The 57,671-nt window shown below is 48.7% G+C and carries 51 protein-coding genes (1 of these 51 running past the window's edge); 38 read left to right on the top strand and 13 right to left on the bottom strand.

The features are described from left to right. The 3 genes in view from pstC to Psfp_RS08995 are tightly spaced (at most 5 nt apart) and all read left to right on the top strand, a layout consistent with a single transcriptional unit that may run on beyond the window. A protein-coding gene (gene pstC, locus Psfp_RS09005) for a phosphate ABC transporter permease subunit PstC (RefSeq protein WP_134218207.1) crosses the window boundary here: on the top strand, nucleotides 1–223 show its 3' end. It extends 677 nt beyond the left edge of the window; 223 of the gene's 900 nt are visible here — the last part of the coding sequence; the start codon falls outside the window, past its left edge; the stop codon is at nucleotides 221–223. Further along, entirely contained in the window at nucleotides 220–1,059 is an 840-nt protein-coding gene (gene pstA / locus Psfp_RS09000) for a phosphate ABC transporter permease PstA (protein ID WP_134218206.1), read from the top strand. Before pstC ends, pstA begins: the two co-directional genes overlap by 4 nt. Before the next feature lie 5 nt (nucleotides 1,060–1,064). After that, nucleotides 1,065–1,811 (top strand): phosphate ABC transporter ATP-binding protein, encoded by a 747-nt coding sequence (locus Psfp_RS08995; RefSeq protein ID WP_134218205.1) that lies wholly within the window; start codon nucleotides 1,065–1,067, stop codon nucleotides 1,809–1,811. Between the two features lie 361 nt (nucleotides 1,812–2,172). Here Psfp_RS08995 and Psfp_RS08990 read toward each other — a convergent pair whose 3' ends face one another. Further along, nucleotides 2,173–2,646, bottom strand: coding sequence for an acyl-CoA thioesterase (locus Psfp_RS08990; RefSeq protein ID WP_134218204.1), 474 nt, complete (start codon nucleotides 2,644–2,646; stop codon nucleotides 2,173–2,175). Nucleotides 2,647–2,860: 214 nt separating this feature from the next. Here Psfp_RS08990 and Psfp_RS08985 point away from each other — a divergent pair, with 214 nt between their 5' ends. The 12 genes from Psfp_RS08985 to Psfp_RS08930 all read left to right on the top strand — a co-directional run bounded on the left by Psfp_RS08985 (nucleotide 2,861) and on the right by Psfp_RS08930 (nucleotide 21,932). Next, nucleotides 2,861–3,997 (top strand): acyltransferase, encoded by a 1,137-nt coding sequence (locus Psfp_RS08985; protein WP_134218203.1) that lies wholly within the window; start codon nucleotides 2,861–2,863, stop codon nucleotides 3,995–3,997. Nucleotides 3,998–4,048: 51 nt separating this feature from the next. Beyond that, the gene (locus Psfp_RS08980; protein ID WP_192895344.1) at nucleotides 4,049–4,825 is read left to right on the top strand and encodes an arginine deiminase family protein; all 777 of its coding nucleotides are present in this window, start codon (nucleotides 4,049–4,051) and stop codon (nucleotides 4,823–4,825) included. A gap of 30 nt (nucleotides 4,826–4,855) precedes the next feature. Continuing rightward, nucleotides 4,856–5,230, top strand: a complete 375-nt coding sequence (locus tag Psfp_RS08975) for a hypothetical protein (protein ID WP_134218201.1) — start codon at nucleotides 4,856–4,858, stop codon at nucleotides 5,228–5,230. Nucleotides 5,231–5,379: 149 nt separating this feature from the next. Beyond that, nucleotides 5,380–13,713 carry a glucoamylase family protein gene (locus Psfp_RS08970; protein WP_243120555.1) on the top strand — a complete coding sequence of 2,778 codons (8,334 nt, stop codon included), beginning with the start codon at nucleotides 5,380–5,382 and terminating at the stop codon, nucleotides 13,711–13,713. A 585-nt stretch (nucleotides 13,714–14,298) separates the two neighbouring features. Beyond that, nucleotides 14,299–15,297, top strand: coding sequence for an iron ABC transporter permease (locus tag Psfp_RS08965; RefSeq protein ID WP_134218200.1), 999 nt, complete (start codon nucleotides 14,299–14,301; stop codon nucleotides 15,295–15,297). Continuing rightward, complete coding sequence (locus Psfp_RS08960) at nucleotides 15,297–16,100, top strand: ABC transporter ATP-binding protein (RefSeq protein ID WP_134218199.1); 804 nt, start codon at nucleotides 15,297–15,299, stop codon at nucleotides 16,098–16,100. The genes Psfp_RS08965 and Psfp_RS08960 overlap by 1 nt, the downstream gene beginning before the upstream one ends. An 81-nt stretch (nucleotides 16,101–16,181) precedes the next feature. Beyond that, on the top strand, nucleotides 16,182–17,282 hold the full coding sequence (locus Psfp_RS08955; protein WP_205079521.1) for an ABC transporter substrate-binding protein: 1,101 nt from the start codon (nucleotides 16,182–16,184) through the stop codon (nucleotides 17,280–17,282). A gap of 95 nt (nucleotides 17,283–17,377) precedes the next feature. After that, nucleotides 17,378–18,007, top strand: a complete 630-nt coding sequence (locus Psfp_RS08950) for a class I SAM-dependent methyltransferase (RefSeq protein WP_243120554.1) — start codon at nucleotides 17,378–17,380, stop codon at nucleotides 18,005–18,007. After that, nucleotides 17,997–19,847 (top strand): radical SAM protein, encoded by a 1,851-nt coding sequence (locus Psfp_RS08945; RefSeq protein WP_134218197.1) that lies wholly within the window; start codon nucleotides 17,997–17,999, stop codon nucleotides 19,845–19,847. The genes Psfp_RS08950 and Psfp_RS08945 overlap by 11 nt, the downstream gene beginning before the upstream one ends. Next, nucleotides 19,808–20,611: a tRNA (N6-threonylcarbamoyladenosine(37)-N6)-methyltransferase TrmO gene (tsaA, locus tag Psfp_RS08940; protein ID WP_134218196.1), complete on the top strand. Its 804-nt coding sequence runs from the start codon at nucleotides 19,808–19,810 to the stop codon at nucleotides 20,609–20,611. The genes Psfp_RS08945 and tsaA overlap by 40 nt, the downstream gene beginning before the upstream one ends. Before the next feature lie 5 nt (nucleotides 20,612–20,616). Further along, complete coding sequence (locus Psfp_RS08935) at nucleotides 20,617–21,162, top strand: FmdE family protein (RefSeq protein WP_134218195.1); 546 nt, start codon at nucleotides 20,617–20,619, stop codon at nucleotides 21,160–21,162. Nucleotides 21,163–21,185: 23 nt separating this feature from the next. Further along, nucleotides 21,186–21,932: a DUF364 domain-containing protein gene (locus Psfp_RS08930; protein WP_134218194.1), complete on the top strand. Its 747-nt coding sequence runs from the start codon at nucleotides 21,186–21,188 to the stop codon at nucleotides 21,930–21,932. A gap of 48 nt (nucleotides 21,933–21,980) precedes the next feature. Here the strand turns inward: Psfp_RS08930 and Psfp_RS08925 are convergent, their stop codons facing one another. The 5 genes from Psfp_RS08925 to Psfp_RS08905 all read right to left on the bottom strand — a co-directional run bounded on the left by Psfp_RS08925 (nucleotide 21,981) and on the right by Psfp_RS08905 (nucleotide 27,616). Beyond that, entirely contained in the window at nucleotides 21,981–23,174 is a 1,194-nt protein-coding gene (locus tag Psfp_RS08925) for an FAD/NAD(P)-binding oxidoreductase (RefSeq protein ID WP_134218193.1), read from the bottom strand. A gap of 300 nt (nucleotides 23,175–23,474) precedes the next feature. Then, a complete protein-coding gene (locus tag Psfp_RS08920; protein ID WP_134218192.1) occupies nucleotides 23,475–23,966 on the bottom strand; it encodes a GNAT family N-acetyltransferase in 492 nt (163 codons plus the stop codon). Nucleotides 23,967–23,993: 27 nt separating this feature from the next. Beyond that, nucleotides 23,994–24,608, bottom strand: a complete 615-nt coding sequence (locus Psfp_RS08915) for an indolepyruvate oxidoreductase subunit beta (RefSeq protein WP_134218191.1) — start codon at nucleotides 24,606–24,608, stop codon at nucleotides 23,994–23,996. Continuing rightward, on the bottom strand, nucleotides 24,609–26,528 hold the full coding sequence (locus tag Psfp_RS08910; RefSeq protein WP_134218190.1) for a thiamine pyrophosphate-dependent enzyme: 1,920 nt from the start codon (nucleotides 26,526–26,528) through the stop codon (nucleotides 24,609–24,611). Next, nucleotides 26,525–27,616 carry a Coenzyme F420 hydrogenase/dehydrogenase, beta subunit C-terminal domain gene (locus tag Psfp_RS08905; RefSeq protein WP_134218189.1) on the bottom strand — a complete coding sequence of 364 codons (1,092 nt, stop codon included), beginning with the start codon at nucleotides 27,614–27,616 and terminating at the stop codon, nucleotides 26,525–26,527. The genes Psfp_RS08910 and Psfp_RS08905 overlap by 4 nt, the downstream gene beginning before the upstream one ends. A 245-nt stretch (nucleotides 27,617–27,861) precedes the next feature. Between Psfp_RS08905 and Psfp_RS08900 the strand changes: the two genes are divergently transcribed. The 6 genes from Psfp_RS08900 to Psfp_RS08875 all read left to right on the top strand — a co-directional run bounded on the left by Psfp_RS08900 (nucleotide 27,862) and on the right by Psfp_RS08875 (nucleotide 32,713). Beyond that, on the top strand, nucleotides 27,862–28,203 hold the full coding sequence (locus Psfp_RS08900) for a response regulator (protein ID WP_192895343.1): 342 nt from the start codon (nucleotides 27,862–27,864) through the stop codon (nucleotides 28,201–28,203). Nucleotides 28,204–28,291: 88 nt separating this feature from the next. Then, a complete protein-coding gene (locus Psfp_RS08895) occupies nucleotides 28,292–29,011 on the top strand; it encodes a metallophosphoesterase family protein (protein WP_134218187.1) in 720 nt (239 codons plus the stop codon). Nucleotides 29,012–29,116: 105 nt separating this feature from the next. Beyond that, entirely contained in the window at nucleotides 29,117–29,554 is a 438-nt protein-coding gene (locus Psfp_RS08890) for a MarR family winged helix-turn-helix transcriptional regulator (RefSeq protein WP_134218186.1), read from the top strand. Between the two features lie 86 nt (nucleotides 29,555–29,640). After that, nucleotides 29,641–30,498, top strand: coding sequence for a 4Fe-4S binding protein (locus tag Psfp_RS08885; RefSeq protein WP_243120553.1), 858 nt, complete (start codon nucleotides 29,641–29,643; stop codon nucleotides 30,496–30,498). Between the two features lie 52 nt (nucleotides 30,499–30,550). Then, nucleotides 30,551–31,642 carry an NADH:flavin oxidoreductase gene (locus tag Psfp_RS08880; protein WP_134218185.1) on the top strand — a complete coding sequence of 364 codons (1,092 nt, stop codon included), beginning with the start codon at nucleotides 30,551–30,553 and terminating at the stop codon, nucleotides 31,640–31,642. Nucleotides 31,643–31,879: 237 nt separating this feature from the next. Then, the gene (locus Psfp_RS08875) at nucleotides 31,880–32,713 is read left to right on the top strand and encodes an amidohydrolase family protein (RefSeq protein ID WP_134218184.1); all 834 of its coding nucleotides are present in this window, start codon (nucleotides 31,880–31,882) and stop codon (nucleotides 32,711–32,713) included. A 194-nt stretch (nucleotides 32,714–32,907) separates the two neighbouring features. Here Psfp_RS08875 and Psfp_RS08870 read toward each other — a convergent pair whose 3' ends face one another. Genes Psfp_RS08870 through Psfp_RS08860 form a run of 3 tightly spaced genes read right to left on the bottom strand, consistent with a single transcriptional unit; the run spans nucleotide 32,908 to nucleotide 36,258 of the window. Continuing rightward, on the bottom strand, nucleotides 32,908–34,839 hold the full coding sequence (locus tag Psfp_RS08870; protein WP_134218183.1) for a carbohydrate-binding domain-containing protein: 1,932 nt from the start codon (nucleotides 34,837–34,839) through the stop codon (nucleotides 32,908–32,910). Between the two features lie 23 nt (nucleotides 34,840–34,862). Further along, the gene (locus Psfp_RS08865) at nucleotides 34,863–35,540 is read right to left on the bottom strand and encodes a DUF4956 domain-containing protein (RefSeq protein WP_134218182.1); all 678 of its coding nucleotides are present in this window, start codon (nucleotides 35,538–35,540) and stop codon (nucleotides 34,863–34,865) included. Next, nucleotides 35,533–36,258, bottom strand: coding sequence for a polyphosphate polymerase domain-containing protein (locus tag Psfp_RS08860; RefSeq protein ID WP_134218181.1), 726 nt, complete (start codon nucleotides 36,256–36,258; stop codon nucleotides 35,533–35,535). Before Psfp_RS08860 ends, Psfp_RS08865 begins: the two co-directional genes overlap by 8 nt. 215 nt (nucleotides 36,259–36,473) lie before the next feature. On the opposite strand from Psfp_RS08860, the gene Psfp_RS08855 reads away from it, so the two are divergent. From Psfp_RS08855 to Psfp_RS08845, 3 genes are all read left to right on the top strand, one after another. Further along, nucleotides 36,474–37,151, top strand: a complete 678-nt coding sequence (locus Psfp_RS08855) for a response regulator transcription factor (protein ID WP_134218180.1) — start codon at nucleotides 36,474–36,476, stop codon at nucleotides 37,149–37,151. Further along, nucleotides 37,148–38,380, top strand: a complete 1,233-nt coding sequence (locus Psfp_RS08850) for a HAMP domain-containing sensor histidine kinase (protein ID WP_134218179.1) — start codon at nucleotides 37,148–37,150, stop codon at nucleotides 38,378–38,380. Before Psfp_RS08855 ends, Psfp_RS08850 begins: the two co-directional genes overlap by 4 nt. 74 nt (nucleotides 38,381–38,454) lie before the next feature. Next, nucleotides 38,455–38,883 carry an N-acetyltransferase gene (locus Psfp_RS08845; protein WP_134218178.1) on the top strand — a complete coding sequence of 143 codons (429 nt, stop codon included), beginning with the start codon at nucleotides 38,455–38,457 and terminating at the stop codon, nucleotides 38,881–38,883. 81 nt (nucleotides 38,884–38,964) lie between these two features. On the opposite strand, the gene Psfp_RS08840 is transcribed toward Psfp_RS08845, so the two are convergent. The 3 genes from Psfp_RS08840 to Psfp_RS08830 form a co-directional block, all read right to left on the bottom strand. Then, entirely contained in the window at nucleotides 38,965–41,622 is a 2,658-nt protein-coding gene (locus Psfp_RS08840; protein WP_134218177.1) for a phosphoenolpyruvate synthase, read from the bottom strand. Nucleotides 41,623–41,712: 90 nt separating this feature from the next. Continuing rightward, nucleotides 41,713–42,414, bottom strand: a complete 702-nt coding sequence (locus Psfp_RS08835; RefSeq protein WP_134218176.1) for a succinate dehydrogenase — start codon at nucleotides 42,412–42,414, stop codon at nucleotides 41,713–41,715. 221 nt (nucleotides 42,415–42,635) lie between these two features. Further along, a complete protein-coding gene (locus tag Psfp_RS08830; protein ID WP_192895342.1) occupies nucleotides 42,636–43,274 on the bottom strand; it encodes a LysE family translocator in 639 nt (212 codons plus the stop codon). A gap of 183 nt (nucleotides 43,275–43,457) precedes the next feature. Between Psfp_RS08830 and ablA the strand changes: the two genes are divergently transcribed. The 10 genes from ablA to Psfp_RS08780 all read left to right on the top strand — a co-directional run bounded on the left by ablA (nucleotide 43,458) and on the right by Psfp_RS08780 (nucleotide 51,711). After that, nucleotides 43,458–44,780 carry a lysine 2,3-aminomutase gene (gene ablA, locus Psfp_RS08825; RefSeq protein ID WP_348981127.1) on the top strand — a complete coding sequence of 441 codons (1,323 nt, stop codon included), beginning with the start codon at nucleotides 43,458–43,460 and terminating at the stop codon, nucleotides 44,778–44,780. After that, nucleotides 44,773–45,633: a putative beta-lysine N-acetyltransferase gene (gene ablB / locus Psfp_RS08820; protein WP_134218173.1), complete on the top strand. Its 861-nt coding sequence runs from the start codon at nucleotides 44,773–44,775 to the stop codon at nucleotides 45,631–45,633. Before ablA ends, ablB begins: the two co-directional genes overlap by 8 nt. A 444-nt stretch (nucleotides 45,634–46,077) precedes the next feature. Further along, on the top strand, nucleotides 46,078–46,797 hold the full coding sequence (locus Psfp_RS08815; RefSeq protein ID WP_134218225.1) for an amino acid racemase: 720 nt from the start codon (nucleotides 46,078–46,080) through the stop codon (nucleotides 46,795–46,797). Between the two features lie 69 nt (nucleotides 46,798–46,866). After that, a complete protein-coding gene (locus Psfp_RS08810) occupies nucleotides 46,867–47,358 on the top strand; it encodes a DUF523 domain-containing protein (protein ID WP_243120552.1) in 492 nt (163 codons plus the stop codon). An 87-nt stretch (nucleotides 47,359–47,445) separates the two neighbouring features. After that, entirely contained in the window at nucleotides 47,446–48,153 is a 708-nt protein-coding gene (locus tag Psfp_RS08805) for a class I SAM-dependent methyltransferase (RefSeq protein WP_205079519.1), read from the top strand. A gap of 155 nt (nucleotides 48,154–48,308) precedes the next feature. After that, the gene (locus Psfp_RS08800; RefSeq protein ID WP_134218172.1) at nucleotides 48,309–49,130 is read left to right on the top strand and encodes a pentapeptide repeat-containing protein; all 822 of its coding nucleotides are present in this window, start codon (nucleotides 48,309–48,311) and stop codon (nucleotides 49,128–49,130) included. Nucleotides 49,131–49,182: 52 nt separating this feature from the next. Beyond that, a complete protein-coding gene (dinB, locus tag Psfp_RS08795; RefSeq protein ID WP_192895341.1) occupies nucleotides 49,183–50,382 on the top strand; it encodes a DNA polymerase IV in 1,200 nt (399 codons plus the stop codon). Between the two features lie 51 nt (nucleotides 50,383–50,433). After that, nucleotides 50,434–50,649: a PF20097 family protein gene (locus Psfp_RS08790; protein ID WP_134218170.1), complete on the top strand. Its 216-nt coding sequence runs from the start codon at nucleotides 50,434–50,436 to the stop codon at nucleotides 50,647–50,649. Between the two features lie 368 nt (nucleotides 50,650–51,017). Continuing rightward, on the top strand, nucleotides 51,018–51,362 hold the full coding sequence (locus Psfp_RS08785; protein WP_134218169.1) for a LysR family transcriptional regulator: 345 nt from the start codon (nucleotides 51,018–51,020) through the stop codon (nucleotides 51,360–51,362). 88 nt (nucleotides 51,363–51,450) lie between these two features. Next, on the top strand, nucleotides 51,451–51,711 hold the full coding sequence (locus Psfp_RS08780; protein WP_134218168.1) for a hypothetical protein: 261 nt from the start codon (nucleotides 51,451–51,453) through the stop codon (nucleotides 51,709–51,711). A 372-nt stretch (nucleotides 51,712–52,083) separates the two neighbouring features. Here the strand turns inward: Psfp_RS08780 and Psfp_RS08775 are convergent, their stop codons facing one another. Further along, a complete protein-coding gene (locus Psfp_RS08775) occupies nucleotides 52,084–53,631 on the bottom strand; it encodes an IS1634 family transposase (protein ID WP_243120551.1) in 1,548 nt (515 codons plus the stop codon). 373 nt (nucleotides 53,632–54,004) lie between these two features. On the opposite strand from Psfp_RS08775, the gene Psfp_RS08770 reads away from it, so the two are divergent. The 4 genes from Psfp_RS08770 to Psfp_RS08755 all read left to right on the top strand — a co-directional run bounded on the left by Psfp_RS08770 (nucleotide 54,005) and on the right by Psfp_RS08755 (nucleotide 57,532). Beyond that, nucleotides 54,005–54,889, top strand: coding sequence for a hypothetical protein (locus Psfp_RS08770; RefSeq protein ID WP_153189513.1), 885 nt, complete (start codon nucleotides 54,005–54,007; stop codon nucleotides 54,887–54,889). A gap of 268 nt (nucleotides 54,890–55,157) precedes the next feature. After that, on the top strand, nucleotides 55,158–55,967 hold the full coding sequence (locus Psfp_RS08765; RefSeq protein WP_134218166.1) for a class I SAM-dependent methyltransferase: 810 nt from the start codon (nucleotides 55,158–55,160) through the stop codon (nucleotides 55,965–55,967). Nucleotides 55,968–55,991: 24 nt separating this feature from the next. Beyond that, nucleotides 55,992–56,831 carry an arginase family protein gene (locus tag Psfp_RS08760; RefSeq protein WP_134218165.1) on the top strand — a complete coding sequence of 280 codons (840 nt, stop codon included), beginning with the start codon at nucleotides 55,992–55,994 and terminating at the stop codon, nucleotides 56,829–56,831. Between the two features lie 59 nt (nucleotides 56,832–56,890). After that, nucleotides 56,891–57,532, top strand: coding sequence for a pentapeptide repeat-containing protein (locus Psfp_RS08755; RefSeq protein WP_134218164.1), 642 nt, complete (start codon nucleotides 56,891–56,893; stop codon nucleotides 57,530–57,532). Nucleotides 57,533–57,671: the final 139 nt, after the last annotated feature.

Here is a 57,671-nt window from a genome sequence, read left to right as displayed (position 1 = left end):
AATGCTTGCCGGCAACACACTGAGACTGCCGGCATCCTGGTTTAGCAAGGGGGAGCCTCTCTCAGCCCTGATCGCTCTGGAACTGGGCGCCTCGGAAGCCGGCAGCCCGCATTACCAGGCTTTGTTCGCAGCCGGACTGGTTTTGCTCACGATCCTCTTTATGATTAACCTGACTTTAACGATAATCAGAAAAGACATAGGGAGCGGGGTGAGGAAAAGTTGATCCTACGATCCTGGCTGGACAGGTTGTTGCTGCTGCTGTTCTGGGGCTCCGGCCTGCTCATACTGCTGATCTTAATTGGCATTATCGGTTATCTGATTTGTCGGGGCGGCTCATCACTAACTCTGGAGTTTTTAACTACTACCCCCAAGGGTTTACCACTGGGGACCAGCGGGGGAGTTTTGCCAGCCGTTAAAGGCACCTGCCTGCTGGTCTTGATTGCTGTAGCTGCTTCAGCGGCGCCTGGCGTGATCACAGCGGTGTATTTGTCCGAATACGGAAGGTATGCAAAACTTAAAGTCCTTGTAAATATGACAATTCAGTGTATGGCCGGGATTCCTTCTATCGTTACCGGGCTCTTTGGCTACGCTATTTTTGTGGTCTACTTTGGTATGGGGATTTCCTTGCTGGCCGGCGGCCTGTCTTTAGGGATCATGGTTTTCCCGGTCATTGTGCTTACTTCAAGAGATGCGTTGCTGGCCGTAAATGAACAGTATCGTCTGGCTGGCGCTGCGCTGGGTGTTTCCCGCTGGTACATGCTGATCAGGGTCATTATCCCTCAGGCGGCGCCGGCCATGCTTAGCGGTATTTTATTAGCAATGGGTTACGCTGCCGGGGCCACAGCCCCGATCATGGTCACTGCGGCCGTTATTTCTGCCGGGATGAGCGGAGGCTTAATGGAGCCGGTTATGGCTTTGCCTTATCATTTATATGTCTTATTCAGTCAGCATATTTCAATGGAAAAAGCCTATGGCACAGCTCTTTTGCTGGTCCTGTTGCTCCTGTTATTAAACATTACGGCTTTATGGCTTAAGGGGCGTCATAGAAAAGGAGTCTAGCAGATATGGTAGTTAAGGTTGAGAACTGGAATGTCTTTTTTGGAAAAAGCCATGTCTTAAAGGATATTACGCTGGAATTTAGGGGGTGTGGAATTTTTGCCGTTATCGGGCCGTCGGGTTGTGGCAAGACGACGCTCTTAAAAAGTATTAACAGGACGGCTGAGTTGGATAGTGGTTTTAATTATAGCGGTGCAGTTTTGCTCGAAGGGGAAAACATATATCAAAAAAACAATATAGCCTCTATCCGCCGCAGGGTTGGCATGGTATTCCAAACTCCTGTAGCCCTGCCCATGAGCGTTAAGGAAAACGTTCTTTTTGGGCCGCGGTACTTTGGTGAAAAAAATAAGCAGAAATTGAGTGAGATATGTGAACGAAGCTTGAGACACGCCGGCCTCTGGGAGGAAGTCGTGGACAAGCTGAATCGGCCGGCCGGTGAACTTTCCGGCGGGCAAAAGCAGAGGCTCTCCATTGCCAGGGCACTGGCCGTCGATCCGGAGGTGTTATTGCTTGATGAGCCTTGTTCCAGCCTGGATCCGGCTTCCAGTATGCTGATAGAGCGGCTCCTCACACAACTATCCTGTACGCTGACTATTGTTCTGGTAACCCATAACCTATTTCAGGCTAAAAGGATCGCTGACGAGACAGTACTGATGATGGCTGGTAAGATAGTGGAATACGGACCATCTGGACAGTTTTTTTCTAAGCCGTTAAGGCAGGAAACCGTTGATTTCATCTCCGGTTTAACCTGGTAGGTTTAAGTTTATTGCTTTATTTCCGTCCATCCTCTGTGACAGGCCGGTCAGTGGCTCCGGTTCTCTCCAGCTTTACCAAATCTTCCTATTGAACAGGAATCAAATGGATTAGCGTAAATTTATTGGTATTTTAATATGAGGAATTATTTTACTCCCTCGTAAGCACTTGAGAATCCGCTTCAAAGGAACCTTCTCCGGTTGGAATCATATGCTAATGATATAATCTGGTTACGGAGGGGTCTATATGGCTGTGGCATTCACTGCCGAACAGGTTAGGTTTTTTGGTACTTTTTTTTCAACCATAGTTTTCCTTATAACCTTACTGATTAGAATCAAAAGGTTTCTTGGCCCAATCATTTAACTAAATATTCCCCAAGCAGTAAAACTGCTTAGTACATTCCTCAAGTTTTGCCCATAAATCCGGGCGCCTTTTTTTGAGGTCGAAAGGCTTGCCCGTATCATCAACATAGGTGTGCACAGTCTTTCCCTCACAAGCTATTGAATGGTCATCAAACTTGGTAATAATATATTCAAAGACCATGCGGGTACGGCCTAAACGGGCAAGCTTTGTATTTAGAATGTATTTCTCTTCAGGTTTTAGATTTTTCCGGTAACGGCAGGACGCTTCAACAGCGACCACCACAATACCCTGTTCATGAAAGGTTTGTTGATAGGGAAGGCCTACTTGTTGCAGCAGTGCCACCCGGCCGTCCGTAAACAGGTCAAAGTATTTAGCATAATATACGATCCCCGCAGCGTCGCAGTCTCCCCAGCGGACCTCCATTACCTGCTCATTGGAGATACTTCCGCAGGCCTCAATCATTTCTTTCTGCATTTATATCCAGCCCCCTTAATACACTCCATTAAACAATATTTGATATATAAGGTACTATTTTAGTATAGTTTAAAAATATAGCATGTCAAGAAGTGAAAGGCAGCCAGGTGGGTGGTTCGATACTTTATTTGTATTACTATTAGTATTTTTGTTATAATCGTTTCATAACGTTATTTAGGGGAAGCTGTCGAATGGCAACAGTGCAAAGCATCTGATGACAGCCAGGCGAAAAGAGAGAATTGACGAGCTTGATGTTTTGAGGGGTATGGCCATCCTGTCGGTAATACTCCAGCATGCCCTTGGTGTTTATATTCGCAGGCCGGAAATGCAATTTGCCGATGCCGCCATGATCGGCATGCTCTTTAATATCACCAAGTTTGCCGTGCCGGCTTTTGTATTCGTGACAGGCGCAGCTCTCGTCTATAACTATTATGATAACCTGGATTATCCAAAATTCTTATGGAAAAGAGTTAAGGATATCCTGCTTCCATACTTAATCTGGTCGATCGCATACGAAATCTATTCTAATGGTCTTCCAGCAACTAATTATTTATGGTTGAGGGGTTTAGCCAAAGATCTTTTATATGGGAACGCCTTTTACCACCTCTGGTTTGTGGTGATGATATTTCAGTTTTACCTCGTTTATCCTGTCTTTAGATCGTTGTTTAGAAAAGCCCCGGCTATACTTGACAGTAAGCTCCGCTTTGCTGCAGCGGTGGGCCTTCTCGCAGCCATCTATACGTTCATAATGTGGTTTTCCAGCAGCTATATTCCGTCAGCTGATTTACATGCAGGCTCAAAAGCGGTGCAAGTCATTTTTATCGAACTGCGCGACCGGAATTTTATCTACTTTTTCTTTTATTTTATTCTTGGCGGGATAGCCGGTTTGATATTGCCACGCTGGCGCGAATTCGTAGCAAGGTCCTGTATCTGGAACACCTATGTACTGGCTTCGCTTTTCATATGGATAGGTTTCGAGTTGATGCAGGGAGTATCCGGCGGGCTGGTTAACTTAAACTATTCTACATCATTAAAGCCGTCGATGTTCTTTTACACAGTGTCTGAAATCATATTTCTCTACGGAGTTTCAATGGTCATTGCAAATAGCGGTTCGATTATATTCAAGTTTTTTTCCCTGGCCGGGAAATACTCCTACGGGATTTATCTTGTTCATGCGTTCCTGTTGATATATGCCGTCGGAATGGTAGACAGGTTCTCACTAACCTCTCACCACCTTTTGGCCGGCGTTTACTCCTTCATTCTGTGCGCGCTGGGCACAATTGCGGTTGTTATGCTGATAAGCAAGATCCCCGGGGGTAAGTTCTTGATAGGTCCCATACCGGGCAAATAAAGAAAAGTGACTTTTGAATCTTAAACTCAAATAAAAAGGAAGATGCAAACATTGATTAATGCTAAAGAAGTTCATTTTGCCGTCGTCCGCGGCGTATCCGGTAATTATGACCAGTGTATCAAGCCAAAGGGCAATAATGGCAGGATCGATATTCAACTAACCAGGGAACAGCACCGGCGGTACTGTCAAACCTTGCAGCAATTGGGGTTGACATTGCTGCAAGTGGATGCCGACGATAGATTGCCTGACTGTTGCTTTGTTGAAGATACAGCCATCGTAGCGGGCGAAACTGCGATTATCACCCGTATGCAAGCCCCATCAAGGGTTTTGGAAACGGCTGCAGTCAAGAAGCTGCTTGCAAGTTATAAAACTACAAGAGAAATTACATCTCCCGGTTTTATCGACGGGGGAGATGTACTGAGAATTAACAACAAACTATACATCGGACTGTCCGAACGCACCAACCAGCATGCGGTTGCACAGGTTAAAGCCCTGGTTGCGGACAATGGCTACGAGGTCATACCGGTTGAAATCAAGGGGACCCTGCATCTTAAAACAGTCTGCACTTACCTTGGGGATGGCTGTGTTATAATGGCCCCCGGCCATTTTGACCATAATATCTTTTCCGGATACAGAAAAGTTATTGTCTCCGGGGAAGAAGCCTATAGCGCCAATTGTCTGGCAGTCAACGGCAAGGTTGTGGTCCCCGGCGGTTACCCCCGTACCAGGGAGTGTATTGAAAAAGAAGGGTTTGCCACGGTCGAGGTGGACATTTCAGAGTTCAGGAAAGGAAACGGGGGGCTTACGTGCCTGTCAATCATATTTTAACCAATAGGGCTTGGGAGAGAGAACCTCTGAATGGGAGGTTCTTTTTGTTGCTTCCCAATTATTGATTACAGTTTCTATAAAAAGTTTAGCGCCTTTGTAACTCCCGATTTGAAAGACTATATTGATATCATGGCTGAGGAATCTGATCAAGTTCCGGCTAAAGACGCAGCTCTTGTTATTGGTTGGGATGAGGTCCTCAGGAGGGCGTTAAACCAGGAGGAGTTCATTAACGCATACAAGGATTCCATGAAAGTTGATGAAGTCAGGGAACTATATAAAAAATACCTTACTTTCACCCTGTATGGCTTAAACAATACTCCGCTTTTCAGCTATGAATCAGTTTTGATAGTTCTTATAGCTGTGTTTGGGTATTTAATGACACGACAGAGATCATATAGCTTGTAACCATATAATCCGGGGACTTTGTTTATTGAAGGGACGGTGTTCGGCTTGCTTTTGCCGGATGCCGTCCCTTTCTTTGTTTTTCATTAGTTGAAGATAAATAATTATTCTCCAAAAGGGAAATATTTAAACTGTTTCCGGTTTCATCTCCAATGGCAATGATCCTGGATTCCCTTGCAATTTTTGATTCTCTTCGGGGGGACCTTCTGATTTTAAATACTGAACAACTCCAACAAAAAGCTCATGAAATTGCTTTGACCCATGATCCATACCTGAGACGCAGGCCATCCAATCGCCTCTGGCGTGATTTTTATGCAGATGTAAAAGAATTGCGCGCCTTGATACGCTCTTTGCAGGACGGGTCCGCAAGCTGCTCCCAGCCCGCTGAAGAATGGCTGCTTGACCATGCTGAGTTTATCGAAGAACAGGTATTGGTCATCCGGCGCCAGCTCTCCGGTAAATTTTTACGGGATTTGCCGCACCTGCGCAAATCCGGCAAGGCTAGGGTGCTGTCTATCTGCGCCGATTATCTTGAACATGTGGACGGGCTGCTGGACGAGGACTCACTGGTTTCATATACCAATTCGTACCAGGAAGTATCTGTTTTAACCATTGCCGAGGTATGGGCGATCCCGCTAATCTTACGCATTGCCTTAATCCGGCGCCTGGCCGAAGTCATGGAGCTGGTTCGCGAAAGACGAGAGGTGTGCGTGTTAGTCGAACGGTTATTGTCGCGCATAGAGCCGTCGAAGTTGAGTCCGGATCTGCTTAATGAAGCGCTTGAAGCAGCGGGGCAAGAGATGCCGCTCTCCGGCCCGCTGGTCGTCAATCTGATCAGGAGCCTGCGCGAGTGGGCGGAGGATTCGGCCACCGTGCGGGAATGGCTGATGTGCAAATTGGAAAATGGTCCCGAGAGCCTTGATCAAATCGTCTCTTACGAGTTTCAGCTGCAGGCTGCCTATCAAGTTACAACAGGCAACCTGATCGGCAGCCTGCGAAAAATATCGCGCCTTAACTGGCAAGACCGGTTCGAGCAGATTTGCATAGTTGAGAGGACGCTTTGCGAAGAAAGCGCAGGTGTCTACCCCCTGCTTGATTTTTCAAGCCGCGACGTATTGCGAAGGAAGGTTGAAAAATTGGCCCGCCGCTTGCGTGTGCCGGAAAACCTGGTCGCGCAGCACGCTGTCGAGCTTGCGGCCAAGGGGTGCGGGCCGGTCTCTGCGGATCGTGCGCAGGCGGGTGGGGCTGGCGGCTGTCCGGCGCATTTAGAGGAATTGCCCCGCCATGCCTTTGTCTCATACTACCTGCTCGAGCCTGACGGGATCCAAGAACTGCAGCGCGCGCTGAAAGTGTGCAGCGCCACCCGTTATTTGCCGGAAATAGGGGTTTTGCGTCACGCCACCGGTACGTATTTTGCCGTCCTTACTATATTGTTCGCGGCCGCCCTGCTCGTCTTCGCGGTTTGGATCGGAGAGGGCGCGGTTTTTTCAATTGCTCAGTGGGTGTTGATCATGATGGCCCTGTTGTTGCCCGTGAGCGAGTGGGCAATAACCGCGGTACACTGGCTTATAGGGTGCGTCAGGCAGCCGCAGCCGCTGTTGAGATACGATTTCGCGCGCGGGGTGCCACCTCAGGCTGCCACTATGGTCGTCATACCTGTCATCTGGTCCTCAGCCAGAGAAGTGCAGGAAATGGTAGCCCGGCTGGAACTGCATTACCTGGCCAACCGCGATGCAAATATTCACTTCGCCCTCCTGGGTGATCTGGTTGACGCGGCATCGGAGAAACTGCCGGAGGACGCCGGGGTCCTTGACGCCGCCAGGGCCGGCATAGAGGAGTTAAACTGCAGGTACGCCCTCCCCGGCGGGAGTACCTTTCACCTCTTTCAGCGCCGCAGGTTGTGGAACCCGTCCGAAGGAGTATGGATGGGTTGGGAGCGCAAGCGCGGTAAATTGGTGGAATTTGTAGATCTGCTTAAAGGACGGGCCGGTACGACTTACGACCTGATAGCAGGGGACAGCTCTGTCTTGCCGGGCATTCGCTACATCATCACCCTTGACGCGGATACGCAACTGCCGCTGGGCAGCGCGCAGCGGATGGTCGGTACCATCCATTTGCCCTACAACCGGCCACGGTTAAACCGCACGCAGACCCGGGTGGTGGAGGGCTACGGCGTGCTGCAGCCGCACATCGGCATTAGCCACGGAGCTTCTTTACGCTCGCGATTTGCAAGCCTCTGGTCGGCCGATCCGGGCATCGACCCGTATGCCTTTGCCGTCTCTGATCCATACCAGGACGGGTTGGGGCAGGGCATTTTTACTGGTAAGGGAATCTTCGATGTTGAGGCCTTTGCGAAGGTCCTGTGTGAACGTATCCCGGAAAACCGTGTGCTCAGCCACGATTTGCTGGAAGGTGGATTTTTACGCGCGGGCCTCTTGTCGGATATCGAATTAATCGATGAGCACCCGGCGACGTTCAGCGCTTATCAAAAGAGGATGCACCGCTGGGTGCGCGGTGACTGGCAATTGCTCCCATGGCTGTGGCGCCGTGTTCGCGACCGGAAGGGCATTCTCAGGGCGGTTGATTTATCTCCTTTCACCCGCTGGCAGATGATTGACAACCTGCGGCGCAGCCTGCTGACGCCGGTCCTGTTGGCGCTGCTGCTGTTTGGCGTGAGCGTGTTGCCGGGTTCTCCCGGGCGCTGGCTTGCTGTTGTGTTGGCTACCTTGTTTTTGCCGCTATTCCGCCAATTGGCGGCGATTAGAAGGACGTTCTGGCGTCCCAAGAGCCTTTTGGCGACAGCCGGTCAAGTTTTAGTAACCATTATTACCCTGCCGTTTCAAAGCGTTCTGTTGCTGGACGCCATCGGCAGGACCCTGTACCGCTTGTTTGTATCAAAACGCCGTTTGCTGGAATGGGTCAGCGCCGCGGAAGTTGAACGGCGCAGCCGTGCTGGGCGCTATCCGGCGCTGCTGGGCATGTCTGGGGGTTACGCGCTGATAATCCTCCAGGCGCTGGCAGCGGCCACCGCTGCCGTTCCGGCGCTGCGGTGGGCGCTTTGGGCGCTTTGCGCCGGCTGGGCAGCGGCGCCGCTTTTAGTACGCTGGATGGACCGGCCGGCGCAGCGGCCGGAGCGCCCGCCGGCGGCGGCTGAGGAAGCGGAACTGCGCAAGTTGGCGGAACAGATTTGGGCTTTCTTCGAGGATTACGTTACTGAAACAGATCACTGGCTGCCGCCTGATAACGTGCAATTTGAGCCGCCTAACGGGATCGCCCACCGCACTTCGCCCACCAACATCGGGCTTTACCTTGCCTGCGCGCTGGCTGCGCGGGATTTCGGGTTCATCGATACGCCCGGCCTGGTGGAGCGTTTGGAGCGGACAATCAGTACGGTAGAGCGAATGGAGCAGTGGAAGGGCCATCTTTACAACTGGTACGACACGGCAACTCTCGAACCGCTGCCTCCAAAGTATGTGTCAACGGTGGATTCAGGCAACTTTGTCGGCTGTTTGATGACAGTCAAAGAGGGGCTGGCGGAATGGCTCCGGTCGGACCCTGCCGGGTCCGGTCAGCCGGGTTCCGAACGGGCGAGCGTCAAGCATTTGGAAGCGTTGGATGTCGCCTTCGCCGTGGAACTGGCGCCTGATCTGAAGGATTCGTCAGAATGTGCCGGAAAGGATTGGCACAGGCGCGGACAAAGGCTGATCGACCGGATCGAGGCGCTGGTTAGCGGGACAGATTTCCGCCCGCTCTACAATCATCAAGCCAAATTGTTCTCTCTGGGCTACCATACCGGGCTGCGTGAAACTGACCAGGTCCTCTATGACCTGATGGCGTCAGAGGCAAGGCTGTCAAGCTTTATTGCTATCGCCCTCGGTCAAGTGTCCGTATCCCACTGGCATGCGCTCGGGCGGACCATGACCAGGGTAGGGCGGCGAGTCACGCTGCTCTCGTGGTCCGGCACCATGTTTGAATATTTGATGCCCTGGCTATTCTTGCGTACCTACCGGAACACCGTCTGGGACAGCACCTACCGTGCCGTTGTCCGGCGGCAAATCGCATACGCGCACCAAAGAGGGGTCCCGTTTGGGATCTCCGAATCCGGCTACTACGCTTTTGATTACCGGATGAACTACCAGTACAGGGCGTTTGGCGTCCCCGGCCTCGGCTTCAAGCGCGGACTCGAACAAGATTTGGTTGTGGCGCCGTACGCGACCATCCTGGCCTTACCATTTAATATGCGTCAAGGGCTGGAGGATCTGCGCAAACTGGAGGAGCTAGGCGCCCGTGGCGCATACGGCTACTTTGAAGCCATAGATTTCACCTCCGAGCGGCTGCCCAGGGAGCAGGCCAGCGTAGTGATCCGGAGTTTCATGGCCCATCACCAGGGCATGAGCCTGCTGGCCCTCGCCAACCTGCTGACACCGCAAAAAATATACGAACGCTTTCACCGTGACAGGCGCGTGCAGGCTGCGGAACTGCTGCTGCAGGAACGTATTCCGCCACGGCCAACAATCATGAAACATCCCGCCATGAGCTGCGCGCATGCCCCTGAACCGGGGCCGGCGGTGACAGGCGGTGTCCGCGAATTCCTCAGCGTGGACACGCCTGCGCCGGAGGTTTGTATCCTGTCCAACGGGACCTTGACGACCATTTTGACCAACAGCGGCAGCGGGCTGATCCGGTATGAAGGCCTGGCTGTCTCGCGCTGGCAGGAAGATCCGGTGCTGGACGACTGGGGGAGCTACTTGTATATCCGTGATGTTACCCTTGACAAGGTATGGTCGCCGTCGTTTCAGCCGTGCCGGGTGCGTTCTGCACAACAGCGGGCGCAATTCTCTCTTGACCGGGCCACCTTCATGCGTGTGGACGGGGATGTGCAGACGAGCCTTGAAATCTGCGTGTCCCCGGAATGGAATGCGGAAGTACGCAGGCTGACACTAACCAACACCGGGCTTGAAGCGCGGATTATCGAAGTCACCACGTTTCAGGAACTGGCCCTGGCGCCTCCCGGCGCCGACGACGCGCACCCGGCCTTCAGCAAATTGTTCATCAAAACGGCCTATGTGGAGGAACCCCAGTGTCTCTTAGCCCGGCGCAGGCCAGGCCGGGAAGACGAGAAGCCGTTATGGGCGGCGCATTCGCTGATGGTTACAGGCCGGAGTATTGGTCCGGTGGAATACGAGACCAACCGCGCCTGCTTTATCGGCCGGGGCCATACGCTGGCACAGCCGCAGGGAATCCGTTCCCGCCTGCATGGCACGGTGGGCTCTGTGGCTGATCCCGCTTTTGTGATGCGGCGGCGGTTAAGCATCGAACCTGGCGCACAGGCGCAGCTGTTCGCTGTCACAGCCGTGGCAGGCACAAGGGAAGAAGCGCTCGACATTGTCAGCCGTTTCTCTGGAGAGCTGGTGGTTGAACGGACCTTTCAACTGGCCTGGAATCGCAGTCAAATCGAGCTCAGGCACCTGCGCCTGACAGCCGCCGAAGCTACGGTTTTCCAAACGCTGGCGGGCCGGATATTATATACCCCGCCGCTGGGTCAGGAGCGAAAGCTAGGTATCACCGTCAACGTAAAAGGGCAGTCCGGCCTCTGGGCGTATGGAATTTCCGGAGATATTCCGGTGCTCCTGGCAAGGATTAAGGACCGTGCCAATATGCAGTTTTTGGTCAAACTCTTGACCGGTCACGAGTATTTACGCCGCCTTGGGTTGTTTTTCGACCTGGTCATTTTAAACGAATCGGCGGGTGGTTACCAGCAGGACTTGCAGGAAGCCCTGCGGCGGGCGGTGGAGCATGGCGTTGACCGTCATTGCGCCGGAGCCGGCGGTGTCTTTATCATCAATGCCGGCCAGCTTCCGGACGAGGACAGAACGCTTTTCATGGCAACAGCCCGTGTTGTTTTGCGGGCAGACGGCCCCAGCCTCAGGGCGCAGTCCAGACTGCCCCGGCGGGCTGACGTCTTACCGGCCCCCTTCACTCCGGCAGCGCCGTTAAACAGGTTTGCCGCGCCTATCCCGGAAGAGGAGCGCCGGCTGCTGTTCTTCAACGGTTGGGGTGGATTTACGGCGGACGGCCGGGAGTACCAGATCTTGCTCAAAAACGGCAATTACCTGCCTGCGCCATGGAGCAACGTCATCGCCAATCCTCGTTTTGGCTGTCTGGTTTCAGAACTCGGTACGGGTTACACCTGGTGGCGAAACAGCCGTGAGTTTAAGCTGACTCCCTGGTCAAACGATCCTGTACTCGACCCGCCGGGTGAGGCGTGTTATCTGAGGGACGAAGAGAGCGGTGAACTATGGTCCGCCACGCCGTCTGCCGCAGCCAAAGACCAGCCTTACACCGTTACCCACGGCCGCGGCTTCACCTGCTTTGGTCACGAGAGACACGGTGTAAGGGAGGAAATGACCGTTTTTGTGCCCCTTGACGACCCGGTCAAGGTGGTCAAATTGCAATTGCAAAACAGAAGCGCCGGGCGAAGGAGCCTTTCCATCACTTATTATGCGGAGTGGGTGTTGGGTGTGCGTCGCCAGGGAGGCGCATCTTTCATCATCACCGAGTGGGATGAAGAGGCCCAAACCATGCTGGCGCGCAACGCATATCAGGAAACATTTCGCGGAGCGCATGCCTTTTTAGGCGTTTATCCGCAAGAGGATCAGAATTCCACCGGGGTATACGACCTGTCCTGGACGGCAGACCGAAGCGAATTTCTCGGCCGCAACGGGACCCTGGAAAGTCCCGCGGCTTTGAGCCGGGAGCGCCTGTCAGGCCAAACCGGAGCTCTTTATGACGCCTGCGGCGCGGTGCAGTCCAAGCTCATCCTGGAGCCCGGCGACGAACAGACATTGTACATCCTGCTCGGTTGCGAACATTCCCGGGAGGCAGCCGTGCAGCTGGCGCAAAAATACCGCCAACCTCGTGTTTGCGACCAGGCCTTTGAACAGGTGCGGGCATTCTGGGAGGATGTTTTGGACCAGGTTAGGGTTGCTACACCCAGCCCGGAGCTGGATGTACTGTTAAACGGCTGGCTTTTGTACCAGACGCTGGTCTGCAGAATGTGGGCGCGAGCGGCTTTTTACCAGGCGGGAGGCGCGTACGGCTTTCGCGATCAATTGCAGGATGCTCTGGCGCTCCTGCACACCCGCCCCGACCTGGTGAGAAAGCAAGTTTTACTGCACTGCGCCCATCAATATGAGGAGGGAGACGTGCAGCACTGGTGGCATGAAGAGACGCAGCGCGGCATCCGCACGCGTTTCTCCGATGATTTGCTGTGGCTGCCGTATACCGTTGGACGTTATGTTGAGCATACGGGGGACGGCAGTATACTGGACGAGGAGGCGCAGTATCTATATAGTGAACCATTGCCGGAGGGTGAAGCCGAACGCTATGAGCCGACGCAAGGCTCTACCCAGAGCGGCTCTGTTTTTGAGCACTGCCTGCGCGCAATGGACAGGGCGCTGCAACGCTTCGGTGAACACGGGCTGCCGCTGATCGGGACCGGCGATTGGAACGACGGTTTGAGCCGTGTAGGCGCTAAGGGCCGCGGCGAAAGTGTGTGGCTCGGCTGGTTCCTCTATGACGCGCTGACCCGGTTTGCAGGTTTGTGCCGGCAGCGCGGCGATTTGGAGCGGGCGGAACGTTACCGGGGTGTATGCGCCCAGCTGGTCTCCTCATTGGAAAAGCACGCCTGGGACGGGCAATGGTACCGGCGCGCCTTCACCGACGAAGGCCTTTGGCTGGGTTCTATTTACAATGAGGAATGCCGCATCGACGCCATTGCCCAGTCCTGGTCGGTCATCTCCGGAGCGGCGCCGCAAGAGAAGGCGCTGCAGGCGATGCGAGCCTTCGACCGTGAACTGGTGGACCGGGAACTATACGTCGCGCGCCTCTTGACCCCGCCTTTTGATCATACGGAGCCGGCTCCGGGCTACATCCAGGGTTATCCGCCCGGCATCCGGGAGAACGGCGCCCAGTATACACACGGCGCCATCTGGAGCATTATCGCCTGGTGCCGGCTTGGCAGGGGAGAAGAGGCTTTTGAATTGTTTGAGCTGTTAAACCCGCTCAATCATACGCGCACGATTCATGAAGCGCGGCAGTACGGCGGCGAACCCTACGTCATGGCGGCAGATGTTTACACGGTGGAGCCGCACCGGGGACGCGCCGGCTGGACGTGGTATACCGGCGCGGCAGGGTGGATGTATCAGGCGGGGGTGGAGTGGATCCTCGGCCTGCGCCGCCGCGGCCAACGGCTGTACATTTGCCCCTGTATTCCCGGCGCATGGAGGGAGTTTTCCGTAAGCTACCGTTATGGCAGCGCACGTTACCAGATTACTGTCAAAAACCCGTCGCGCCGGTCCGGCGGAGCGTCCGCACTGCAAATTGACGGGCGGGAAGCTGCGTTTCAGGAACAAGAGTTGAAGGAGGGCTGTTACGTTGGATTGCGAGACGACGGGCAGGTCCATCAGGTCGTGCTGGTGTTGTAATCAACCCCCTTCGTGCTCGCGAGCATGCCCATAGCGCAATACACACAGATATGATTTCCGGGGCTTTGAGGTCGCGGTGTAGTTTCTGTGAACCGTTATTGCGTTTTATTTCGTTTTGTAATGTCGGGTGGCTTCTAATCATTTTACTCCTTGACACTGGATCGCCTCGTTACTATACTATAATATATATAACATGATATTCAAATCAAAAGTGTGCTTTGTTTTGCCTCGTTTTGTTTATTTGGGTCTCGAATGCATAACGAAAACAAAGAGAAAAAATGTAAAAAAAATAAGGGGTAGTACTCAAACGAATTGAGTTCGTTTAGCTGCGCTCTCTTAGTGCAGCTTTTTATATTTGTATTTGGAGCCGCTCAACATATCAGAGAAACTTATCGGCAGAATACGTCCCATTAGAGCTTGGTCTTGGAGGCAAAAGGACGGCCGGGATCGCCTTGGCTGTGGCGGCCGCAATTCAGGCTGTAAAATATCAACGGACTGGTGCTTTTATGAGTAAAAGAAAGCTATAAAAAATTTTTTGAGCTAATAAATTCAAGATGAAGTATTACCATATGGTGGACAGAAAATATGCATTCATCGCTGAAGAAATTGATCCTGATTTTACTGCCGGTCACAGCCTTTTTATTTTCCTTTGCAATTGGACGTTATGCCATTTCAATCCCGCAGCTCATGTCGACCTTATACGGCCATTATTTTGGCAGCGTAACGGGAACGAACCTGGAAACTGTAGTCTTTAATATCAGGTTGCCGCGTATTTTTGCCGGTATGCTGGTAGGGGCAGCCTTGTCTACTGCAGGGGCAGCCTATCAAGGGATGTTCAAAAATCCTTTGGTCTCCCCGGATATTTTAGGCGCTTCAGCTGGCGCCGGATTTGGAGCTTGCCTGGCGATTTATCTTTCTCAATCCGGGTTGATCATTCAGGTTTCGGCCTTTCTTTTCGGACTTGCCGCTGTGTTTTTGGCCTATTTGATCAATGTCAAGCTGGATTATGACCCCATACTGGGTCTGGTACTTGGCGGAATCCTCATTAGTACTCTTTTTTCCTCAGGTACAGGGGTATTGAAGTATTTTGCCGATGCCAACGATAAACTCCCGGCCATTACCTTCTGGCTGATGGGGAGTCTATCTTCTGTGAATAAAAGGGATCTCATAATGGTTTTAATCCCTATGTTGATAGGCTTCACCTCCCTTTTTCTTGTCCGGTGGAGATTAAATGTGCTTGCGTTCGGCGAAGAAGAGGCCCGGGCGCTTGGGATTAATACCAAAAAACTCAGGTTAATTGTCATTATCAGTTCGACTTTGGTGACAGCCGCATCAGTCTCCATCTGCGGTATGGTCGGATGGATCGGCCTGGTTATTCCCCACCTGGCCCGTGCAATCGTCGGTCCCAACTATAGAGTTCTCATGCCGGTGACGTTTATCGTCGGAGCAACTTATTTATTGCTGATTGATGATGTGGCTCGCTGCCTTGCCTCAGTCGAGGTCCCCCTGGGTATTCTCACCTCTTTTATCGGTGTACCCTTCTTTATCTTGATTTTTAAAAAAAATGTAAGGGGATGGAAGTAATGCTGGAAGTTGAAAGTGTTTCTTATTGCTATGACCAAAGCAGAATACTCCATGATATCTCTTTCAAGGTTGAAGCCGGTGAACTGATGTGTGTGTTGGGCCCGAATGGCTGTGGCAAGACGACCCTGCTTAAAAATATCCTCGGACTGTTGACTCCTTCTGCCGGTTCCGTCCGGATCGATGGTGATGATGTGCAAAAATTATCTCCTAAAAAACTGGCTCAAGTGATGGGCTATATTCCGCAAGCGCATACCCCGCCTTTCCCCTATAAGGTTTTCGACGTTGTCCTTATGGGAAGGACGGCTCATTTATCCAGCCTCGCCCTGCCAAATAAAAAAGACGAAGAAATTACCTATGAGTCTTTAGCCAAACTAAACATTACCCACTTAAAAGATAAAATTTATACCAAGCTCAGCGGTGGGGAAAGACAGCTGGTCCTGATTGCGCGGGCTTTGGCGCAGCAACCAAAAATACTGATTATGGATGAACCCACAATAAGCCTGGATTTTGGTAAGCAGAATGTCGTGCTTGAACACGTGCGACTGCTTTCCCGGAAAGGAATAAGCATCCTGATGGTCACTCATGATCCGGGGCATGCGCTTTTCTGTGCCGATAAAGTGGTAACTCTAAAAAAAGGCAGATTATTAAGAATTGGGCTCCCCCAAGACGTGATCTCTGAAGACTCGATGCGGGATATGTATGATACGGAGGTGAGAATTGGTAAGTTCAAGCTGCCGGATGAGAGGACGATTTGTGTTTGCGTTCCTGTCCCTAAGCCTTCAGAGATTTGTATGAGCGCGTAGCCAAAGTGCTTGCTTGCCATGCCTCAGGGCACAGCTTAGCTTAACTTTGTTAGAAAAAATTCTAAAGGGGTGATGTGCGAAATGATAAAGACCAGGAATTTTGCTATTGCTTTTCTGTTGATTCTTTCAGTCATGATCTGTACCCTTTTTACGGGTTGTCGCGACAAGAGCGTATCCCAGCAATCGACGACACAAACCATTACCGATCATGCCGGAAGGGCGCTAACCATTCCTGCCCAAATCAATAAGTGCTACTATACAAGCCCTCTGGGTATGATCATGATCTATTCCCTTGCTCCGGATAAGATGGTTGGGTGGTCTATGCAGTTAACGGACAAAGAAAAGAAATACATACCTGACAAATATCACTCTCTTCCCTTCCTGGGTGGATTGCAAATGAACGGTAAGATCAACACCGAAGAACTGCTTAAGGCCAAACCGGATGTCATATTCGCAGTTGGACCCGATGCCCTTACCGATACCACAAAAAGTGACGCGGACAAACTCCAGGAACAGCTTAACATTCCGGTGATTGTTGTGGACGGGGATATCAAGAGTACGGAAAAGGCTTATACTTTTATCGGACGGCTCCTCGGAGTTGGAGACAAGGCCAAAGAACTTGCCTCTTATTGCAATAAGACTATGAATGAGGTTACGGAAGCAACTCAAGCAATACCTGAAGAAAAGAGAGCAAAAGTATATTATGCCGAAGGGCCCAAAGGACTTGCCACAGAGCCTAAGGGCGGAAGCCATGCCCTTGTTCTCGATCTGGTCAATGGAAATAACGTTGCTCAAGTTGAAGCCAAAGGCGGCAGCGGCATGAGCAGTGTATCCATGGAACAAGTCTTGAAATGGAATCCTGATGTCATTTTGGCCTGGGGCGCGGATGCCGGAGGCGCTTATGATCTTATCCGGACAAGCCAGGATTGGGCAAATATCAATGCCGTTAAAAACAATAAAGTATATGAGATACCGAATTACCCGTTCAACTGGTTTGATCGTCCGCCTTCGGTCAACCGGTTCCTGGGCTTGAAATGGCTGGCGGCAACCCTATACCCGGATACTTATAAGGTGGATATGGTCAGTGAAGTAAAGAATTTTTACTCGTTGTTCTATCATGTTGATCTATCGGATGCTGACGCCAGGGAATTGCTGAAGAATTCAGGGCTAAAAGTAAATTAACTAGTAATCCATCTTCAAACTTCGATTGTTGTCCGGCGCTCGGCGCAAGCATGAACCTCGCATGAAAAGGGAGCAGTATTTGGGGGTGTAGATTAATGGAAATGAACGTGCCGGAGTTCGATAAAATCGCCCGTGAGGTGTTTGCTCCGGTTTATCCGGTCCTTGCATCTCAAATTAAAGAAAAATCAGGCAAGGCCAGGGGGACATGCCTGGATATTGGCTGTGGCGGTGGCTATCTGGGCATCGCAATGGCCGGGATTACGGATTTTAAGGTTTATTTGTTTGACCAGTCGCAGGAAATGCTGCAAATAGCCTCCCAAAACATTGTCAGCCGGGGTGTGCAAGACAAGGTGCAGACCCTTTGGGGGGATGTCCAGGAGATCCCCCTGGAAGATGGGTCGATTGACCTGGCCATGAGCCGGGGGTCGGTGTTTTTTTGGAAAGACCACTGCAAGGCTTTCCAGGAAATATACCGGGTGCTCAAGCCGGGTGGTATAGCTTTTATTGGCGGCGGCTTTGGCTCAAATGAACTCAAAGAGCAGGTGGCTGCCGAGATGCGGAGAAGAGACCTGGAATGGCGGGGCAGGACGAAAAATCATAATAGTGATGATAACCTGGTGCGTTATAGAAGCGCATTGCGGCAGTCGGGCATACCTTCCTATGATGCGGCCAGAAATGAAACGGGTTTATGGGTAACCATAAGGAGAGAGGCTAATGCGTTGTAATATTTGTGAAAGGGGCTGCCTGCTGCCGGAAGCGGGTACGGGCGCATGCGGGCTATACAGCAGAATAGGGCGGGAAATCGTAGAGCTGTATCCGGACAGGTACCTGATTATCTGTCCTATTTCCATAGAAACAATGCCTTTATTGCACTTTTATCCGGGAGGAAAATTCCTCCAGATTAGTACGGCTGGCTGTAATTTTAATTGCGATGGCTGTATTTCAGCAGCCATTGTCAAGGAAATGGATCCAGCCAGCCGGGCGTTTCATCATCTGTCCCCGGAGCAGGTCGTGGACGAGGCCGTCAGAAACGATTGTATCGGAATTACCTTTTTAATGAACGACCCCCTGGCGTCCTTTCTAACCTTTATCAATGTTGCTGAAGCTGCCAAAGCGCGCGGCCTTCTGGTTGGCTGTTCCTCCAACGGTTATTTTACCGAAGCATCCTTGGACAAAATCATTAAGCTCCTTGATTTTGTCAATATAGGTGTGAAGGGGATGTCCGGAGAGGCTTATAGCAGATGTGGAGGGGGCACGCCGGCGCCGGTTTTGAGGAACATCGAAAGGTTCTGCCAGAGCGGTGTACATGTGGAAGTATCCTGTATTTGCAGCAAGGGGCATAATCAAGAGATACTTATTCTGGCTGATTACCTGGCAAATATTTCAGCAGATATACCATTGCAGGTGATGAGGTTTATACCTGTGGAGGGAGCCGAACTGGCTTTAGAGGAATCAATACGCAAGGCCGAAGGCCTGCGGGACATGCTCAGAGAAAAACTAAATTATGTGTATTTATTTAATTCCCCCGGGGCCGAATATCTCAACACATTATGTCCCGGCTGCGGTGAGTTGATATTAAAACGGGATTTCTACGGGCCGATGGGGGCAAAACTTAAGCCTGCAGGACTTGGGTTGGGTGAAAAAAATTGCTGCCCGCGATGCGGGCGTGAGTTAAATATTAAGGGATTTGTGGCAAAAAAAGTTTACCAGGAAGGAGATTTTCAGGGGGGATACCCTTTTACCAGGGCTTTGGAAATGATGGAAGCTATACTAATTGCTATGGGGGTAAGGGAGCAACAAAAGGTTGTGCGAATTTGGGAGGATGTGCTTTGCAACAACAACCTGGGTAGATTTCACGATGACATCCGGACTCCCCGGGCATATATCAAAACCATCCGGCATTTTGGCGGCCTTATTGGGTTACAGGATAAAGCTGAAGCGCTGGCTAAGTATTTGGAAGAAAAATTGTTGCTCATTGAGAGCGGCCTGCGTACAGTAGATAGGAAACCACGGGTGTATTACGCCATGGGAAAACCCAATTTTTGCATCAAGGGAGGCCGCCTGGAAAACCAGCTGGTAGAAACGGCAGGCGGTACCAGTGTCAACAGGGAAATAGACTGCGAAGGGAGACCGGGCATGTCGATTACCCTTGAGCAGCTGGAAGCGCTCAATCCTGAAATTATTTTCATCTCGTCTTTTATGTCTTCACCGGTTGATGATTTTTACGAAGAATGCCTCAAAGCCTGCTTAGATGTGGAGGCAGTAAAGAATAAAAGGATATATAATTTACCGGCGCCCTGCTGGGACTTCGGCAGCCCCCGGTGGGTGCTGGGCCTGATGTTTATAGCCAACATCATCCATCCCGGCATATTTCATTTTGATGTGCTTGCTGAAGCGAAGGTGTTCTATGATAAGTTTTACGGAATGGAGTTTTCACTGTCTGACACCAACCTCTCCTTTGGCAAGCCCAGCTGCAGCTTTAAGTGGGACACACAACCGGAGATGTTAAAAAAGGGGGGCGAGACTTGCCGGCAAACATTGTCCTTAAGCCCATCGGCATTGTGATATCCCGTTATTCTGATCCAAAGCGGCCTTCTGATACGCATGAAAAAGCTGCAATAGAGATCTACCCGGAATATGAGGAAGCGCTCCTGAGGATTAGAGAACACTCGCACTTTTGGATCTTGAGCTGGTTTCACCTAATGGATCGCCGTGCTCTGACCGCCGCCCCCTGCAGGTTAAATCATCACCTGCCGGAGTACGGTGTTTTCGGGCTCCGCTCGCCAGCGCGCCCCAACCCTATTGGCCTGAGCCTGGTAACACTGGACCGGGTGGAGGGAAGGCGTCTATATGTCACTGGATTAGACGCGGTGGACGGGACACCGGTGCTGGATATCAAGCCGTACTTCGAAGACGACATTATCTTTTCACCGCGCACGCCCCATATTTATCCGTTAAATAGGGAGATGCACAGGAGCATATTATTGAAACAGGCCCTGGCGCACCACCAGGAGGAATGTATTGATCTCCTGCTGGCAGTGCGCATGTCCCTGATTGCAACAGACCGGCTGGGGCAACTGAATTCTCCTGACCTCTATGTTACGGTGGAAGGATCGCCTTGCCTGGCCGACACCATCCAGGGGCTGTCCAGAGCCAGACTGGCTAACCCGCCCCGCTTTACATACCGCCCGGACGCATCACTAGGACGCACGACCTGGCGCCGCGGGGGAAAAGTTCTGATTATTACAGCGCGGCAGCTGCTGGAGAAGGGAGATTTCTTGGCGCTTTCCGATGCGGATATCCTGGAAGTAAAAGAAAGGAAGGATTGAGTAGCATGCGCACTTTGGCAGAGGATATACAAGTGGCAGTTGATTACCATGGACATGTCTGTTCAGGAATCGTACTGGGCGTAAGGATGGCCCACCTGGCCCTTGACAGGCTGAAAATTGACAACCCGTTGGAATATAGGGACTTAATTGTTTATGTCGAGGTTGACCGCTGTGTCAGTGATGCTGTTTACGCGGTAACAGGCTGTACTCTGGGAAGGAGGCGCATGAAATGGGTTGACTACGGCAAGATGGCGGCCACTTTTTATGATTTGGCCACAAAACAGGGCGTAAGGGTGGTTGTTACCGGCAGTAATTTTCCGCCGCCCGGAGAAGATCCTTTGTTGTTTTGGAGGGACATACCGGATCCGGATGTTTTTACTGTGCAGGATGTATCTATGGATATACCGAAGGAGGATTTGCCCGGTAAGCCCCTCCTGAAGATCGAGTGCGAGAACTGTGGTGAGCGTATTATGGACGGAAGAGAAAAAAAGGTTAAGGGCAGGGTGCTGTGTCGCGCTTGTGCCGGGGAGGCCTATTATAAGCGGATATAAAGTGTCAGATTGGAGAATTTGCAATGTGGGAAATCTATGACGAGTTAATTGCGGCAGTGCCGGAAGATCTGGTGGCAAATGAATGTATGATCGGCCTGTATTGGACCTTGGTCCGCTCCGGAGGGGTGGGAGTGTCGCTGACCATGCGCAAGGAGCCCGGTCGCCTGAACCTGGGTAGAATTACCGGTGTTTCCCTCCGTGAGCTGGCGTCAAATATAAAATCCTGGAACAACTTGAGGGCGATGGTTGGCTTAGCGGCAATCAATGCGGCGTTCAATACGCCCGAGCAACTCGCCAAGCTGCTTGGTCATCCTTTGACCTTTCAAGAACATGCTAACGCTTTTTCCCACTACATAGAGCAGGTGCGGGGCAAAAAAGTGGCCGTGGTCGGACACTTCCCCGGCTTGGAAGAGCTGGCCAAGGTGTCTCAGTTTTCTATTTTGGAACGCAACCCAAACCCCGGTGACTTTCCGGATCCAGCCTGTGAATATCTGTTGGGTGAACAGGACTTTGTCTTTATTACCGCCACATCTCTTATCAACAAGACCCTGCCCCGCCTGCTGGAGTTAAGCCGCGGGGCCGTGACCGTGTTGGTGGGTCCCAGTACGCCATTGTCGCCGATCTTCTTCAAGTACGGTGTTGAAACGCTAGCCGGGTTGGTTGTAGTTGAGCCTTCCGGGTTTTGGCGCACCGTACAGGAAGGCGGTAGGATGGAGATATTTAATAACGGCGGTCAAATGGTCAGGATCAGTAGAAACGACGTGCTGTAGCAGTCCGCTTGCGAGTTAAATAACGGGCAATCATAATCATAAGTAATGTCATATTCTTCCGGGAAGCATGAAATTCCAGTACATATAAGGCAATACATACCGGTCAAGTAAAAACATGCTGTATCTCTCTTTTGCCTGGTTAAAAGGAAAGGTCTCCAGCGGCTTTTTATCATAGTCATATTCCAGGAGCACAACTTTGCCGTAGCCGGTTGTAATGGGGCAGGAAGTATAGCCGTTGTAGCTTGCGCCGGGCTGCCCGGAAGAGAGTAAACGGATTAAGTTTTCGGCAACCACCTTGGCTTGTCGCCGGGCCGCCGCCCCCGTCTTTGGGGTGGGCAAATCCGCAGCGTCACCCAGGGCAAAAATGTTTTTGTAGCGTTGATGCTGCAGCGTGTACGGGTTAACGTCAACCAACCCGTTTTTTTGTGTCAGCCGGCTTTTTTTCAAGAATACCGGGGCCTGAAAGCAGGGTGTTACATGTAACAAGTCATATTTGATTGTTTCTTTACTTCCCGTAACCAGGGATTTGAAAACTGCCTCTTTTTTGTCAGGACGAACTTCCTCCAAGTCATGCTTAAAGAAAATCTTGATATTTTTTCTTTCTATGACTTTTTTGAGAGTACTTTCATACTTTTTTATTTCACAGAGCTTATCCTTGGCAGTAAAAAAAATGACGTTGGTATCCTTGCGTACACCGGTTTTGTGGAAATATTCCTCCGCCAGGTACATTATTTTTTGCGGAGCCGAGGGGCATTTTAGCGGGGTGGCGGGCAGAGTAAAAACAGCGGCGCCGCCCGGAAAAATTTTTATTGATTGCCAGGTTTGATCCAGCTGTTCATAGGAATATATGCTTACAACGCCATCTTTGCCGATAGAACCCTCCAACCCCTTAACCCCGGCCCAATCGACTGTTATACCCGGGGCAAGCGCCAGGTAATCATAAAAGATTCTCTTGCCCTGGCTGGTAATTACATAATTTTCATCGGGATTACACAATTCTGCCGCTTCCTGCAGGAAAAGAACCCCGTTGGGGATCAGTGATTTTTCGCTCCTGGCCGACTTTTCTTTTGCCATAATTCCGGAACCGGCAAACAGCCATGCCGGTTGGTAATAGTGTTTGTCGGCGGAGTCGAGCAGGACAATACTGACCGCGGGCAGCTTTTTGATTAATTTTGAGGCTACTATGAGGCCGGCTGTACCGCCGCCTATAATTAGAATTTGGCAGTGTTGATGTTGCAGCATATAACACCCTCGTTTAGACAAATTTTTAATACAGTGACAATAAGTGTTATTGCTTCTAATAATATAATAATCCTGCCGCACGTATAAAAAAATTTAAATACTCAATTCGACAATTATTGCACATAGTGATGAAGCTTATGAAGTAATAAGGCAGGCTTGAAGCCTGCCCCTTGGTTCTATCTTTGTAATTACGAAATAGCTCTTGTATCTCCAATAATGTGGGTGCGAATTCATTTGCACAAGACCACAGGGAATGCAACTAATCCTTGTAATTAATAATCATAGTTCATATGATACCGGTCAAATGGTTTTTTGCATTAAATGAACGCTGAAGTCCCGGTTAAATTTTCTACCTATGTTATACAGTGTGCCGGAATGCTGGAAACCATTCCGGTGATGAAAGTTTAAACTGTTTTCATTCAGTGAGGATATGCATGCCAGGATCGAATCAATACCAATCTTTTGGGCCTCTACAGATAAGTATTCCAGCATTGAACGGCCGATCCCTTTCCCGGTATGTTCGGGTTTAATGAAATAAGTTATTTCCGCAACCCTTTTAAAGACCGGTATTGGATGATAGGGACGCAGCAAGGCAAAACCAATAACCTCTCCATTTTCAGCTTCAACAACAATTGCTGGATAACCGGCGGTAGCATTGAGGAGCATGTCAAAGTAATTATAACTTAGTTTTTGTTCAGGAAAAGCTGCAAAACTGTTTTCGATGTAGTAATTAAAAATATCGATTACAGGTTTTCTATGCTCATCATTAAGTGGAGCAAAAGAATATGACATTTATAATCCCCCAATCCGTTATTTTTCCTATAACCCTATTAAAACACAGGCCGCCTCAAACCCCAGCTGAAAGGCCTGCTCATTCATTTCCAAAGCTCTTTCAGGCACTACGGCGTTAATGACGGAGGTAAAGGTCGCCGGTGACAGCGGCAGGTAGCCGGAACCGGCCAGGGCGCCGACCATCACAATATTCTGGACCACGGGATCTCCGGCTAAAGCTGCCAGCTCACTGCTCTCAATGAGTAAAACCTCCGCGGACATATCTTTTAAGGTCTTAATCAACTCATCAGGGTCAGGATAAGCATGCCCGCCGGTCAGGACACCCACCGGGTAAACCGGGCGCGGGTTTAAAATGATCTTTGTACCCGGGTGGCCCAGCGTGGCCGCGGACCGGGCCGCTTCCACCGGCTCAAAACCCACGATGATATCAGCGTGGCCGGCCGGTATTACCGCGCCGTATTGGAATTCCTGCGAGAGACGGATGTGGCTGGATACCGCTCCGCCGCGCTGTGACAGCCCGTAAGATTCACCCACTGTAACTTTGAAGCCTTCAGCCGCGGCGGCCTTGGCCAGAATTTCCGAAACCAGGATGTTCCCCTGACCGCCTACCCCTGTGATCACAATATTTAACGGGTCTTTCACCTAATCCACCTCCTCGACGGCAATTGCTCCGGCAGGGCAGAGTTTAGCGCACACGCCGCACCCCGCGCACACCGCTTCATCTATTTTGGCCTTGCCGGCCGCGGTGTCCCAGATGTTCCCCGGGCAGCCCCAGACGCTAGTGCAGAAGCGGCCGCAGCCGCAGGACTCGCCCCGGCACCGCTCCGGGTCCACGGTAACACGCCGTTTTTTCCGTTCCCTGCGGTACGCCACCAGGGCACAAAGCTGCCGTAAAATCAGCACCTTTACACCGGGCAGGCGGTTCATGGCAAAAATCTTCCCGGCCGTTTCTTCTATATTAAAAGGATCGCTTACGTCCACCGCGATGCCGAGACCGCGTACCACTTCCTCAATGGACAGGGCTTCCGCGGCATCGCCGGCGGCGTTGAAGCCCGTGCCCGGGTGGGGCTGGTGTCCGGTCATGGCGGTCGCTCCGTTGTCCAGAACGATGCAAAGGAATTCGGAGCCGTTGTAGCGGGCGTTGATCAGGCCGGGGATGACGGCGTGGTAGAAGGTGGAGTCACCTACCACCGCGATCGCGGGCCTGTTGAAACCGAACTTCTTCAGCTTGCCCAAACCGCAGGCGATACCGGGTCCTGCGCCCATGCAGTGGAGGGTGTCGAACAGCTCAAACCCGGTGGTGAAAGCGCCCAGACTGTAGCAGCCGATATCTCCGTTGATAATGCCGTCCCGTCCGTCCACAGCCACCGCGGTCTTGATTGCCCAGAAGGACGCCCGGTGCGGGCAGCCGGGACACATGGCGAAGTCCCTGGGCGGGAGCTTTTCTACCAGTTGGTCCAGCAGTTTAGCCGGGTAGCCTTGTTTGGTATACCGGACCCCTGTTATTTTGGCCAGCGCTTCAATGAGAATGTCCGTATTCATCTCGCCGCAGGCAGGGCCGCGCACACCGGCCACCTCACCGGACAGCTTGCCGTGAAAGGTGATGTTCCCCAGGCCGGCTGCTTTTCCGGCATACAAAAGCAGGACGCTTTCTTCCAGCACCGGGCGTACTTCTTCGGCAAAGATGACCTGCCCGGCGCCACGCAAATGGGACAGGATGAAGTTTTCAGGCAAGGGGTAGGTGGTACCCACCCTGACCAATTTCACTTCCCCGGTTAAGCCCAGCAGTTTGAGCGCTTCCCGCGCGTAAAGATAACTGGACCCGCAGCAAAATAGCACAGTCTTCGCTTCTTGCGGCCCTTCAAAAAAGTTGAAGGGGCTTGTTTCGTATATATCGGCGGCTAACTGCAGCCTGTCCCTGGCCTTCATATGAAATATGGAGAAGGTCTGAAATCGCTGCCCCGTTGGAATTTCTGCTGTTTTTTTAGTTCCTTCGATTTCTTTTAGTTCCACGAGGCCGCGGGAATGGGACACCCTGGTAACCGAGCGCAAGATAACCGGCCCGCCAGTCTCCTCGGAAAGATCAAAAGCCCAACCGGCCATAAGCCTGGCCTCATCCGGGGTGGAGGGCTCAAGCACGGGTACCTGGGCGGCCCTGGCGAGGTTGCGGGAGTCGTATTCTTTGAGGCTGGAGTGCGCAGCGGGATCGTCGGCCACTACCAGGACCAGTCCGCCCTTGCAGCCGGCGAGGTTCATGCTGGTGAGAAAATCCAGGGCCACGTTCAGGCCGTCCGACTTCATGGTGCAGACTGCCCTTAAGCCCGTAAAAGAAGCTGCCGCCGCCCCTTCCAAGGCTACGATTTCGTTGGTCGACCACTCCGCGTAAAGGTCAAAGGCGGCCATCGCCTTGCCCAGTGTTTCCGTGATCTCTGAGGAAGGAGAGCCGGGGTAAGAAGAAGCATAGCGTACCCCCGCTTCCAGGCACCCCCGGGCGATGGCGTCGTTGCCGTTGATGAGGAGCTTATCACCCGGATTTCCGTAAACAACGTCTTTCCAGCTCATTCTTCCTCGCCTCCCTTGATAAAGCTCTCTTTTTCCCAGGCTGGGATGCCGATATAGGTTGAGTCAGGGCGTTTTAGCACTCTTTTCTTCTTTTGAAAAACCGCCCGGCGGAGTACCGGCAGGCGATCATGCGGGTAAGGCTGCAGCTCGATGATGCCGGCTTTGTTTGCGCCTGCCACCAGCTGCCGCCCCTTGTCGGTACGTACTACCAAAGTGTTCCAGCCGGGGTATTGCTCAGTGGAACCTACCGATACGTCGGCCAGTTCAGACAGAGGATCATAGCAGGCCAGGCAGGTGTCCTTGATCAAGGGACGGATTTCTTCCAGCGGCAGGGTAATTTGGCTGCCGTCCTCCTGTCGGAAATTAACACCGTCCTTGGGTATGTCCATACGGCTGCAGTTAGACAGTCCTTTTTCTTGCAGAAAAGAATAAAGCTCTGCAGACAGGGACCAGAAGCAAAACAGTCCAATAACCAGAGCGATATTCTGCCCGCTTATTTCCTTTACCTGCTGCATTTTGCGGCTGGCGGTGACCTGGCAGGGCCGCCCGACTATCCCGACGCGCTGGAAACCGTTTTTGACAGCTTCCTGAAAAAGGCTTAAGGTAGGTACGGCGGTATATTTTGATCCTGCCGTATCAAAAATATCCTGCGAGGTTGAACAAAGAAAAGGCCGCGCGCCGGAGGGGCCACCGCCTGCCATCAGGGCGCTGTCGATCAGTCCCTGCTGCATAGCGAAAAGGGAGAGGGCTGTTACAACACCGCCATACTGGCCTTGAGCCCGGATTTTTTCGCTTTCAGCCCTGGCAAAGTAAAGGGAGGTGTGGGTACCCAAAACCGGGTCAAAGTCCTCAGCGCCAAAAACGCTTTGCCTTAAACCCTCATAATCTGTAAAACCGCGCGGGCACAACCGGTAGCAAACCCCGTCGCAGATCCTGCAGTCATGGATTACGGCCACCTGTTCTCCGAAAGTCTTGATGTACGGGCAGTAGCCAACGCACGCGCCGCAAACGGTGCAAAGCCTCCGCTCAAGCACTTCCTTTTGCAGCCTGGCCGCACTGTTGTATTCCACTTTAGTAGAAGTCTCCATTTTTAACCCCCGGACAGAAAAAAGAGTTTTGTCAATATATGACGTGATATGTAAATAATTTTCTGTAAATCCGGGTAAAGTCCTTTAATCAAAAAATAAAGAAAAATCTGAAACGTCGTGCCGGGTTCAGGAATATTACGTGGATATTCAGGAGGTTTTCAGGATATTTTCAACTTATTAATCTAAGATAATTACAAGAGCTCAAACAATGCTTTGTAATTTAATAATAGAAGGGGTGTCTGGTTTTGGGTAAAAGAGTTTTGATAATTAACGATAAATCATTAAAACGAAGATTGATCAGGTATGCCTTATCCAAACACGGCTACGAGATCGTTGGGGAAATCCGCAAAGGTTATGAAGCTGTTTCGCTATATAATGAGTGCCGGCCTGATTTGGTCGCCATAGATATCAGCATGCATCAATATTACCAGGGGGCAATGGTAATTTTCCTGATTGATTCCAAAGCCAGAAATATTATTTTGGAAGACACTAAAAATCAGGATTTAAATATCAAAGTTTTAGAACCTGGGGAAATGGACTATGAAGTTAAACCGCCTGATGATAATCAATTTCTTGAGGCAATATAAACACCACCTTATTAATAAAGATAAAACAAATCTTTAATAATGATTTAACACCGGTTAATTAAAATGTGACTCATAGGGGGTGCTCGTATTGCGAATTGCCGTGATCTCTGACATCCATGGGAATATAGCAGCGTTGCAGGCAGTTTTGAAACATATAAGCAGAAAAGAGGTGGAAATGATCTACTGCGCCGGGGACCTGGTCGGCTATGCGCCTTTCCCGAACGAAGTGATCGACTTGCTTAAAGAAAACAAAATACCGGTGGTGATGGGAAACTATGACGATGCTATAGGAAACCGGCGCTTTATCTGCGGCTGTGATTATAAGGATGAGCAGGCCCGGGCTCTTGGTGAAGAATCCATCGTCTGGACCAGGGAAAATGTGACGGAAGAAAACGAGGAATATCTCCGCAATCTACCGGCTGAGATTTGTTTCCGGGCGGGGGAGTTTGAAGTAATGATAGTACACGGCAGCCCGCTGCAGTTAAATGAGTACCTTGACGAAGGAACCAAACCTGATTACCTGATGGAACTGTTGAATATATTTCACCGTGACGTGCTTATCTGCGGGCACACCCACGTCCCGTATCACAAGGTTCTCAACCCCGGTAAACACGTGATCAACGCGGGAAGCGTAGGGAAGCCGAAACACGGCGATCCCCATGCTTCTTACGTTATCATTGAATTTGGAAATAATGTGGAAGTGTGCATCCAAAAAGTGGCTTACGATGTGGAAAGCATGGCGATGGCTGTGGAGATATCCGGTTTGCCAAAAGAATTTGCTGAGATGCTTCGCTCTGGGGCGGTTTGATTTTGCGAAAAACAAGAAATTAAGCATAGGCGGCGCTTAACCTTGACAAACATGCCTCAATAAAATAATATGTGCATATACATATATTTTTTTGGAGTGTTAACAATGTCTCGTTCGCATCTATCTGGTATGCGGCGCTGCGCTTGCGGCAATTTAAGAAGGACGACGAGGGCGATCACCCAGTTTTATGATCAACTTCTTCAGCCATGTGGTTTACGCAGCACCCAAATTTCGTTGCTCCTCAATATTTCATTGCATGGCAATATTTCGGTCGGCGAGCTTGGATCTATATTGCTCATGGACCAAACCACGGTGACGCGAAATATCGAAATATTGAGGAAGCTGGGATACGTTAATGTTACAAAAGAAGATAATGACGCGAGGAAAAAGTCCATCTCAATAACAGAGAGCGGCGCAAGAAAGCTTGTAGAGGCTGAGCCATTGTGGGAACAAGCCCAATCGCGAATTGAGCAGGGATTGGGTTCCGAACGATACCGTGATTTCTTAAAAATGCTAAAAGATGTTGCACAATTATTGCAATAACTTTTTTAACTAAATATATGTATATGCATATGCATATAGAATAGAGCTGCTTTGTAAGCGGCTCGTACGCTGACGAGTTTGAGTTCTTGCCCCGTTGGGCTGCGTTCAGATATAGTATACCAATAAGAAGAACCGGAGTGACAACGTTGCTTTTACAAACCATAAAAGAGAAGCTTGACGATTATGTCTTGAACAGTCCCCAGAATATCGTCAATGAGCTTGAAACGATGCGCATATATGATCAGCCTTTGGTTGGCGTGGCCGGCGTTGAGGATGCGCTTTGGAAAAAGCTCAAGGATACGGATGTGGTTGGGCCCCAGCACTTGTCTCCACAAGAATGGCTGGTTGGAGCCAAATCGGTTGTCTCTTACTTTCTGCCGTACACGCAACGTATTCGCCGGTCGAATTGCTCCGAGGGTTTCCCTTCTACCGAGTGGCTTTACGGGCGATACGAAGGTGAAATGTTTAACAATGCTCTATGCAGTTTTGTTGTGGATTTGATTAAAAAAGCGGGCGGCCGCGCAATAGCTCCGTCGATTGATAAACGCTTGACGGTGGTCAATCGGCGGAGTAACTGGTCAGAACGGCACGTCGCCTTCATTGCCGGCCTCGGTACGTTCAGTCTGAACCGTTCGATGATTACGAGCTTGGGATCTGCCGGACGCTTTGGCAGTGTGATCGTAGACTTTGAATTGGAACCAACACAGCGTTTGTACAAAGAGTTTGATGAATATTGTACCAAATGCGGCGTTTGTATTGACCGCTGTCCGCCTCAGGCCATAAGTGAAAAAGGTAAGGATAATGGAATCTGTTCGCATTTTCTTGATGAAGTGCGTGAGCGGTATAAACCCAGATATGGATGCGGCAAATGTCAGACCTCAGTGCCTTGTGAAGATAAGAATCCGAAGGAGAAAGTCTATGAAAGTATGATGGCAGTCAAATAAACGAAGTACATATTGTCAAAAGCAATGATTTATGGGGGTAAGGAGGGGAAAAATGAGTAAAGTATTTGACCGTACAGAAATAAACGGCATGGTATTGGAGAATCGTTTCGTTCGCTCAGCGACGTGGGAAGGGATGGCTGACAACGACGGAGCCGTTACCCCGCAGCTGATGGCCACAATGGTTGATCTCGCCAAAGGTGGCATTGGATTAATTATCACCGGTCACGCCTATGTCTGCCCGGAGGGCAAGGCAGGTCCCCGGCAGCTTGGTATTTATAAAGATGAACTTATCCCCGGGCTTAAGGAAATGACAGCAGCCATCCATCGCTGTGGCGGAAAGGTCGTAGCGCAGCTTTCCCATGCCGGAAGATTTGCGCCTGAAAAATTGACCGGTCAGGCGCCGCTGGTCGTTTCGGCAGAGGAGGAAGCAGGCAAAACGCTGTACCACGAAATAACAGGGCAGGATATACAGGAGATAGTTACTGCTTTTGCTGATGCAGCACGGAGGGCTAAAGCCGCTGGTTTTGACGGGGTCCAAATTCACGCCGCGCACGGATATCTGCTCAGCCAGTTCCTCTCCCCGGTATTTAACCGGCGTCAGGATACATACGGAGGAGAAATCCATAATCGCTCCCGGATTCATATTGAGGTGTTCCAGGCTGTCAGGGAGGCGGTAGGGAAAGACTATCCGGTATTAATCAAACTAAACTGTCGGGATTTCGTAGAGAACGGGCTGAGTCTGGACAACTCCCTTAAGGTCGGACGCGCGCTTTCTGATGCAGGTCTTGACGCAATTGAATTGAGTGGCGGCCTGCTCACAGGAGGCCAACTGTCTCCGATCCGGCCCGGGATTAAACCTGAGGAAGAAGTCTATTACAGGGATGAGGCCCGTTATTTCAAAAATGCTATTAGTATTCCCCTGATCCTGGTCGGCGGTATCAGGTCTTTTCAAACAGCGGAGCGTTTGGTTGAAGATGTGGCAGCAGATTATATTTCCCTGTGCCGCCCATTAATCAGGGAACCTAATTTAATTAACCGCTGGAAATCCGGGGATCGCTGCAAATCGGAATGCAGGTCTGATAACAGGTGCTTTGTTAAAGGACTGAAGGGAAACGGGATATACTGTGAAATGAGAAACAAGTAAAAGATATGTTATAGCATGTAATAGAATTGTCTGCCGGATAAAGTCACTTTAGAGTGGCTTTTTTGTTTGCAATGCAGGATTTATGTTGGTGGCTGCAAGGTGTTTTTATCAGCGCCAAAAAATGAGTAATAATCAGAAATGATTAATACAATTATAAACAAATATTTAAATTTATTTGCTTTCAGATGTAGAATATGATTGGAAAAACCAATTAATATGATTGGTGTGAATTGAGAATTGAAAAATACTATAATTGACTTTCATGTTCACCTCTCAGAATACGAGTCTTTTGGTGAAGATGCCTTTAATTTCTTTGCAAGTGCCTTCCCTTCCAGAGAAGAATATGTTAATTTTTGCAAAATACATAGCGACCCCCATGCTTTTCTGCAGTTGATGGATCAAAATGGAGTAGATTATTCCGTTATATTAGCAGAAATATCGCCTTTGTCAACCGGTATTTGCACAAACGAAATGGTAGAAGCTTTTTGCAAGGTGAGTCCGAGATTAATACCTTTTTGCACATTAAATCCTTATCTGCACCCGAATATGGGTCAAATGTTAGAGGATTTATGTTTAAATCATGGCTTTAAAGGGCTCAAGCTTCTTCCCCCATACAATTATTTTTATCCCAATGACAATTTTATTTACCCATTGTATGCTGTTGCCGAAAGACTTGGCATACCTGTGCTTTTCCATACGGGATCTTCAATTTTTTCAGGCGTCCGTATAAAGTATGCGAATCCCATTTTTTTTGATGATGTGGCTGTAGACTTTCCTAACCTGAAAATCATTATGGCACACGGTGGGCGGGGCCTGTGGTATAATGAAGCATTAACCGTGGCTCGCCTTCATAAGAATGTTTATATCGAAGTTTCAGGTTTGCCACCTAAAAAGCTTATAGGATTCTTTCCTGATATCGAAAGGTTTGCCCATAAGTTTATTTTTGGTACTGACTGGCCCAGTGTAGATGTAAAAAAGAACATCGAAATAATCAGGAACTTAAATATTTCACAAGAGGCAATTCGAAAAATACTCGGAGAAAACGCTAAACAGCTCTTGGGATTGGTTTGATAGGACAGTCTTATTTTGCACGGTTTTAGTAGCAATGGTAGCAAGTCAAGGAACCCCCTTAACTCATTGCCTTTTTTTATTTTGATAACCAGGTTTTTAGCATGACATTGGAAAAGCGCCGGGATCCGGCGCTTTTGCTGTGAAAGCATATATTCATGGAGTGGTGGGCTGTTGTGTCGCCGAAAGGCTTCGGGTTACCGGGTGGGAGCTTGTGCCCGTCCAGGTCCCCCTGGACCATTCATTCCGCCCATGCCTCCCATACCGCCGCTGACCGCAGAACCGTCATCAGCGATGCGGGTGACCGTGCCGGAGATGGTAATGCGGGTCAATTCGGCGCTCCCGGAACAGTGGCCGCCGGTATACAGCCCGTCGGTGAGTGTGCCGCTGCAAGTGCCGCCGGAGATCAGGGTGTAGGTTTTTCCCTGCTCCAACTCCGGAGTGCTGATCACGATAGACTGATATGCTTTGGCGGGCGCAAAGGCCAGGATAGTTTTTCCGCTTTCATCTGTCAGGGCGGCGAGAGTTCCGGCTTCCTGCGTCTTGGTATAATAGACAGTTATGGAATTCTGTGAAGAGGGCTCTCCGGGGGCCTGCGCCATGCCGGAACTGCCGGCTATGGCCAAAGTACCGCCTGTGACCTCACAGTCGCCGTCGTAGTCCATGGGCCCATTGCCGTTGTTGGTGGGTCCGCTTACCAGCACGGTACCGCCGTTGAAATAAAGAGATCCGTTGGCGTCGATGCCGTCACCGCCTGCGTCGATAGATATATAACCCCCGGTGATGCGGATGAAATAAGATCCACCGGTACGGAAGCTGTTTTCTCCAGGCCTGCCGCCCAGGGAGGAGCCGTCGGTGCCGCCGGCGGCGTTCAGCCCGTCGTCTTTAGCAGTCAAGCGAACCGTCCCGCCATTGATGGTGATGGCCGCGCTCTCTAGACCTTCATAGCTTTGGGAGATGCGGATATTGCCGCCGTCGACCGCCAACGCGGAGTCGGCATGGATCCCGTCGTCCCCGGAGGATATCACAAGTTCGCCCGCCTTGATCACGATCTCACCGTTGGAGTGGATCGCATCATCAGAGGAGTCGATGGCAATTATGCCGCCGCTGATGAGGATGCCGGCGCCTGCCTTGAGGCCTTTGGCGGAACCCGTGTCCTCTTCGGCGGTAGTATCAGCAGCGGCAGTTTCGCGCTTACCCCACTCGGGACGGGGATTGCCATTGCCGTTGGCGCCGGAGCTTGCATTGACGCTGTCGCCACCGGTGGTCAGGGTGACCTTCCCGTCTGTGACCTGCAGCAGAGTGTCTGCCTGGATGCCGTCACTACCCGCGGTGATGTTGAAAACCCCGCCGTCCAGAGATATCCAGCCTTTATCCGCATCTTCGTCATTATTCGCCTGGAACCCGTCACTGCCGGCCTCGACGGTAAAGGCGCCGCCGTTGACGGCAATGGAATCCCTGCCCCGCAGTCCGTCGCCGGCTGCGGTAACGTTGATACTGCCGCCGGTAATAACCAGGTCATCCTTCGTGGCGATCCCGTGCTTGAATTGACCGTTGACGGTCAGGGACCCCGAGCCGTTGATAGTCAGGTCGTCCTGGCTGAAAATGGCCGCGTCCGGCTCGTCTTCCCCCTCGGCCAGGGTGTAGGCGGTTCCGTCCTGCACCGTGTTGCTGGAGCCTTCAGCCAGGGTCAAGATGGTCTTTTTCGCCTGTTTGGCGTAAATGGCTGCGTTGTCTGAGCAGCTAATGGATGTGCCGTTCAGTACCAGCCGTACCAAATCGTCCTTTTTGGCATCCACGACGATCTGTCCATCAGTCAGGGCACCGCTGAGCACGTATGTACCGGCAGCAGTGATGGTGAGCTTGCTTCCTTCAGAGGCAGCGCCGGAGCCTTCTACTTCAATAGAACTCCCTTGCAGGGTGATGTTGGTGGCAGTGGCAGGATCCCAGGCGCTGTCCAGGTCCTCGCTGCTGTATTCCACCGCGATGGCGGCGATTTCCGTTGAAGTACCGGCTGTGCTGGCGGTATTGGTTGCCGCGCCGGTGCTGGAACTGCAGCCGGTTAATCCTGCCAGGGCCACCAGGGCTGCCACCAGCAGGGCTGTGAATTTCGGGGGGGTGTAGGGCATGATGCAATTCTCCTCTCGTCCTTTTATAATTCATCGCTTCTGGTTGTTACCCGACCGATAGCGATGTTCAGGTTTCCGTTGCGGCAGCGGAGCTCGTCCAGGAAGCTTTTTTCAATCTCGGTACCTTTCAGGGCAATATGGTAGCGCAGCTCGTACAGGCTGCCCATATTGGTGGTCTTCACCCGGACCAGCTCTGCTTTTTGCGTGTACTTGCTGAAGAGGTCATCAAAGAGCCCCGCATAGTCCAGGTTTTCCGGGATAGTAATTCTCAGTTCCTTTGCGGTTGTTTTCTGCTCTCCAAAGCTGACGGTGTTTAAAAGCATCGTCATGAGGCCGACGATGAGCAGGAACAGGGCCGCGATTACCAGGTATCCCATGCCGGTGGCGAGGCCGACGGCCATCGCGAAAAAGATGCTGCCGATCTCCCTGGAACTGCCGGGAATGGAGCGGAAACGGACCAGGCTGAAAGCGCCCATCACGGCCACGCCGACTCCCAGGTTGCCGTTTACAATCATGATGACCAGCTGGACCATGGCCGGCATCAGGGCCAGGGTCACCACAAAATTCTTAGTATAATTATTCCGGTACATATAGATACCGGCAACGCCGAGTCCCAACACCAGGGAAGCCAGGGTGCAGAGCAGCAGGTTCCCCATGGAAATGGAAGCGGACGATGTAAGAGCCAAAAGACTGTCAAGCACAGAAGATTCCTCCCTTGGGGCACACCTGGTGGAGCAGGTGATACTTATAAATGTTGCCGTATTTGGAAAATGAGGTCGGGTAGATCTCCAGCTCGGTCAGGAGCCGGCTCAGCCACAGGGGCATGGCTCCGGGGATTTTGATCTCCATCAGGACATTACCCGGCTTCAGCAGGGGTTTCCCCCAATTGCCCTTTGACAGATCCAGGAGAGACTCCCGAAACAGTATGTTCTGGTCGAAGGTGATGCGTAAGCTGGCATCCTCATTGCCGAAGAGGGCCAGTCGGTCATAGGCGATATATATCTTTGGAACAGGCTGGTATCGCTTCAGAAACCAGTCGATTTCGCAAAGGATCTGGCTGGACCTACGGGGCTTTTCATGGCGCAGCAGATACCGCCGGGCTTCCTCCAGTGCGAGAGGTATCCGCCGCTTATAGACGACGCCCTCGAATTTCTTTTTAAGCTCCAGGAACACGGTGTCACCGGGCTTGGGAACACCGTAGCTGCGCAATCGAAGCTTTTCCTTGTAAATAGGCTTTTCAATGGAGTGGCGGATCAGTTCATAGCTTTTGGTGTCAAAATACAGATTGCAGATGGTATGCAGGCCGTGCCGGTCCTGTGTCATATATCCCTGCAGCTGCGGCATCAGAGCCTGATGCTGCTGTGCGCTCAATAGGTATTTTTTTTCAATCCGCTTGAATACATCCTGGTACTGTGCCATATTGGACATCTCCTTCCGTTTGGGCTTTCTGATGCCCTGATCATACAGCCCTGCACTGAAATTACTCTGAAATCCCGGCTTCAGACTAATTTCAGACTTTCTTGATAAAGTAAGATATAAGTTACGGTTTGTTTGGCACGGTATTCGATTTCAAACGGTTCCCGGCTGTGGTATGATACGTTAGGATGAACACATCATGGAAAGGAAGGACTCTCGTGCGTATTCTGGTTGTGGAAGATGAGATCCGTCTGGCGGAAGCGTTGGGCCAGATCATGGCTGAACAGAAGTATACCGTAGACATCGTGCACGACGGCGCGGCCGGGCTGGACTATGCCATGAGCGGCCTGTATGATGTGATCGTGCTGGATGTCATGTTGCCGAAAAAAAGCGGTTTTGAGGTAGTCCGAACGCTTCGGGCAAATAAAAACACCACCCCTGTGCTGCTTCTCACGGCCAAGGACGATATCACGGACAAGGTCACCGGACTGGACTGCGGGGCGGACGATTACATGACCAAGCCCTTTTCGGGCGAGGAGCTTCTGGCGCGTATCCGGGCCCTTTCCAGGAGGCAGGGGGATGTGGTGCTGGAAGAGCTGTCCTTTGCCGATCTGACACTCAATCTGTCCACTTACACCCTGAGCCGCGGTTCCAAGTCGGTGCGCCTGGGCTTTAAGGAGTACCAGGTGCTGAAGCTCTTGATGTCCAATCCGAAGCTGGTGTTTCCCAAGGAAGACATTATCATCAAGGTGTGGGGCATGGAGTCCGGCGCAGAGGACAATAATGTGGAGGCCTATATTTCTTTTCTTCGTAAAAAGTTCTTTTTTCTGGGCTCCAAGGTCAATATCAGTACGGTCCGCAAGGTGGGTTACAGATTGGAGGCAGAGGCGCCATGATCCGGAAGCTGCGGAGGAAATTCATATTCATCAACATGACATTGATCAGTCTGGTGCTGATCATTGTTTTTGCATCCATCTGTTTTTTCAGCTATCAGCGGACGAAGGCAGAAAGCTACGACGTCATGCAGCGTGTCATCAACAGCGATATCGGCATGCCCCCGCCCCCGGTAGAAATCGGCAACAGGCACCCGAAGAAAGCGATGCCGATGCTGCCGGTTTTCAGCGCGCTGTTGGATGATCAGGGTAAGATCATTTCTGCCGCCCGGGAAAATGTGGCCGTATCCGATGAGATGATCGCTGAAGTATCAGAACGGGTCCTGGCTTCAGGGCGCCAGGAGGGAATTCTGTATGATCAGCGGCTTCGATTTCTCCTGAAACACACTCCGGAAGGCGTCCGGATTACTTTTGCCGATATGACACGGGAACTGGAAGCCATGACCAACCTGATGATCACGTTGCTGCTGGTTGGAGCGGGGGGACTGGCTGCGTTCTTCCTGATCAGCCTGTTCCTGTCCGGCTGGGCTCTGAACCCGGTGGAAAAGGCATGGGAACAGCAGCGGCGATTTGTGGCCGACGCGTCCCATGAGCTGAAAACGCCCCTGACAGTGATCCTGGCAAATACCGGAATTCTGTTGGCTCACCGGCAGGACACCATTGACCGGCAGTCCAAATGGGTGGAGTACACGCAGGCGGAAGCCAACCGGATGAAAAAGCTGGTGGACGACCTTCTCTTCCTGGCCAAATCCGATGCCGCCGAGGCGCCGGCGCTGCAAACCAGCATGAATTTCAGCGATGTAGTCTGGAGCTGCTTCCTTCACTTCGAGTCGGTTGCCTATGAACAGGGAATCATCATCAAAAGCGAAATAGCCCCTGACATCACCCTGACCGGGGATGAGGGGCAACTTAACCAACTGGCGGTAATCCTGCTGGACAATGCCTGCAAGTATGCCGGGAAAAGTGGGACAGTCACACTGACCCTAAAACGCCTACAGGAATCTGTCCTTCTTACGGTCTCAAATACCGGCGCCCCCATCCCGGTAGAGCATCTGAACCACATTTTTGAGCGGTTCTATCGCTCTGACAGCTCCAGGTCCCGTGAACAGGGGGGCTATGGACTGGGCCTGGCCATAGCCAAGGCTATTGTGGAGAACCACCGGGGGAGGATCTCGGTGGAGAGCAGTGAAAAAGCGGGGACCACTTTCTCGGTCAACTTCCCTCTCAAGTAGGGGTTGCATTTGAAGCTTTCAGGCTCAATATATATGACGAATTGAATAAATTATTGAAACGGAAAAAGAAAAATATGATCAAGAGATTTGAAGATTCACATGTTAAAGAAGTTATGAGTATTTGGTTGAATACCAATATTACTGCTCATAGTTTCATACCCAAAAAATATTGGGTGGATAATTATAATATTGTTAAAGATGAATATTTGCCTGTTGCTACAAGCTTTATTTATGAAGAAAACAATACTATAAAAGGATTCATAAGTATTATCGACAATTCCTTTATTGGTGCATTATTCGTTTCAGAAGAATACCAGGGGCAGGGAATTGGTAACAAGCTTATTGACTATAGCAAGGAGCTGTATTCACATTTAGAGTTAGGGGTATATGTGGAAAACTATCGAGCAATAAACTTTTATAAAAAATGTAATTTTAAGATAAAAACAGAACAGCCTAATGAAGACTCTGGGTTTATGGAATATATAATGGAATGGAGAAGATGACAAACATCATATAACTCTCTACCAAAGCATTTTAATGAGATAATCTGCATCTCCATGCCGGAGAAATTAGTAAAACAATGTTTATAGTATTTCTATAAAACCCTGGTGTCCGTCTATGCGAATGCGCTGTCCGTCTTTGATAACACTGGTTGCGCTGTCGACGCCGACCACCGCCGGAATGCCGTACTCCCGTGCCACCACCGCCCCGTGGGTCATCAGACCGCCCACTTCGGTGACTAAACCGGCAGCCAGCGGGAAAAGCGGGGTCCAACCGGGATCGGTAAACGGTGTGACTAAAATCTCTCCTTTGCGCATATTGGCCTCTTCCAGCTTCAGGATCACCCTGGCGCGGCCCTCCACCACTCCGGCGGAAACGGGGGTGCCGGTTAATGCACCCGGCGGCACATTTTCCCTGAACAGCCTTCCGGTAATGATCTCCCCGTCACTGGTCATCACCTGCGGGGGTACGAGTTTTTGGTTATGCAGGAACTCCTCCCTGCGTCTTTCAATCAAGGCCAGGTCCGGCTGTCTGGTTTCGATCAGGTTAATGATCTCTTCCAGTGAAAGCCAAAAGACGTCTTCCGGCTGCTCAAGAATACCATCGGCGGCTAGGACCGCGGCTTCGGCCAAAATTGCCTGTTTGACTATGTCAAGATGCTGGACGATAAAATATTTCGGATGCTCCCGTACGACAATGAGCCAGCGGTGCACCTTAATCAGGCGCGCTATGATCCTGGCCTTGAAAAAACCCCACCTGGTTCTTCTGAGGCGGGCGATCAGGCTGGCCGCCGCACGCTCCGCCTCCTTTTTACCTGTGCTGAAGCTGGTACGGTGCTGCTGCGGCGCAGCGCTTTGAATGTGACTTAAGATGGCCGGAACCAGCTGGGTAGGGGTCTCCCGCCACCGGAGGCGGGTTACATCGATCTCACCTGTACCCCGCATGCCGTATAACTCCAAGAACTCCTGCAGGGCCTGCTGTACTTCTTCCCCACCGGTGACGCCCTTTAGCCTGCTGAAGAAGTGTTCATCGCCGGCGCCTTTCAAGTACTCAAGCACTTCCGGATAAAGTCTTACCACGTCCGCAACATCCCCCAGCGCCAATCCCATTTCACTGGTGACGTTACCGACCGGGGATTTACCGATACTCCGCAGTTCGTCTGCGTTACCCAGCCATTGGCGGGACAGCCGCTCAATCAGCTTAATACTGATCACCCCTACCGACAGATACTGGGCTATTAAAGAAAAAGCAGCCGGCAGCAGGGTGGACAGGAGGTCCTGAATCAGCCTGAGCCTGTCTGCGCCGGACACACTGTTAAGCCTGGCTTTGTTTTCTCTCACCTGCTCGGCGATTTGCCCGTTGATGACTGCCACTACGTGGGAATGATTACGGTATAAGATGTTCTTAAAGATATTGATGGCCGTGGGAAAAGCTTTTTTGAGCAGCGAAAATATAAATCCCCGCTGCGCGGGCATATTTTTGAATTCTTCCCTGGTCAGGAAATCTGCCACAGCACGGCTGGTGGACTGGTCAAAAACATTTGACAGCAGGACCGGGAGCAGCCTCCGCCCCAGGTGATGTTCCAGCAGCGAAGTCAAATCCACATATAGCCTTGCGCCGGCCTCTGCCAGCAGGGGGCTTTCAGCCCGCCGGGAACCGCCCTTGCCAAAAGGCGCCAAAGTGCGCAGTACGGATATTCCCAGCGGTTTCATGGCATCGGTCATCATTTGGGCATGCCCCAAGGAAAAAAACAAATGCAGTTTCCCGTCCGTAATCGCGGGCAGCGGATAAAGCGTAGTGATCGGCCTGCTCTGCAGAATATACATGTCGCCGCCGGCAAAACACCATTCAATGTCCTGCGGCCCGCCAAAGTGCTGTTCTATTCTCTTACCCAGCCCGGCCAGCTTGACCGCCGAATCCTCTGACAGCGCCGGCCTGGTTTGATATTCAGCCGGAATATCCTGCTGTACAGTTCCCCCCGCAGGCCGCGCATAAATCGCCACCAGTTTCCGGGCAATCTGTTTTTTGACCAGCCTGCCGCCGCTCACCTGGTATAAGTCAGCCGAAACCAGGCCGGACACCAGAGCCTCACCCAGTCCAAAACTCGCGTCTATGGATACGATGCGCCGGCTGCCGCTCACCGGGTCCGCCGTGAACATAATCCCGGAAACTTCCGGAAAAACCATGCGCTGCACTACAACGGCCAAATACACTTTGCCATGGCTGAACCGGTTCCGCCGGCGGTAAATGATGGCCCGGTCCGTGAACAAAGAAGCCCAGCACCGGCGAACGCAGTCCAGCAGTTGCTCCTGTCCCTGGACATTCAAGAAAGTCTCCTGCTGCCCGGCAAAGGACGCTCCCGGCAGATCCTCAGCGGTGGCGCTGGACCGGACGGCATAGGAATATTCCGCGCCGGTGCGCCGCCAGGCTGCTGTAACCTCCTCCCGAATGGGGGCGGGAACAGGAAGGCTCTCCAGGTGCAGCCGGATTTCCTCTCCTGCCCTGTGAACCTCCTCAACGCTGCCGGTATCCAGCCGGTCCAGGGCAGCTAAAAGCTTTGGAAATTCCGGACTTTTACCCACAAAGTCCATATAGGCCGCTGTGGTGATACAGAACCCCGCAGGGACCTGAATGCCCGGCGCATGAAACAATTCACCGAGATTCGCGCCTTTGCCGCCCGCGCTGGCCAGGCTGGACTTATTAAGCTCATCGAAATACATCACATAATTGTGCTCCACCATACGCACCCCCTGTCAAAAATGAAGAAGCTTCCTGTGTTACGAAGTATGGATTCATGTGCTCGATGTAATTTATAAAAGTGTGTCCCGTGCTCATAAGATACCTGCTGCAAGCTTTTTAAAGGCATATAGGGCCAACAAACCAGTTGCGATAATTATCACAGTAATGGTCTTTAATACATAACCCACGCGGTGACGGTCAAACCAGCCCCACTTGACAAAGATTCTGTAGAGGCCAAAACCGGCATGATATTCGCCCGCAAAGAGTAATAAAACGTAAAACACGATCATAAAGGGAAAATAAAAGCCGCCAAATGACTGGTCGGCAGGCCCTAAGGCAGCGACACGCGAGGCGCTTGTAAATGATCTGATCGGCCAGGTAGTCATGACGAGCCAAATGTGGATACCGGCCATAATGCCAATAATCAGAGCGGTAATGATTTGACCGATCCAAACCCAGGTATCAAAGTGGTTAATCATGTGCGCAACCCGCCAGGTAATCCTCATATCGCGTAGACGGGTCGGGATCCTGCGCCCAGCCAGCAAAATATGCATAATAATTAACAGAACGGTTCCGGGTATACCAACCTGAGCCAAGTAATACTTGTCAAGCCCTATGGACAGCTTATCGTAGAGTTCGGGGCTGATGATAATCGTACCGACAAACAGCATGTGCATCCATAAGAAGCCAACCAGCAGTATGCCGCTGATAGATTGCGCGATGTCAACATACATCTCCGTTTTTGGATTTGCCTTTTTGTTTAATGTTGTCTGTAATGTATTGGAAAATGCCATCTGACTACTCCTTTCCAAAAGGGCATTACGTGCTTATACTGCGACACATTACGAATAAATACACATCAAGACAATAAAAAACCGCTCCGGAGAGCGAGACAAATATTCCACAAAAAAACCGCCTTACACAGGGGGCCTCTAATACTCCACTATCAACTCATCCAGATTTTACACAATCATTTTCGTATTGTTGTTTGTTATGACCATAGCATTTAAAAATGTTATTGTTTTTCCAGTGCAAGCTTGACACCGAACGAAATAAGCATTAGCCCGGTTATGCGCTGGAAAGTGCTTCTAAACATTGGTTTGCTAAACCAGACACGTATGTAGTCAAGAGCGCCGGCCAAAAACAAAAACCAGATCAAAACAATGATTACCGAGGTCAACCCCAATATCGTCAGTTGCAACAAGGAATCTTTTGCAGGATCGACAAACTGCGGTAAAAGTGTCATATAAAAAATTGCTGCCTTCGGGTTTAATGTGTTTGTTAGCGCTCCCTGGGCAAAGCAGGTCTTAAAGGAGTGTTCCGAAGAAGGGGCTTTTGTTTCAGTATCTGATATTGCGGGTGATATGTCGCCTTGAACACAGGAAAGCAATGTGATTATCCCGATATAGAACAAATAAGCAGCCCCGATATATTTGACAAGTCCAAACAAAAATGCTGATTTGGCGATAATAACAGACAGTCCGAGGACTGCAGCCGTGGTATGGACCATAAGTCCCGACGCAATACCCAAAGCCGTAGCCTGTCCGCCCTTTCGCCCCAGCGCCAGTGTGTTTTTGGTAACCATGGCAAAGTCGGCGCCCGGCAGGATAGCGGCTGCCAGAGCTGTAAGTACAAACAAATAGTAGCTGTGCATTATCCGGTCCTCCCACAACAACTTGTATGTAGTATGTAGTAAGTAACTTTCTACAAGTTGCATGCTAATACCTTTCCAGCAGCGGCCAGATTTTTGGGGAAGCCTGCTTTAGTACTGGATAAGGAACAAGAAAGAATAATCTTTAAAGGGAAAGAAATACTACAAAGTAAAGTATAGTCAGGCATGGAGATGGAGACAATTTATAATCAGAAGCAGCAGGAAATTGCAGGAATAATTAGTTCTAACGCCAAGGTCTCACATTGGAAGGACTGGCGGTGGCAGTTACAGCATTCGGTAAGGGATATTGATATATTTGAAAAACTCCTTGGTATTAAGTTTACTGCCGAAGAAAGAAAAAAACTTGATGAGACTGTTAAAAAGTTTCCGCTTTCAATTACTCCATATTATTTATCCTTAATTGATACTGATAATTATAAAAATGATCCTATATACAAGCAGGCATTTCCCTCAATATCCGAGCTTCATATAGGCAACTATGAAATGCGCGATCCCCTGGATGAAGACAAAGACAGTCCTGTGCCCGGCATCACCCATCGCTATCCTGACAGAGTTCTGTTTCAGGTTTGCGGCGTATGCGCTATGTACTGCAGGCATTGTACAAGGAAAAGAAAAGTTGGTGATGTTGATGTAATACCGGGTAAAGAAGAAATAGCTCTGGGAATTGAATATATCAGGAATAATCCAGTCATACGGGATGTGCTGCTGTCAGGCGGGGACCCGTTTTTATTGTCCGATGAGAATATTGACTGGATACTTACAGAAATAAAGAAAATTGCCAGTGTGGAGGTTGTAAGAATAGGAACAAGGACACCTGTTGTACTTCCCTACAGGATCACGGATGATTTGGTAGATATCCTGAAAAAGCATCATCCTCTGTGGGTTAATACACACTTCAACCACCCACGGGAAATAACCGCATCCTCAAAGGAGGCTTTAAGAAAACTTGCTGATGCGGGGATACCTCTGGGAAACCAGACAGTTTTGCTGTCAGGTATAAATGACCATCCCATAATAATAAAAAAGCTTGTACATAAACTGGTCCAGAACCGTGTAAGGCCATATTACTTATACCAGTGTGATTTATCCGAAGGCCTGAAGCATTTCAGGACGCCTGTAGGAAGAGGCATTGAAATCATGGAAAGTCTGATCGGACATACAAGCGGATTTGCAGTGCCTTCGTATGTGATCGATGCGCCTGGCGGAGGTGGAAAAATTCGTGTTATGCCGCAATACCTCATCTCATGGTCGCATGACAAGGTAGTATTAAGAAATTTTGAAGGAGTTATTACTACCTACCAGGAACCTGAAACTTATGAGAATTTCTTTGGCAACATGAACATTGATGACAGCGGTTTATTAGCAATGTTTGAAGGAGCAGAAGATTATAAAGCAACCGGCATCGAAAAGCTGCTTTCAGACCTGGATGAAACAATTGCGCTTGTGCCTGAGAATACTGAGCGAATAGAGAGACGGGACAATGCATGATATCGTAACAAGAATAGGCAATTCAGTGATACAGCATGGTAATTATAATGACCGGATTTATCTGATGAAGCTTTCCAGGGGTGACTTTCCCGATATTATAGATACGCTTGACACGATGGCACAAGATAACGGTTATTCGAAGATATTTGCCAAAGTACCCCGATATGCAAAAGATGGCTTCATTAACAATGGCTTCATAATAGAAGCCTCCATACCTAATTTCTATAACGGCGAACAAGCTTTTTTTATGGCCAAGTTTTTTAACGAGCAAAGAAGGCAGAATGAAAAATCTGAAGAAATTAATAAGGTGTTGGAAGAAGCTCAGAAAAGAGCTGCGGATAGTAAAGTAATCGAACCTGGTACGGGATCTCTCTACAGAATTTGCGGTGCGCAGGATGCTCCACAGATGGCGCAAGTATATAAGAGAGTCTTTGCAACCTATCCGTTTCCCATACATGACCCGGGTTATATCGTGGAGACAATGAACGAAAATGTCATATATTTCGGCATATGGAGCCAAAGTAAAGTCGTCGCCTTATCTTCCGCTGAAATGGATCTCGAGTCCGGTAATGCTGAGATGACTGACTTTGCTACGTTGCCTGAGTATAGGGGTAAAGGATTATCTGTCTTTCTTTTACAGCTAATGGAATCCGAGGTGAGAAAAAGACAAATCAAGACTGCCTATTCCATTGCCCGAGCCCTTTCTTTCGGAATGAATATTACATTTTCCAAAATGGGTTATAGATATTGCGGTACATTGATAAATAATACAAATATCTCCGGCCGCTTTGAAAGCATGAATGTATGGTATAAATCCCTATTAGAATTGCCGGATTCTTCGTTATGCCGGTAATATCATGCCCTGTACCCCTTTGATGGACAGTAGAAACATTCACCAGGATTTGTTAACTAGTTGTCGAAAGAATAAATACTCCCAACTGGTTTAAAGAGTTTCCACTATATTGAAACACGGACGCTCATGTATTATTGAAAGAGACGCGGGGCATCAATCCAAGACCTTTTTTGGTAATAGCGATGGGGTAGGTTCATGAAGGCTGATAAGTATTTACTTTTGACGTTTAAAAGATTGCTCTGGATTATTGGAGCCTGGATAGCTGCAGTATTCTTACATAATGCGATATATGCATTATTCTACTCATTTTTTAGCAAGACGAACGGCGACGAACCTGTCTTCTTTATTATTGCAGTGGTTGTTATTCCACTATATTTTGTGATATCGCTTATTTATACGGTTCTTTGGAAGTTTAGTAAACATTGAAAATGAGGGTGTGGCTTGATGAGAAAGATAGGGATGATCGGCGGATTTGGTCCTGAGTCTACATTGGATTATTACCGATTAATGATTGACCAGTATCGCGAGCTTCAAGGGGAGGGGAGTCTTCCCGAAATTTTTGTCTATAGTATGGATATGTACACACTCTTGCACATGGTTGGGCAGCAGAGATGGGATGACCTGACAGAATGGCTTTTAAAAGGAATCAATACCTTGAAAAGTGCCGGCGCTGATTTTGGCATCATTTCAGCCAATACACCACACATCGTGTTTGACAGATTAGAAAGCTTGTCTCCTATCCCCCTATTAAGTATCGTTCAAGAGACAAATAAGAAAGCAAAAGAGATGGGATTTCAAAAGGTCGGGTTGCTTGGAACAAGTTTTACCATGCGGTCAGGTTTTTTTCAGGAGGTATTTGCCGGCGATAATATCTCAGTTGTTGTGCCTCGGGAACAGGAACAAGACTATATTCAACACAAATTGATGACAGAGATTGAATTGGGTAAGTTTTACGAAGGAACCCGTAAAGGTTTGCTCGAGATTGTTAAAAGGATGGTCGATGAGGAGTCTATCCAGGGATTGATTCTCGGGTGCACAGAATTACCGCTTATTCTAACCAGGGACGAGTTTGGCATAACGTTCCTGAATACTACGAAGATCCATGTGGAGAGTGCAATCAGGTATTGTTTAACGGATAGCACAAAACTGCCGGCGCAATGTTGATAAACCACTGCGCCAGCAGTTTTGTGCTATTCATATGACATCAGGTTATCAGCTTGGCAGTTAGTATGAATGCGGAGACGGAGTAACGGTGATACTTTGAAACAGAATGAGGAGAAGCAAATGTATATCGTAAGCGCGTGCCTTTTGGGTGATAATTGCAATTACTGGGGTGGAAATTATAACAATGATAAGGTGAAAGATTTTCTTAAGGATAAGCAATACATTTCCGTATGTCCGGAAGTGATGGCAGGATTTTCTACGCCGCGCGAGGTTACCGAGATCCTTAATGGCAGGGTGATAACTAAGTTGGGGGAAGACGTTACCGAAGGCTATATTAGGGGTGCGCAATTGATGTGGCAGGCGGCAATGGAAAAATCCGCCGAATGCGGTGAAGAAATAGAGGGCGCCGTCTTGAAAACGAAGAGCCCGTCCTGCGCCGCCGGCAAGAATTATGACGGAACTTTTTCGGGGAAAATCATAGACGGATATGGTTTCTCCGCCGAATTTCTGAAAAAAAAGGGTATAAGACTGATGACGGAAGAGGATTTTCAGGATGACTGATTATAAAAAACAGATTGCTTGACTGCTGGATGCTTAGATAGAGGCTGAAACAAAAATAAGTAAAGAATACTATTAAGTGGTGACAATGTGAAAACATATCCAGAATGGCAGTATGATGAAATGAAACAAGTTGGTGTGGATTACACCGATACTAAAGAAGTTCAAGACTATGATTCACGAATGCAAAAATTACGAAATATAAAGAAAGAAACTGAAGACATTATCAATATTGTTGGTCTTACTGCTAAGCAGGTGGTTCTTGAATTTGGCGCCGGGACTGGAGATTTATCGATAGAAATTGCTAAGCATTGCAAAATGGTTTATGCAGTTGATATTTCTCCGGTAATGCTGGAGGTTGCCAATAAAAAGGCTAAAAGTCACGATATAAACAATATAAAATATTACCACGCCGGATTTTTAACTTACGAACACCAGGGGGAGCCAGTCGATGTTATCGTTTCTCAATTAGCTTTGCATCATCTCCCGGATTTTTGGAAGCTAGTCGCTCTTAAACGAATAAATGCTATGCTAAAAAAAGGCGGTAAATTTTTTTTAAGGGATACAGTATATTCATTTGAAGTTGAAAATTATAAAGAGTTTTTTGATAACTGGCTTAATGGTATTAAGCCAGTTGCCGGAGAAGAGCTTGCTTCAGACACGAAGATTGCAATAAGAGATGAATTTTCTACATGCGACTGGATAATGGAAGGGTTAATGAATCGAGCCGGATTTACAATAGATACCCTAAGTTATCATGATGGTTTTTTAGCAGTTTATGTTTGTACAAAGAAGTAAATTAACCACCTGGTTGCATATAATGATATGAATATTAACTAATATTATAATTTAAATAAATTTTTGGGGATGCACATTTTTATGACAAAGGGAAAGGCAATTTAGTATAATTGATAGCTTTCCATGATCCATATTAAAATAAGGGGAACCAGATATTGTCCTGGAATAACAAATATTCAATACCTTTTGCTGATAAGAGTCGCCGCAATTTGCGCGCTGACTGCGAAAGCTGTTTCGGTTTGTGCTGTGTCGCATTGTACTTTTCAGCTTCGGAAGGCTTCCCAATCCACAAAGACGCAGGTCAGCCCTGCCCCAACCTGCAGCCGGACTTTCGCTGTTGTGTTCACAAAAGTCTTAGTGAGCGGGGCCTTAAAGGCTGCACTGCTTTTGACTGCTTTGGCGCGGGGCAAAAGGTTTCCCAAGTTACCTATGGCGGACATGACTGGCGGAAAATTCCAGAATCCGCGAAGCAAATGTATGAGGTTTTTCATATTATGCGGCAAATCCATGAAATGGTCTGGTATCTGACAGAAGCGCTGACGTTACAACCAGCCCGTCCTATTCATGCTGCGCTCAGCTCCATGCTCGACGAGACTAAACGCCTTACTCGCCTCAGCCCCGACGCTCTCCTGGAACTGGATGTAGCGGTGCATCGGGCAGATGTTAATACTCTGCTCCTTAAGACCAGTGAACTTGTGCGAGCCGAAGCTCGTCGCGGGCAGAAGAAGGCGCATTCGGGGCATCGGAAGACCTTCGGTCGAGGAGCCTACCTTATTGCTGCTGACCTTAGAGGAACCGACCTGAGCGGGACAGATTTCATCGGGGCTGATTTCCGGGATGCTGACCTCAGAGGCGCCGACCTTACCAGGAGTATCTTTCTCACCCAAGCCCAAATCAACGCAGCGAACGGGGATAACAGCACAAAGTTACCCTCGTCACTTACTCGCCCTACTCACTGGGGCAATTCCAAACTTTAATGCCACAAATAACGGATAATTTCACTCGCCTTTTATGTTTTGTACTGTCAGGGTGGTAAAATATTGGGATGATAAAGAACTTATTCGGGTGGTGATGACGGTGTCCGGCGATATTCTTCTTTGTGACCTGGACGCCTTTTTTGCCTCTGTGGAACAGCTTGACCATCCGGAATACCGGGGCAAACCAGTCATTATAGGTGGGCGGCCGGGTGAGCGTGGAGTAGTGGCCACGTGCTCATATGAAGCCAGAAAATATGGTGTGCGTTCAGCCATGCCTATGGTCCAGGCGGTAAAACTCTGTCCGGACGCTGTTTTTCTTCCAGTGAATATGGACCGCTATCGTCAGGTATCGGCCCGGGTGTTTGCTGTATACGATCGTTTTGCAGCACAAATAGAGAAGGTTTCAATAGATGAAGCGTATCTTGCTGTACCTTCAGGGGTAGGGTTGGAAACAGCCCGAAAAATACGTGAGGCAGTAAGGCGGGAACTGGGCCTTCCCGTTTCCGTTGGTATATCCGTTAACAAACTGCTGGCTAAAATGGCCTGTGAGCTGGCCAAGCCGGATGGACTTTACCGGGTGGCAAAAGAGGATATGCCAAAAATTATTTGGCCGATGCCGGTAAGTAAACTTCACGGGATTGGGCCCCAAACAAAAGAAAAGCTCAATCGAATTGGGGTTAAGACAATCTGCCAATTAGCGAAGTTTCCTGAACGTGAATTGATTAAAATGTTTGGCGCTGCTGTTGGGGTAATGCTGCACCAGCGTGCCAATGGAAATGACATCCGGGAGATTCAGGCCGAACGGGAAATCAAGTCAATTGGCGAAGAGACTACTTTCCCAAAAGATGTCTACGACCAAGACGCAGTATTAACAACGCTTATGGATTTAGCCGGACAAGTTGGCTACAGGCTTCGCCATAAAGGGCTAAAGGCACGGACGGTCACAGTAAAGATCCGTTCTGCTGATTTCAGTACTATTACCAGATCACAGTCGTTATCTGCTGCTGTAGAAGGTGATGGAGCCATTTACAAGGTAGCGCGGGAACTTTTTGTGACCAACTGCGGCCAGCCACCCTGGAGGTTGGTCGGTGTACAAGTATCAAACCTGGATTCTTATGAACAGCTGTCTTTGTTTCAAGAAAAGGATGAAAAGGTCAGCAGGGTGGTTGATAAGTTGAAAGACAAGTACGGTATGGGAGTAATAAAGAGAGGGAGCCTGCTCCTTTCGGAGGAAAGAAAGAAAAAGCAATAAGTCAGGATGTAGTGTTGCGGCTGAGCACATTTTTTAAAGAAGGTTTTTGGGATGAAGTGCCCGTATTGTGAAAATGAGATGGAAAAGGGAGCAATACAAAGTGCAAGAGAGATTTTTTGGTCTAATTACAAAAGAAGGCTTTTCTTTAAGCCCAATATAGACAAAGGTGATGTCTCAATAGCTCCGTTTGGTTTAAATGGTACGGGAAAGGAAGCATATCTATGCAAAAATTGCAAAAAGGTGGTGATTGATTTGTATGAAGGCTGATAAATACTTGCTTTTGACCTTTAAAAGATTGCTCTGGATTATTGGGGCCTGGATAGCTCGGTATTTCTGCATAATGCGATATATGCCTTATTCTACTCATTCTTTACTAAGAATAACGGCGACGAAGCTTTCTTCTTTATTGTTGCAACGATTATTATTCCATTATATTTTGTGGTATCACTTGTTTATACGGTTTACCGGAAGCTCAGTAAACATTGAACATTTCTGGGGTTTTTATTTGCATCACCAAAGGAAAACATACAGAATGCTATGCCTTTAATTTTGGAAAAAGGTAGACATATTGTTTTAAACACGCTATACTAGTATTAGTATAGCGATGTGCCGATTTTTTGGGAGATGAAAACTAAGTGCGCCTTGCTTATAAGATTTGGTTAGATAATAACGGGAAGGTTTTTGGCGATGGGCCATATGACTTGCTATTGCGAGTTGAACAGACAGGTTCTTTGAGCAAAGCGGCAGCCGAGATTGGCATGTCTTATAATAAAGCGTGGCGGTTGATACGTTCCATGGAAGACAGATTAGGTTTTCCCCTGCTGAAATGTAAAGCGGGCGGTTCTTCCGGCGGAGGTTCGGAAGTGACTTCCCAAGCCCTTCGACTGATGCAACAGTACAGGGCTCTACGGGAGGAAGTAGAAAATACTTTAGAAATGCTATATACCAAGCATTTTAATAATAAAGAAAATAAGGGATAGTATTTTTTTGGGTGCGTAATACTCGGATAAGTATAACGCATGAACTGAACAGATAGGACAAAATGATGTTAAAGAAAGGAAGATTGTTTTGAAAAAACGCTACTTTAAAATCCTGCTTGACTATGGACACCTGGGGAATAAGAATTCACTTGAAGTAGCCCGCTATGTAGAAGCAGAGAATTGTGTAGACGCTTTCACCGCGGGCAACAGAATGCCGGGAGTGAAAAGAAAGGGTGAAAAAACAGGGACAATAAGAGTAGTGGAAATTTCATACAATGAATATTGCATGGGTCAAAAAACCGAAGCAGTTATCTTATACAATACATATAGGTCCAGGAGATGTGGATAAAATACTATAATTTTTTGTAGACATATTCCAATTTTATTGTTTTGCCGGCTATTAGACGTCATCAAATTTACAACCCACGTCATCTTTGTTAAAAATTTTTACATAGATGAGGTGGGTTTTTTACGCTGGAGGCCGTCTTATCGTTTGTCTTGGTTTATTCCGAAACTCGTTAAATAGCATAGACGGGAGAATGTTTTTATATCTGTGGATTATTTTAGACTAATATGCAGGATCTACTAAATTACTGTCGAAAATTAAGAATATTGAGCAATATTTCACTTCATCCGGATTGATTGAAACTCAAGTTTGACACTTTAAATTTAGAAATCCCCTAATACCAAGGGTTTGAGGACAATATAAACAGACGTACCACTACACTCCTTCCGTTTCAGGAAAGAGCGTTAGGTCAATATATTCTGGTTTTTCGGGTTCTTTCGAAGGTTTGTTTTTGTTCTTCAACTTCATGATTTGCATAGGCGGGCGAATGCTTAACGCTCTAAAAGCTTCATTAGCCTTACCAACCAATTCAGTACGGCACAAGTACCGGTCCTCTCCGATAGTCATCTCAACAGCCCTTAGCTGCTGCAAATCACGTAACAAATAAAGGTACTCGACTTCAATATTTTTCTCAAGAAGCTTTCTTCGCAGGGCTGATTCCAGTACCAGGGCCAGGAAACAAACCATAATGTGACCACGTACCCGGCTGTCTTTCCAGTGATAAACCGGTCGTAAATCCAGACTGGATTTAATCTCCCGGAAAGCCCGTTCCACCCGCCATAGGTCCTTGTAGGCCAGGGCTACCTCTGCCGTGTCAAGCTGAGAGTTGGTGCGAAGCACATACTTACCGTCATAGCGGGCTTCTTTTTTAAGGAGTCGCTGGTTAATACCAACGACGGCGTCTTTATCCAGCAACAGGTAGCGGCGGTAACCGCTATTGCCGACCAGTGACTTGACCCCATAGCTTTTAATCTGGCTTTCCAGCTTTGCTACCATTTCCTCCCGGGCTTTTTTGTCGTACTCAGCCTGTAGAGGGTTGTAACAGATAATATAGCGGTTGGCATCGCACCAGACTTCTTTAACTCTAAGTTTATCCCGTACAACTTTGTATTTGCCGCCTGTTTTAAGTACCTCGTCGACTTCTTTGGCTTTGCGCATGCGCATGCCGACGATATATTCAATGTGGTTCCGGTCCAACTCATCCAAGATTTCTTTACTTACCATGCCCCGGTCTCCGACAAAGACCACCCGACCTAAGTTAAAACGTTTGCGCAGGTCAGCAATGATTTGCCTGAATGTTACAGAGTCAGCGGTGTTGCCTGGGAATACCTCGTGGGCGATAGGAATACCCGTCTGAGTCATCACGACGCCAATCATTACCTGGACCCGATCCGGACGGTGGTCTTTGGAATAACCATAATGAGCTAGTTCAGCAGGGCCTTTTCCTTCGAAATATGTAGAGGTGGTATCCCAGAAAATCATGTCCACCTTTAAGTCAAAGTAGGTTTGAGTACGATTAAAGAGCTCAAGCTCGATGCTTTCCTTGTGTTCGGCAAGCAGATCGAGGGAGCGGTAAAAATGGTGCAGCTCCAAGTTTGAAAAAGCCGGCCGGTACACCTCATTAATCCAATGGTTCACGCCACGCTTGGAAAGTGGGTCGCTGATTCTATTGAGCACCATAGCATAAACAGCCTCGGCAAGTTGTTCGGAGGTATAGGCGCTGGAGAAAGACTGCTGCAAGATAGCATCCAGGTGAAGCTTGTCCCAGAGATGACGAAAGATGAATTCGAGTCCCCACTCTTTGGCGTTGTGAACCAGTAATTTTTGAGCCTCGGACTGGATCCACTTTTTCTCGGAGAACTTGGCCAGGCTAGCGATCAGGCGGTCTATATCCCCATCTTTCAGGTCTTCGATGCGGCCCATGTTCAATAGGACCTTCTGACGTACCTTATCGTTCTCACGAACGGATTCGACAATCTGTATGTAGGTTCTTTTAGAACCATCTTTATTTGTAAATGTTTTAGTTCTCGCATACATGGCACCTATATTATACCATATTAGTGCAGAATAAGGAAGATAATATTTGCAAAACGTGGCAGCAAAAATTTGAAAATTTCAGGAACGACCTCTTGATTTTACTGGGCTTGCGGGCTCGAAAGGGGCAAAAACCGCCTTAAAGTTTCAAACTTGAGTGAAAACAAGATATGTCAAGCGAAAACCTAACAAAAAATAGCTTCCAACTTGTCGATCAGCTTATGAGCATAATCGCATATTTAATAAGGGATTGTGATGTGTGATGGTAGAAAAGGTCGCCAGTGTAAATAAGGCAATTATAGTAAATATACTGGCTATTATACTTGCAGCATGCATTACGATAATAGTTCATGCTGTTTTGCCCGCTGGGGTAAATCCAGAGAATTTTGATAGCGTATTTGTCAAGCTTTTTGGATTTCCTGTAGTTGCGGCTTCCTACTTTGTTTTGCTATTTACACACTGTGTCGTTGTAATGCGATATTTTGGAAAGCAGTCAAATGTTCCCAAACTGCAAGTTGGAACTCGTTTTGGGTTAGCCTTTGCAATCCTTTATTTCTTTGGAATGCAGGAAGTAGTTGTTGAGGTCTCTCCTTTTAGAGAATGGGGGTTTGCATTCGTTAGCTATCAATTTTTCATGGGCGTGGGCGATGCAATACCCGCACTACTACTATGTGTGACAGTCGCTTATTTTACATTAGGCAATGCGAAAGCTTGTTTACCTGTTCAAACCTTAAGCATAACAGAAAAAATCAAAGCGGTTGCCTTAATTACGGTTGCTTTTTTGACTGAGCGGTTAATTGGCTATGAAACAGGTATAATAACGAGCAATTGCAATACATATACTATTCCGTGTTATATATGGACAATATTATTTGGCATTGTGCTGGGATGTTGTTATGTGCTTTTATATCCAGTATTAGCCAAAGAACAGAACAAATTATTACTGTCAATCAAACTTGCTGTACTAACTATAGGAGTAAACTGGATAATGTTTAATAGCTTTATGGGGTTGATTCTTAGTGGTATCATGTCACAGATGCTTTTGCGAAGCGGTATAGATGTGGCGATATTCTTTTTGGCTTGCATTGTAATTAGCAAGTACTTTGTAAAACCTGATATGCGCGCATATGAACATAACCTTAAATAAACTATTATGCAACATTTATATTTAGCGACAAACCAAGCAAGGGGAAAACTACCCTGCCCACGGCACAGTACAAGGATGATGTGATAAGTATTTAATAAGTAAGGTAATTAATTTACCTATTTCAATACTACAATCCGGAGACACAATAAAAATAAATAGTGTTTATGCATGATGATTGTTGAAAGTGATAGATCTGACTACCTATTATTCATAATTGGCGAATAAAACAATAGCGTGTTTAATATATTTGGTGGTTGGTGATGAATAAATGTCTAATGCAGAAAAATATCTTAAAAGGCTGGAGTTATCTAATATATTGCGGGAATCTGTTATAAGAGCTATAGTAGATACACTGCAGATTCCTCCTGAGAGCAAGGGGCTGGATGCAGGATGCGGAACTGGTTTCTATACTTTGATGCTAGCAGAAGCAGCAGGGGTTCGTGGTCATGTTACCGGTCTTGATATTGAAGAAAAATTTTTAGCAAAAGGACGCTCTTTGGCATCAAAGACAGGCCTGACGGAAAGAGTTTCTTTTATAAGGGGTGATATAAGAAAACTTCCATTTAATGAAAATTTATTTGACTGGGCTTTTAGCATGGATCTCGTTGGCTATCTAAAAATAGATCCTGTTTTACTACTGAAAGAGCTTGCCAGGACTGTGAAGCCAGGGGGTATCATATACATCCTAAACTGGTCTTCGCAAATGCTACTTCCCGGATACCCGGTTTTAGAGGCTCGGTTGAATGCAACTTCTTTAGGGATAGCTCCTTTTGATGAGAAAATGAAACCGGAGTTACATAGTATGCGTGCACTGGAATGGTTTAAACAGGCAGGTTTGAGTGAAACTAGGGCACAAACTTTTGTGAGTGATATTAACCCTCCTTTAAGTCAGGAAATGCGAAAAGCCTTGGTAGATCTTTTTGAAATGCGTTGGGGGGAAGATAATCCGGAATTGTTGGAGGAAGATCAATTAGAATATCAGCGTCTTTGCAGGGATAATTCACCGGACTTAATCCTGAATATGCCCGGGTACTATGGATTCTTTACATATTCGTTGTTTTGGGGCAGAGTGTTATGAAAAAAATGTCTATTAGGAGTACTTATGACAAGGGATAATTCACCCAAAAAAGTGGCCCTTTTCTACCCGCAATGGCAGGGGGCTGGATATTCACCTGAACTTTATGAAGGTACAGTTGCACTTTGGAGTTACTTTTCACCTCAAATGCCTTCTATTGAGGTTCCGGTTGACAGACCAGGAGAGGTAACAAAACACAACGGGATTATTGGATTAAAGCAGATTGATAAACAACTATCAAACTCGTATAAAATACTGCAGGATTTAAATCCCTCTCACATAGCAACAATAGGAGGCGGCTGCGATGTGGAAGTAGCTGTAATCAGTTACCTCCGTGCAACGCATGGGCCACTGGGGATATTTTGGTTTGATGCTCATGGGGATTTAAATACGCCGGATAGTTCCCCAAGTAAGTTATTCCATGGTATGGCATTACGTTGTCTGCTTGAAGGCGGAAGAGGATTTGGCTTACAATTGCCGGTTCCATCCATCTCCTTGCAAGATATTGCGCTCCTGGGGGTTAGGGATTTGGACCCCCCAGAGAGAGAATACATTAAAGAAACAGGTATTCCGGTAATAGCTGTCAGTGAATTAATGGAAAGTATGCCTGAAAAGTTGGTATCGCAGTTTAAGCAATTTGAAAAAGTGTATATACATATTGATCTTGATGTGCTTGATCCTGTTGAGTTTGCCGGTGTAAAATGTCCAACTGAAAATGGCGTACGAATAAAACAGCTTAGGTCGGTTTTACAAGATATTATGGAACGATGGGATGCAATCGGATTGAGTTTAGTGGAAAGCATCGAAACTGATAAGAAGAAGTTAAGTGCTTTAGAACCTATTATTCAGCTGGTAAGAGAACTTTAATTCCATATGATTACGACAAGGCCTATGGCAAATAGAAAATTATTTCGAGAATAAATAAAATGAAAATCATGAAACCCAACATATCAACAGAACCTGATATTCTTGAGGATTTATTGCCTTTAATTAGATCTAAAGCAGAAGAAAATGATATTTCCGGAAAACATATTAAAGGAGTTTCACTCAGTGATACTGATTTATCCAGAGTATGTTTTAAGGAAGTCGTTTTTGAGAACTGCAAATTTTATGATTGTTTATTTTCGAAATCAGATTTTGTAGATGTAATATTTAAGTCTTGTGACATATCAAATAGTAAATTTAGCGATGGATATTTTAACAGATGTCAATATGTTTCGTGCAAAGCAGTGGGCGTAAACTGGCTAAACAGTAAATTGCAACATATATCAATTTTTAATAGCAATTTTGGATATGCAAACTTTGATACCTCAATATTAAGTAATGTAAGTATTTTAGAAAGTGAAATGGGAAATGGCAACTTTTCAGAATGCAAGTTAACAAATTTAGAATTGGCTGATGTAAGTTTTATAAATACAAGCTTTTTCAGAACCCCTCTTAAAGGTATAGACTTTACCCGAAGCCACATAGATGGAATGGTTGTATCTGGTGGGGAATTGAAAGGAGCTATTGTGAGTGCCTATCAAGCATCAGAGTTAGCCAAGTTATTAGGATTAATCGTAAAATAATGTGTATCTAAATAGGGCTTGCTGAATAGCCAAAAATTCCAGTAATACCAAGGGATTGAGGGTACTTTTGTCGAATTATTATCCAAGGAAAACAAGCTAAAATATGCAAAAAGCTTGCACTTTGGAGGTCAAAAAATGT

The organism is Pelotomaculum sp. FP (genome assembly GCF_004369245.1).
Lineage (GTDB): Bacteria > Bacillota > Desulfotomaculia > Desulfotomaculales > Pelotomaculaceae > Pelotomaculum_C > Pelotomaculum_C schinkii.
Note: the sequence above shows the minus strand (reverse complement) of the source record. Positions and strands in the feature narration are given on the sequence as shown.

Coding starts and splice junctions, on each gene's coding strand:
- Psfp_RS08870 (WP_134218183.1), bottom strand. CDS start 34,839: ATGCCCTACACCCCCCCGAAATTCACAGCCCTGCTGGTGGCAGCCCTG.
- Psfp_RS08755 (WP_134218164.1), top strand. CDS start 56,891: ATGAAAATCATGAAACCCAACATATCAACAGAACCTGATATTCTTGAG.
- Psfp_RS08765 (WP_134218166.1), top strand. CDS start 55,158: ATGTCTAATGCAGAAAAATATCTTAAAAGGCTGGAGTTATCTAATATA.
- Psfp_RS08905 (WP_134218189.1), bottom strand. CDS start 27,616: ATGGAGACTTCTACTAAAGTGGAATACAACAGTGCGGCCAGGCTGCAA.
- Psfp_RS08990 (WP_134218204.1), bottom strand. CDS start 2,646: ATGCAGAAAGAAATGATTGAGGCCTGCGGAAGTATCTCCAATGAGCAG.
- Psfp_RS08930 (WP_134218194.1), top strand. CDS start 21,186: ATGTGGGAAATCTATGACGAGTTAATTGCGGCAGTGCCGGAAGATCTG.
- ablA (WP_348981127.1), top strand. CDS start 43,458: ATGGAGATGGAGACAATTTATAATCAGAAGCAGCAGGAAATTGCAGGA.
- ablB (WP_134218173.1), top strand. CDS start 44,773: ATGCATGATATCGTAACAAGAATAGGCAATTCAGTGATACAGCATGGT.
- Psfp_RS08965 (WP_134218200.1), top strand. CDS start 14,299: ATGCATTCATCGCTGAAGAAATTGATCCTGATTTTACTGCCGGTCACA.
- Psfp_RS08770 (WP_153189513.1), top strand. CDS start 54,005: ATGGTAGAAAAGGTCGCCAGTGTAAATAAGGCAATTATAGTAAATATA.
- Psfp_RS08840 (WP_134218177.1), bottom strand. CDS start 41,622: ATGGTGGAGCACAATTATGTGATGTATTTCGATGAGCTTAATAAGTCC.
- Psfp_RS08760 (WP_134218165.1), top strand. CDS start 55,992: ATGACAAGGGATAATTCACCCAAAAAAGTGGCCCTTTTCTACCCGCAA.
- Psfp_RS08890 (WP_134218186.1), top strand. CDS start 29,117: ATGTCTCGTTCGCATCTATCTGGTATGCGGCGCTGCGCTTGCGGCAAT.
- Psfp_RS08985 (WP_134218203.1), top strand. CDS start 2,861: ATGACAGCCAGGCGAAAAGAGAGAATTGACGAGCTTGATGTTTTGAGG.
- Psfp_RS08810 (WP_243120552.1), top strand. CDS start 46,867: ATGCGGAGACGGAGTAACGGTGATACTTTGAAACAGAATGAGGAGAAG.
- Psfp_RS08775 (WP_243120551.1), bottom strand. CDS start 53,631: ATGGGCCGCATCGAAGACCTGAAAGATGGGGATATAGACCGCCTGATC.
- Psfp_RS08860 (WP_134218181.1), bottom strand. CDS start 36,258: ATGGCACAGTACCAGGATGTATTCAAGCGGATTGAAAAAAAATACCTA.
- Psfp_RS08790 (WP_134218170.1), top strand. CDS start 50,434: ATGAAGTGCCCGTATTGTGAAAATGAGATGGAAAAGGGAGCAATACAA.
- Psfp_RS08935 (WP_134218195.1), top strand. CDS start 20,617: ATGCGCACTTTGGCAGAGGATATACAAGTGGCAGTTGATTACCATGGA.
- Psfp_RS08880 (WP_134218185.1), top strand. CDS start 30,551: ATGAGTAAAGTATTTGACCGTACAGAAATAAACGGCATGGTATTGGAG.
- Psfp_RS08955 (WP_205079521.1), top strand. CDS start 16,182: ATGATAAAGACCAGGAATTTTGCTATTGCTTTTCTGTTGATTCTTTCA.
- Psfp_RS08850 (WP_134218179.1), top strand. CDS start 37,148: ATGATCCGGAAGCTGCGGAGGAAATTCATATTCATCAACATGACATTG.
- Psfp_RS08910 (WP_134218190.1), bottom strand. CDS start 26,528: ATGAGCTGGAAAGACGTTGTTTACGGAAATCCGGGTGATAAGCTCCTC.
- Psfp_RS08945 (WP_134218197.1), top strand. CDS start 17,997: ATGCGTTGTAATATTTGTGAAAGGGGCTGCCTGCTGCCGGAAGCGGGT.
- Psfp_RS08960 (WP_134218199.1), top strand. CDS start 15,297: ATGCTGGAAGTTGAAAGTGTTTCTTATTGCTATGACCAAAGCAGAATA.
- Psfp_RS08995 (WP_134218205.1), top strand. CDS start 1,065: ATGGTAGTTAAGGTTGAGAACTGGAATGTCTTTTTTGGAAAAAGCCAT.
- Psfp_RS08815 (WP_134218225.1), top strand. CDS start 46,078: ATGAGAAAGATAGGGATGATCGGCGGATTTGGTCCTGAGTCTACATTG.
- Psfp_RS08835 (WP_134218176.1), bottom strand. CDS start 42,414: ATGGCATTTTCCAATACATTACAGACAACATTAAACAAAAAGGCAAAT.
- Psfp_RS08950 (WP_243120554.1), top strand. CDS start 17,378: ATGGAAATGAACGTGCCGGAGTTCGATAAAATCGCCCGTGAGGTGTTT.
- Psfp_RS08970 (WP_243120555.1), top strand. CDS start 5,380: ATGGCAATGATCCTGGATTCCCTTGCAATTTTTGATTCTCTTCGGGGG.
- Psfp_RS08975 (WP_134218201.1), top strand. CDS start 4,856: ATGGGAGGTTCTTTTTGTTGCTTCCCAATTATTGATTACAGTTTCTAT.
- Psfp_RS08925 (WP_134218193.1), bottom strand. CDS start 23,174: ATGCTGCAACATCAACACTGCCAAATTCTAATTATAGGCGGCGGTACA.
- Psfp_RS08920 (WP_134218192.1), bottom strand. CDS start 23,966: ATGTCATATTCTTTTGCTCCACTTAATGATGAGCATAGAAAACCTGTA.
- Psfp_RS08830 (WP_192895342.1), bottom strand. CDS start 43,274: ATGCACAGCTACTATTTGTTTGTACTTACAGCTCTGGCAGCCGCTATC.
- Psfp_RS08845 (WP_134218178.1), top strand. CDS start 38,455: ATGATCAAGAGATTTGAAGATTCACATGTTAAAGAAGTTATGAGTATT.